The 56,958-nt window shown below is 71.0% G+C and carries 48 protein-coding genes and 1 pseudogene (1 of these 49 only partly in view); 32 read left to right on the forward strand and 17 right to left on the reverse strand.

From position 1 onward, the window contains the following. Together ACFFIC_RS20280 and ACFFIC_RS20285 are read right to left on the reverse strand one after the other, a co-directional pair. Positions 1–208 (reverse strand): annotated as a pseudogene (locus tag ACFFIC_RS20280) (hypothetical protein); the annotation flags it as partial. A gap of 209 nt (positions 209–417) precedes the next feature. After that, positions 418–711, reverse strand: coding sequence for a hypothetical protein (locus ACFFIC_RS20285; RefSeq protein WP_377053720.1), 294 nt, complete (start codon positions 709–711; stop codon positions 418–420). A 163-nt stretch (positions 712–874) separates the two neighbouring features. Here ACFFIC_RS20285 and ACFFIC_RS20290 point away from each other — a divergent pair, with 163 nt between their 5' ends. Further along, the gene (locus ACFFIC_RS20290; protein WP_377053722.1) at positions 875–1,339 is read left to right on the forward strand and encodes a GlcG/HbpS family heme-binding protein; all 465 of its coding nucleotides are present in this window, start codon (positions 875–877) and stop codon (positions 1,337–1,339) included. Continuing rightward, positions 1,339–2,727 (forward strand): M20/M25/M40 family metallo-hydrolase, encoded by a 1,389-nt coding sequence (locus ACFFIC_RS20295; RefSeq protein ID WP_377053724.1) that lies wholly within the window; start codon positions 1,339–1,341, stop codon positions 2,725–2,727. Before ACFFIC_RS20290 ends, ACFFIC_RS20295 begins: the two co-directional genes overlap by 1 nt. A 46-nt stretch (positions 2,728–2,773) precedes the next feature. On the opposite strand, the gene ACFFIC_RS20300 is transcribed toward ACFFIC_RS20295, so the two are convergent. From ACFFIC_RS20300 to ACFFIC_RS20310, 3 genes are all read right to left on the reverse strand, one after another. Then, the gene (locus ACFFIC_RS20300) at positions 2,774–2,965 is read right to left on the reverse strand and encodes a hypothetical protein (RefSeq protein ID WP_377053726.1); all 192 of its coding nucleotides are present in this window, start codon (positions 2,963–2,965) and stop codon (positions 2,774–2,776) included. A 125-nt stretch (positions 2,966–3,090) separates the two neighbouring features. Continuing rightward, entirely contained in the window at positions 3,091–6,849 is a 3,759-nt protein-coding gene (locus ACFFIC_RS20305) for a translocation/assembly module TamB domain-containing protein (protein WP_377053728.1), read from the reverse strand. Then, positions 6,849–8,741, reverse strand: coding sequence for an autotransporter assembly complex protein TamA (locus ACFFIC_RS20310; RefSeq protein ID WP_377053730.1), 1,893 nt, complete (start codon positions 8,739–8,741; stop codon positions 6,849–6,851). Before ACFFIC_RS20310 ends, ACFFIC_RS20305 begins: the two co-directional genes overlap by 1 nt. A 23-nt stretch (positions 8,742–8,764) precedes the next feature. Here ACFFIC_RS20310 and ACFFIC_RS20315 point away from each other — a divergent pair, with 23 nt between their 5' ends. Together ACFFIC_RS20315 and ACFFIC_RS20320 are read left to right on the forward strand one after the other, a co-directional pair. Then, positions 8,765–9,916, forward strand: coding sequence for an amidohydrolase (locus ACFFIC_RS20315; protein WP_377053732.1), 1,152 nt, complete (start codon positions 8,765–8,767; stop codon positions 9,914–9,916). An 11-nt stretch (positions 9,917–9,927) separates the two neighbouring features. Next, a complete protein-coding gene (locus tag ACFFIC_RS20320) occupies positions 9,928–12,615 on the forward strand; it encodes a bifunctional acetate--CoA ligase family protein/GNAT family N-acetyltransferase (RefSeq protein ID WP_377053734.1) in 2,688 nt (895 codons plus the stop codon). On the opposite strand, the gene ACFFIC_RS20325 is transcribed toward ACFFIC_RS20320, so the two are convergent. From ACFFIC_RS20325 to otnI, 3 genes are all read right to left on the reverse strand, one after another. Further along, positions 12,581–13,459, reverse strand: coding sequence for a helix-turn-helix domain-containing protein (locus ACFFIC_RS20325; RefSeq protein WP_377053736.1), 879 nt, complete (start codon positions 13,457–13,459; stop codon positions 12,581–12,583). The genes ACFFIC_RS20320 and ACFFIC_RS20325 overlap by 35 nt on opposite strands. Before the next feature lie 141 nt (positions 13,460–13,600). After that, positions 13,601–14,479 (reverse strand): 2-hydroxy-3-oxopropionate reductase, encoded by an 879-nt coding sequence (locus ACFFIC_RS20330; protein ID WP_377053738.1) that lies wholly within the window; start codon positions 14,477–14,479, stop codon positions 13,601–13,603. Further along, positions 14,476–15,279, reverse strand: coding sequence for a 2-oxo-tetronate isomerase (gene otnI, locus ACFFIC_RS20335; protein ID WP_377053740.1), 804 nt, complete (start codon positions 15,277–15,279; stop codon positions 14,476–14,478). The genes ACFFIC_RS20330 and otnI overlap by 4 nt, the downstream gene beginning before the upstream one ends. 162 nt (positions 15,280–15,441) lie before the next feature. Between otnI and ACFFIC_RS20340 the strand changes: the two genes are divergently transcribed. From ACFFIC_RS20340 to ACFFIC_RS20365, 6 genes are all read left to right on the forward strand, one after another. Continuing rightward, positions 15,442–16,512: an AI-2E family transporter gene (locus ACFFIC_RS20340; protein ID WP_377053742.1), complete on the forward strand. Its 1,071-nt coding sequence runs from the start codon at positions 15,442–15,444 to the stop codon at positions 16,510–16,512. A gap of 146 nt (positions 16,513–16,658) precedes the next feature. Beyond that, entirely contained in the window at positions 16,659–17,633 is a 975-nt protein-coding gene (locus ACFFIC_RS20345; RefSeq protein WP_377053744.1) for an ABC transporter permease, read from the forward strand. Position 17,634: 1 nt separating this feature from the next. Next, positions 17,635–18,546, forward strand: a complete 912-nt coding sequence (locus tag ACFFIC_RS20350; RefSeq protein ID WP_377053746.1) for an ABC transporter permease — start codon at positions 17,635–17,637, stop codon at positions 18,544–18,546. Beyond that, a complete protein-coding gene (locus tag ACFFIC_RS20355) occupies positions 18,546–19,538 on the forward strand; it encodes an ABC transporter ATP-binding protein (protein ID WP_377053748.1) in 993 nt (330 codons plus the stop codon). Before ACFFIC_RS20350 ends, ACFFIC_RS20355 begins: the two co-directional genes overlap by 1 nt. Then, positions 19,531–20,553: an ABC transporter ATP-binding protein gene (locus ACFFIC_RS20360; RefSeq protein WP_377053750.1), complete on the forward strand. Its 1,023-nt coding sequence runs from the start codon at positions 19,531–19,533 to the stop codon at positions 20,551–20,553. The genes ACFFIC_RS20355 and ACFFIC_RS20360 overlap by 8 nt, the downstream gene beginning before the upstream one ends. A 50-nt stretch (positions 20,554–20,603) precedes the next feature. Beyond that, positions 20,604–21,704, forward strand: coding sequence for an MFS transporter (locus ACFFIC_RS20365; RefSeq protein WP_377053752.1), 1,101 nt, complete (start codon positions 20,604–20,606; stop codon positions 21,702–21,704). 6 nt (positions 21,705–21,710) lie between these two features. Here ACFFIC_RS20365 and ACFFIC_RS20370 read toward each other — a convergent pair whose 3' ends face one another. Next, on the reverse strand, positions 21,711–22,232 hold the full coding sequence (locus tag ACFFIC_RS20370; RefSeq protein ID WP_377053754.1) for a CreA family protein: 522 nt from the start codon (positions 22,230–22,232) through the stop codon (positions 21,711–21,713). Positions 22,233–22,289: 57 nt separating this feature from the next. Then, the gene (ggt, locus tag ACFFIC_RS20375) at positions 22,290–23,984 is read right to left on the reverse strand and encodes a gamma-glutamyltransferase (protein WP_377053756.1); all 1,695 of its coding nucleotides are present in this window, start codon (positions 23,982–23,984) and stop codon (positions 22,290–22,292) included. 36 nt (positions 23,985–24,020) lie between these two features. Between ggt and ACFFIC_RS20380 the strand changes: the two genes are divergently transcribed. Next, positions 24,021–24,410, forward strand: coding sequence for a YraN family protein (locus ACFFIC_RS20380; RefSeq protein WP_377053758.1), 390 nt, complete (start codon positions 24,021–24,023; stop codon positions 24,408–24,410). A gap of 5 nt (positions 24,411–24,415) precedes the next feature. Here the strand turns inward: ACFFIC_RS20380 and mepA are convergent, their stop codons facing one another. The 6 genes from mepA to ACFFIC_RS20410 form a co-directional block, all read right to left on the reverse strand. Further along, the gene (gene mepA / locus ACFFIC_RS20385) at positions 24,416–25,249 is read right to left on the reverse strand and encodes a penicillin-insensitive murein endopeptidase (protein WP_377053760.1); all 834 of its coding nucleotides are present in this window, start codon (positions 25,247–25,249) and stop codon (positions 24,416–24,418) included. Beyond that, the gene (locus tag ACFFIC_RS20390) at positions 25,249–25,527 is read right to left on the reverse strand and encodes a hypothetical protein (RefSeq protein WP_377053762.1); all 279 of its coding nucleotides are present in this window, start codon (positions 25,525–25,527) and stop codon (positions 25,249–25,251) included. The genes mepA and ACFFIC_RS20390 overlap by 1 nt, the downstream gene beginning before the upstream one ends. Before the next feature lie 7 nt (positions 25,528–25,534). Next, entirely contained in the window at positions 25,535–26,905 is a 1,371-nt protein-coding gene (locus ACFFIC_RS20395) for an HlyD family type I secretion periplasmic adaptor subunit (RefSeq protein WP_377053764.1), read from the reverse strand. Beyond that, positions 26,902–28,626 (reverse strand): type I secretion system permease/ATPase, encoded by a 1,725-nt coding sequence (locus tag ACFFIC_RS20400; protein WP_377053766.1) that lies wholly within the window; start codon positions 28,624–28,626, stop codon positions 26,902–26,904. The genes ACFFIC_RS20395 and ACFFIC_RS20400 overlap by 4 nt, the downstream gene beginning before the upstream one ends. Before the next feature lie 105 nt (positions 28,627–28,731). Further along, entirely contained in the window at positions 28,732–29,700 is a 969-nt protein-coding gene (locus tag ACFFIC_RS20405; protein ID WP_377053768.1) for a glycosyltransferase, read from the reverse strand. Next, entirely contained in the window at positions 29,697–30,149 is a 453-nt protein-coding gene (locus ACFFIC_RS20410) for a GtrA family protein (protein ID WP_377053770.1), read from the reverse strand. The genes ACFFIC_RS20405 and ACFFIC_RS20410 overlap by 4 nt, the downstream gene beginning before the upstream one ends. A 131-nt stretch (positions 30,150–30,280) precedes the next feature. Between ACFFIC_RS20410 and ACFFIC_RS20415 the strand changes: the two genes are divergently transcribed. The 15 genes from ACFFIC_RS20415 to ACFFIC_RS20485 all read left to right on the forward strand — a co-directional run bounded on the left by ACFFIC_RS20415 (position 30,281) and on the right by ACFFIC_RS20485 (position 47,799). After that, on the forward strand, positions 30,281–31,891 hold the full coding sequence (locus ACFFIC_RS20415) for an ABC transporter substrate-binding protein (protein WP_377053772.1): 1,611 nt from the start codon (positions 30,281–30,283) through the stop codon (positions 31,889–31,891). Between the two features lie 97 nt (positions 31,892–31,988). Further along, positions 31,989–33,572, forward strand: a complete 1,584-nt coding sequence (locus tag ACFFIC_RS20420; RefSeq protein ID WP_377053832.1) for an ABC transporter substrate-binding protein — start codon at positions 31,989–31,991, stop codon at positions 33,570–33,572. Between the two features lie 11 nt (positions 33,573–33,583). Continuing rightward, a complete protein-coding gene (locus ACFFIC_RS20425) occupies positions 33,584–35,173 on the forward strand; it encodes an ABC transporter substrate-binding protein (RefSeq protein WP_377053774.1) in 1,590 nt (529 codons plus the stop codon). A 133-nt stretch (positions 35,174–35,306) separates the two neighbouring features. Beyond that, complete coding sequence (locus tag ACFFIC_RS20430; RefSeq protein ID WP_377053776.1) at positions 35,307–36,911, forward strand: ABC transporter substrate-binding protein; 1,605 nt, start codon at positions 35,307–35,309, stop codon at positions 36,909–36,911. A gap of 10 nt (positions 36,912–36,921) precedes the next feature. Beyond that, on the forward strand, positions 36,922–37,863 hold the full coding sequence (locus ACFFIC_RS20435) for an ABC transporter permease (protein ID WP_377053778.1): 942 nt from the start codon (positions 36,922–36,924) through the stop codon (positions 37,861–37,863). Beyond that, a complete protein-coding gene (locus ACFFIC_RS20440; protein ID WP_456306955.1) occupies positions 37,860–38,816 on the forward strand; it encodes an ABC transporter permease in 957 nt (318 codons plus the stop codon). The genes ACFFIC_RS20435 and ACFFIC_RS20440 overlap by 4 nt, the downstream gene beginning before the upstream one ends. A 4-nt stretch (positions 38,817–38,820) precedes the next feature. Then, positions 38,821–39,834 carry an ABC transporter ATP-binding protein gene (locus ACFFIC_RS20445; RefSeq protein WP_377053780.1) on the forward strand — a complete coding sequence of 338 codons (1,014 nt, stop codon included), beginning with the start codon at positions 38,821–38,823 and terminating at the stop codon, positions 39,832–39,834. Further along, entirely contained in the window at positions 39,831–40,868 is a 1,038-nt protein-coding gene (locus tag ACFFIC_RS20450) for an ABC transporter ATP-binding protein (protein WP_377053782.1), read from the forward strand. The genes ACFFIC_RS20445 and ACFFIC_RS20450 overlap by 4 nt, the downstream gene beginning before the upstream one ends. Before the next feature lie 95 nt (positions 40,869–40,963). Continuing rightward, positions 40,964–41,467 carry a (2Fe-2S)-binding protein gene (locus ACFFIC_RS20455; RefSeq protein WP_377053784.1) on the forward strand — a complete coding sequence of 168 codons (504 nt, stop codon included), beginning with the start codon at positions 40,964–40,966 and terminating at the stop codon, positions 41,465–41,467. A gap of 5 nt (positions 41,468–41,472) precedes the next feature. Further along, the gene (locus ACFFIC_RS20460) at positions 41,473–42,264 is read left to right on the forward strand and encodes an FAD binding domain-containing protein (protein WP_377053786.1); all 792 of its coding nucleotides are present in this window, start codon (positions 41,473–41,475) and stop codon (positions 42,262–42,264) included. 49 nt (positions 42,265–42,313) lie between these two features. Then, on the forward strand, positions 42,314–43,561 hold the full coding sequence (locus ACFFIC_RS20465) for an NAD(P)/FAD-dependent oxidoreductase (protein WP_377053788.1): 1,248 nt from the start codon (positions 42,314–42,316) through the stop codon (positions 43,559–43,561). Positions 43,562–43,643: 82 nt separating this feature from the next. Further along, positions 43,644–44,411, forward strand: a complete 768-nt coding sequence (locus ACFFIC_RS20470; protein ID WP_377053790.1) for a cold-shock protein — start codon at positions 43,644–43,646, stop codon at positions 44,409–44,411. Between the two features lie 160 nt (positions 44,412–44,571). Beyond that, the gene (locus ACFFIC_RS20475; protein ID WP_377053792.1) at positions 44,572–45,408 is read left to right on the forward strand and encodes a flagellin; all 837 of its coding nucleotides are present in this window, start codon (positions 44,572–44,574) and stop codon (positions 45,406–45,408) included. A 70-nt stretch (positions 45,409–45,478) separates the two neighbouring features. Further along, on the forward strand, positions 45,479–46,666 hold the full coding sequence (locus tag ACFFIC_RS20480; protein WP_377053794.1) for an acetyl-CoA acetyltransferase: 1,188 nt from the start codon (positions 45,479–45,481) through the stop codon (positions 46,664–46,666). A gap of 68 nt (positions 46,667–46,734) precedes the next feature. Continuing rightward, positions 46,735–47,799: an acetoin utilization protein AcuC gene (locus ACFFIC_RS20485; protein WP_456306957.1), complete on the forward strand. Its 1,065-nt coding sequence runs from the start codon at positions 46,735–46,737 to the stop codon at positions 47,797–47,799. Here ACFFIC_RS20485 and ispD read toward each other — a convergent pair. Beyond that, a complete protein-coding gene (gene ispD, locus ACFFIC_RS20490; RefSeq protein WP_377053796.1) occupies positions 47,777–48,922 on the reverse strand; it encodes a 2-C-methyl-D-erythritol 4-phosphate cytidylyltransferase in 1,146 nt (381 codons plus the stop codon). The genes ACFFIC_RS20485 and ispD overlap by 23 nt on opposite strands. 128 nt (positions 48,923–49,050) lie before the next feature. Between ispD and dusB the strand changes: the two genes are divergently transcribed. The 6 genes from dusB to ACFFIC_RS20520 all read left to right on the forward strand — a co-directional run. Next, positions 49,051–50,196: a tRNA dihydrouridine synthase DusB gene (gene dusB, locus ACFFIC_RS20495; protein WP_377053798.1), complete on the forward strand. Its 1,146-nt coding sequence runs from the start codon at positions 49,051–49,053 to the stop codon at positions 50,194–50,196. A 10-nt stretch (positions 50,197–50,206) separates the two neighbouring features. Further along, positions 50,207–51,343, forward strand: coding sequence for a two-component system sensor histidine kinase NtrB (locus ACFFIC_RS20500; protein ID WP_377053800.1), 1,137 nt, complete (start codon positions 50,207–50,209; stop codon positions 51,341–51,343). Between the two features lie 23 nt (positions 51,344–51,366). Continuing rightward, a complete protein-coding gene (ntrC, locus tag ACFFIC_RS20505) occupies positions 51,367–52,812 on the forward strand; it encodes a nitrogen regulation protein NR(I) (RefSeq protein ID WP_377053802.1) in 1,446 nt (481 codons plus the stop codon). 61 nt (positions 52,813–52,873) lie between these two features. Then, positions 52,874–55,084, forward strand: coding sequence for a sensor histidine kinase NtrY-like (locus ACFFIC_RS20510; RefSeq protein WP_377053838.1), 2,211 nt, complete (start codon positions 52,874–52,876; stop codon positions 55,082–55,084). Beyond that, on the forward strand, positions 55,074–56,474 hold the full coding sequence (gene ntrX, locus ACFFIC_RS20515; RefSeq protein ID WP_377053804.1) for a nitrogen assimilation response regulator NtrX: 1,401 nt from the start codon (positions 55,074–55,076) through the stop codon (positions 56,472–56,474). Before ACFFIC_RS20510 ends, ntrX begins: the two co-directional genes overlap by 11 nt. Before the next feature lie 40 nt (positions 56,475–56,514). Continuing rightward, on the forward strand, positions 56,515–56,958 hold the 5' portion of the coding sequence (locus ACFFIC_RS20520) for a D-amino-acid transaminase (protein ID WP_377053806.1). The gene runs 432 nt beyond the window's last position; only the first 444 of its 876 coding nucleotides appear in the window; it begins with the start codon at positions 56,515–56,517; the stop codon falls past the right edge of the window.

Genomic DNA, 56,958 nt, shown 5'->3' on the forward strand with positions numbered 1-56,958 from the left:
ATGGAACAACTCGCCGCGGCCGCGTAGGCCTTAACCCGTGTCCACCGCAGCGGGGGAAGGTCACATCGACGATGATATCCTGCCGCGTGACATGGGACGTAGCGGGCCAGGCGAGGAGCAAGCCGAGCCCGCCCAGCGCCAGCGCGGCCGTTCCGAGAAGGGCCGCGCGCGCGATGGTGTTCGCATAGGCCGGAAAGATCTGCGGCACCGAGGCGACTCAGCGCAGCGGCGCAGCGCAAGCCATGCTGGCGCGATGCCGGCCGGTGCCCGCCGGGAAGGGCCGGTCACGTAGTGGGACGCAGCCGCGCTGCCGGGGTAGGGTTCGCACAGGCAGAATGTTCCCCGGTGCGCGGCGGAGTCACCAGCCTGGATCGAACGACCTCCGGCGTTCGCGGGATTGTGCGGATGGTGCCGCGCTCAATGCCCGCGCAGCTCGCCCCATTCGTCCTGCCACACGCCGTAGGGATCCACGATCACCAGCGGCGCCTGAAGCGCCTGGGCCTTTCGGATGCCATCGTTGATGGCCAGCGCTGCTGGGCGCCGCACCAGGCCTGGGCCGGAGGGCAGGTCCCCCGCCTCCGGCTGCGCCACCTGGCCGCCCGGCGGCACCACCACCCCCACCAGGGCGCCCGCGTCGTCCTCGGTGATGTGCACGGCGACCTCGATCGGTAGCGCGCGCTCGCGCCGACCGAAAACTCCCTGGCCCAGCATTCTTGTTCCTCCCCGCGGCTCTCGGCCACAGAGCCAGACTATCAGGCGGGAGCGGTGGGTCCACCATCCCGTGCGGGGCTGGCCCCCAGCCACTTCGCGCCTTGCCACAAGCCACAGGGCGCATAGAACCGCCGGCAGAACCTCGAACGGAACGGCGGTCCCCATGCCCAATCCCCCCACCGGCTTCCAGCACGGCATCACGCTCGACCAGGCGCAGCGTATCGCGACGGTCGCGATCGAGGAGGGGCGCCGCCTCAGCCTCGCCCCCCTTACGGTGGTGGTGCTGGATGCCGCCGGCCAGATGAAGGCGTTGCTGAAGGAGGACGGGTGCAGCCTGCTTCGCCCGGCCATCGCGCACGGCAAGGCTTTCGGCGCCATGGGCCTCGGCTTCGGCGGACGGGAACTGGCGAAGCGCTCCCAGGCGATGCCCGGCTTCATGAACGCCTTCTCCGACCTCGCGGGCGGCGCGGCCGTGCCCGTGCCCGGCGGCGTGCTGGTGCGTGACGGCGCCGGCGCCATCCTTGGCGCCGTCGGCGTGTCGGGCGACCTGTCGGACAAGGACGAGCTGGCCGCCGTGGCCGGCATCAAGGCGGCGGGCCTGACCCCCGACACGGGCGACGACGCCTGATGAGCCAGATCGAGACCGTCCTCGCCCGGCTGGACGCGGCCGAGGCCGAGACCCGCGCGCGCTACTTCGACTTCCTGCGCATCCCCAGCGTCAGCGCGCAGCCCGCTCATGCGGCGGATTGCCGCCGCGCCGCCGAATGGCTGGTGCGCGAGCTCACGGAGATCGGCTTCACCGCAGCCGTGCGGGAGACCGCGGGCCATCCCGCCGTGGTCGCGCACCATCCCGGGCCGGGGGGCGGCGCCGCGCCGGTGCTCTATTACGGCCACTACGACGTGCAGCCCGCCGAACCCTTCGAGCTCTGGACCTCGCCACCCTTCGAGCCGACCCTCGCGGAGGGCCGCAACGGACCGGTCACCGTCGCGCGGGGCGCGGTGGACGACAAGGGCCAGGTGATGACCTGGCTGGCGGCCATGCGCGCCTGGCACGAGGTGGCCGGCGGCCCGCCCGCGCCCATCCGCGTCCTGGTGGAAGGCGAGGAGGAGGTCGGCAGCCCGAGCCTGGACGCCTTCCTCGAGGAACACGCGGCCGAGCTCCGCGATGCCCGCGCCGTGGTGGTGAGCGACACCAACATGTGGGATCCGCGCTCCCCCGCCATCTCCGCGCGCCTCCGCGGCATGGCCTACGCGCAGATCGACCTCTTCGCGGCCTCCCGCGACCTGCATTCCGGCCTCTACGGCGGCATGGCGCTGAACCCGCTGAACCTGCTCTGCCGCATCATCGCGGACCTGCACGACGAAAAGGGCCGGATCACCCTGCCAGGCTTCTACGACGAGGTGCCGGAGGTCGGCGGGAACCTGCTGGCCGCCTGGGACGCGCTCGGCTTCGACGAGAAGCGGTTCCTTGGCGACATCGGCCTCTCGGTGCCGGCAGGCGAGGCCGGAATCAAGCCGCTGGTGCGCCAGTGGGCGCGCCCCACCTGCGACGTGAACGGCATCTGGGGCGGCTACACCGGCGAGGGCTCCAAGACCGTCATTGCGGCAGAGGCCCACGCCAAGGTGTCCTTCCGCCTGGTGGGCGACCAGGACCCGAACGCGGTGCTGGACGCGCTGGAGGCCTTCGTGAAGGAGCGGCTGCCCGCGGATGCGCGCGCGGAGGTCCAGCGCTTCGCCTCGGCGCCGCCTGTGGTGGTGCCGGAGGACAGCGCGGAGGTCGCCGCCGCCCGCCGGGCGCTCGCCGCCGAGTACGGGCGGGAGGCGGTGCTGATCGGCTCGGGTGGCTCCATCCCGGTGGTGGAAAGCTTCCGCCGCATCCTCGGGCTGGACAGCGTGCTGATGGGCTTCGGCCTGGACGACGACCAGGTGCACAGCCCCAACGAGAAGTTCGACTGGGCCTGCCTGATGCACGGCGCCCGCAGCCACGCCCGGCTGCTGGCCGAACTGGCGGGCTGAGACGCCGCGGCCCCGCGCCCAGATCAGGCGCGGGGCCGCGGTCCCGTCAGCGCTTGGGGGTGCCGATGTCGGCGCGCAGCTCCATGATGCGCCCCTTGATGCTGTCGCGCAGGCCCGGCGAGGTGTGGGGCTTCATGCCGGCAAGGGTCTGCTCCAGCTCCGCGAGCAGGCGGCGCTTCTCCTCCATGCTGCGGCGGATGGGCTTGTTGTCGCTGAACTGTCCGTCGAAGGCGCGCATCGTCGCTCCTCCCTTTCCATGCTGATCAGGGCCCGGCGGCCGGGCCGCGCGGCGGCCGCAGGCTGATGGCCGGGTTCCCGGAGTCTAGCGGCTGCGCCTGCCTCGCGGAATAGGTGACCCCGCCCTCAATACTCGTACTCGTAGGACAGGCCGGCACCCTGGCTGTCCGATCCCGCCCCGCTTTCGAGCTTCAGCCGCGGCGTCAGCTCGATCTGCACCCCCACGCGGGGGGAGCCCGTGGTCGCCCCGGGATCAACGTTGAGGTAGATCCCCCGCCCGAGATAGCCGCCGGCCTCCACGCCAGGCGCGCCGCTCGCGCCGCTGCCGATGCCCAACCGGTCCAGTCCCAGCGTTCGGCTCACCCGCCCCAGCACGCCCGAGACCGGGTCCTCCTGCCCGCCCGAGAGCGCCCCCGACAGCACGCGCGCGAGCTGGGCGATCTGGAAGGGCGAGAGCTTGTCGGCCGAGCGGTTGAAGATCAGCCGCGCCAGCACCTCGTCCTGCGGCAGTTCGGGGGACGACGTGAACTCGATCTTGGGTGCGCGCGGCGTGCCCGTGACGTTGACGTTGATGGTGGTGGTGCCCGCACGGGATGTGGCCAGCAGGTCGATGTCGGGCGATGCGACATCGCCCTGGAAGCGCAGCACGCCGCGCTCGAAGTTCAGGCGCCGGTCGAGCACGGTCAGGTTGCCCCGGCGCAGCCGCAGCTCGCCGTCCGCAACCGGAGCGGAAACGGTGCCGCCGATGCGGACATTGCCGCCCAGTTCCACGTCCAGCCCCCGGCCGCGCAGGTACACCTGCCGCGGCGCATCGAAGGTGATGTCCAGCGCGAGCGGCGCGGCGCCCTCCGTGGCGGCGGCCGCCTGCGGGCCGCGGCCGCCGCTCCGGCCTGGTCCACGGGCTGGCGCCGGCGCGCCGCGACCGATCTCGCGGACCTCCCCGATCTCGGCGACACCCCCCGGCAGTCCCTCGGGGATGCCAATGGTCAGGCCGCGCGTGGTGATGCTCCCGGCCAGCCGCATGCCCGTGCCGATCGAACCCGAAAGCCGCATCTGCGTGTCGAAGGCGCCGCGCAGCAGGTCGCTGGTCACGGGCTGGAGGTCGGTGCCCGAAACGGTCAGCTCGATCGGCTGCCCCTCCTCGAAGGGGCGGATGTCGCCCCGTGCGGTCAGGGTGCCGGGACCGGCACGGGCGGTGATGCCCTCCACCACGATCCGGTCCATGTCGCCACGCACCGTGCCCTGGATGTTGCGGAGCGCGACGCCGTATTCGAGGTTCCGCACCAAGCCGCCCGAGAGCCGTGCCGTGCCCGAGATACGTGGCGCGGCCACCGTGCCGGCGGCCTGGGCATCGATCGCCACCGTCCCTGCCACGCGGTTCGCGCCACCGATCAGGAATGGCCCCGCCAGTACGCCGAGGTCGGTGGTGCCACGCAGCCTGGCGCTGATCGGCCCGGCGAAGTCGCTCGGAAGCTGCGCCTCGAGGTTCAGGCGCAGCGCGGGGCCGAGGCGCAGCTCCGCCCGCGTCTCCAGCGTCTCCCCGCGCATCCGGGCGGTGGCCTGCAGGGTTCCCTCCGGAATGCCGCGCGCCCAGGGAGCGCCGGCCTTGAGGCCCGTGCCGCGCAGTTCGCCGTCGATCCCCGGCCGCGACACCGGCCCGGACAGCCGCACCTCGCCCGAGAGCGTGCCGGCGAGCGGCGGGTCCGGCGCGAAGATGTTGGCGAGGGAAAGGGGCAGGCTGGCGATGGTGGCGCGAAGGTCAGCGGTGTCCGGACCCCACCGGCCGGCAAGACGCAGCGTGCCGCCCGGCCTGCCCTGCAGGGACAGCCCCGCCGTCGAGATCGCCCCGCCCGGCGCAAGGACAATCGTGGCGGGAGAGGCGAGGCGGAGGCCCAGTTGCTGGCGCTGCACGTCGAGCGCCGTCAGCTCCACCCGCTTTTCCGGCTGATCGAGGGAAAGGCGGGCGCGGAGGGTGGCCCGGGCCTCGAAGGCACGAAGCTCGGCCTGAAGGTCCAGGGCGGCATCCGTTCCCCGCGCCTGCACCGTGCCGTTCACCTCCGCGCCGCCGGCCTGGAGCCGGTCCGCCCTGAGATCGGCCTCGATCCCCTGGCGGCGCGCACCCTCCGGGCCCTGCGGCGCCAGCTTCGCCGAAAGACGGAGCCCGCCCCCGAGCGGCGTTCCGGCCACTGGGGAGAGCGGCGCCAGGTCGGCGGCCTCGAGCAGAAGCTCGGCCGTCCCCAGGGCCTGGCGGGTGTCGAAGGAACCGCTTCCTTCCAGGCGCGCGGGCCCGAGGGCGGCGCGCAGGGCGTCCACCCGCAGCACGTCCCCGTCCTGCGCGGCGCGGGCTTCGGCGGAAAGCGCCAAGCCTTGCAGGCGCGCGGACAGGTTCAGCCGTCCGGCCGGCACGGTGGCGCGGGGCAGGGCCGCCTCCAACGTCAGGGCCTCGATGGTGCGCCCATAGGCCGAGAGGGTGGGTGAGTTCGCCGACAGCGCCACGGCGGGGTCCGCCGCCGGACCGGTGACCCGTGCCTGCGCCGTGAGGCGGCCGCGCACGGAAAGGTCGGGCACGTCCTCCGCCGCCAGGGCGGCATCGAGCGTCAGGTCCAGCGTTTCGCCGTAGGACCCTTCCGCGCGCAGGGTCACCGCCCGGCCGTTGATGGCCAGCTCGTGCACGCGTTCCCGGTTCGCGCGGAGCCGCAGCGTCGGGGCAGGGCCGAGCAGGCCCGGTGCCGGCGCGGGCAGGCGGGGGCCGTTCAGCGTGGCGTCGAGGCTCAACTCCGGCGCGGCGCTGGTGCCGGTCACCGCGCCGCGCGCCGTGATGCCTTCCCACCCGACGGAGGCGGGCACGAGTGCGCCCAGGGTCGCCGCGTCCTTCACCTCGGCGCTGAAGGCGACATCGAGCGATGTCCCGACCGTGCCCTGGGCCTCGGCGGCGGCAGCGGCGCTTGCCACGCGGGCGTGGTCGATGCGCGTCGCGCCGCCCTCACCCGGAGAGGTCCGGACCACGAAGCGGAGATCGGACACCGGTGCCGGAACGAAGCCGGCCAGGGCCGCCGTTCCCGTGGCATCCAGCCCGACCCCGCCGCCCGACGGCAGGCTCACCGTGCCGCTTCCCTCCACGCGCGCCGTGGCGCCCAGGTCGGCCAGGAGCGTGAAGCCGGCACCGGTGGCCGGTCCGTCCAGCGCCACCCGCAGGCGGGTTGCCTGATCCGGCCTGCCCAGCAGGCTCGCCACCAGCCCGCCCGCCGCCTCGTCATAGGACAGGTTTGCCTTCAGCCGTTCGCCAGGGGCGAGCGCCAGGTCGATGTCCAGCGCGCCGGGCGCGTCCAGCCGGCGCCCCTTGGCACCCAGGAAGGCGCCGTCAGCCCCGAGCCGCCCGCCGGCTTCCAGGGAGAAGGCCGCGGCAATCCCCGCCACTGCCTCGCCAAGCTCGATCCGGGGCAGCGAGATCCGCTCCACCGCGACCTCCACGGGAAGCTGCGGCAACTGCGGCAGGATCGGGCCGGGCTCCGAGGCGGGGCGGGGGGGCGCCTCCGGGTCCGGCAGAGGGAGGCGGCTGAAGGCGATGTGGCCGGCACTGAGGTTGCGCACCCGGAACTCGCGGGACACGAGGCGCAGCAGGTCGAGGTCCAGCGCGATGTCCTCGACCACGAGGTAAGGGCCCTGCCTGTCGGAGAGCACCACCCGCCCGATGCGCGGCGCCGCCGGCAGCCCGCCATGGAGGTTCTCGATCGCGAGGCCCGGTACGAACCCCATGGCCAGGCTGGCCAGTGCCTCCTGTCCGGGCCGGAGGTTCATCGCGGCCCAGGCCCCAGCCAGCAGCAGGACCGGGAGCACAAGGACGACCCCAAGGATCGAGAGCGCCACGCGACGGAACCGGCGCATCAGAATGCCTGTCCGATGCCCACGTAGAGCCCGTAGCCCGAGCTTCCGGGAACCTTCGAGAAGGGCAGGGCGACGTCCGCACGGATCGGGCCTAGGGCGGTGGCGTAGCGCACCCCCACGCCCGCGCCGATCCGCAACTCCCCGAGGTTCAACCCCGCGCCCTCGCCGACGCTGCCCGCATCCACGAAGACCGCGACGCCATAGGGGCCGGTGATCCGCTGCCGCAGCTCGATGCTGCCCTCGGCCAGGGAAAGGCCGCCGCGCGGGCTGCGATCCGGCCGGCGGGGGCCGACCGTCTGGAAGTCATAGCCGCGCACGGACCCTCCGCCGCCGGCATAGAAGCGGAGATGGGGAGGGACCTGCCCCGCCTCGGCCCCCGCCAGGCTGCCCAGACCCGCCCGCAGCGCGATGACGCTCCCCTTGTCCCCCCAGAGGTCGAAATAGGTGCTGCCCGTGCCGCGCAGGCGCACAAAGGTGGAGGAGGCATCCCCCAGGGACAGGGTGGGCGCCGCCACCAGGTTGGCGCGATAGCCCCGCGTGGGGTCCAGCAGGCTGTCGGTGGTGTCGTAGCGCGCGCCGAGGGGGAGGGAGACGAGGCTGTAGTCGATCTTGCGGTCGATCTCGGTGGTGCGCCCGATATCCCCCGCGACGCCCGCGGAGACGGTGAGCCGCGGGTTCAGCTTGCGCTCCAACGAGAACCCCGCCGTCACCGCGTCTCGGTCATAGGCCAGCAGCCGCTCGCGCAGGATCGCGACCTCCGTCACGGCGGTCGCGTTCAGCCCGGCGAACCAGGGCTGGCGCAGGTTGGCCGAGAGGCGTGCCCCCGTGCCGCTGACCCCGGGCTGGGCGGTGCGGGAGATCTCGCCCTCGATGCGCAGCCTCTCGGCACCGCCGAAGATGTTCCGGTGCTCCCAATAGGCGCGGATGGTCGGTCCGTAGCGGGTTTCGTAGGCGGCCGTGGCGCCGATGGCGCGGAAGGGGCGCTCGGCCACCAGGAAGGTCACGGGCAGCCGGCCCTCCGGGTCCAGCCGCTCCCCGGTGCGGGCGCGCACGGTTCCGAAGACGCCGAGTGCCAGCACGTCGCGGCGGACGCGGTCCAGCTCGCGCGGGTCGTAGGGCTCGCCGGCCAGCACGCCGGAGGCGCGGCGCAGGAGCTCGGGATCGACGTTATCCGAACCTTCCACCGCCGGCTGGGCGAAGCGGGCGCGGGGCCCCGGCTCCACCCGGTAGACCACCTCCATGGTGCGGCTGTCATGGTCCACGGTGATGTCGCGGCGGGGAATGCTGGCGAAGGGGTGGCCCGCTTCCCGGAGCCGGGTAAGCAGGGTTTCCTGGGTGGCGTTCACCGCGGCCGCGCGTGCCGCGTCGCCGGGGCCGAGCCCGGCGACCTCCCCGGCCTCGGCGATGTCCGTCTCGGGAACGGTGGGGCGGATGGTCGCGGTGGAGATACGGTAGAGCGGACCCGCCTCCGCCCCCACCACCACCGGCACCGGCTCTTCCCCCCGCGCGGCGAGGCGAAGCGCCAGGTTCGGCGCATCCGGGGGCTCCCCCGCCAGGGTCACGACGGGGCGCCCGTCATAATACCCTTCCGAGCGGAGGGCGGTGCGAAGCTGCTCCAGATCCTGCAGCGCGCGGGCCACCAGCCCTTCGGCACTGGTCGGCACCCGGTCCCGCAGGCGGCGAAGGGCGGAGACGTTCTCGATCGCGGTGTCGAGGTCCCCGTTGCCGGTCGGGCGCAGGGTGACCTCGTAGGTGCGGACGGGGCCATCGGCGGAATCGGCGGCCTCCGGGCCGGCCGGGTCCGCCCGAGGCTGCCCCGCTGGCGCCTCGGCAAGGGCCACGCCCACGAGAAGGAGTGGCAGAAGCGCTAGTCCGGGGTGGAGCGACGGCAAGGGAAGGGCTAACTCCTTGTCCCATGGATGAGCACCTGATCGAGACCCTTACACGCTGGCGGCGCCACCTCCATGCGAACCCCGATGTCACGATGGAAGAAGGCCCGACCGCGGCTTTCGTCGCCCAACGTTTGCGTGAGCTTGGTGTGAACGATATCGAAACGGGGATTGGCGGCCACGGTGTGGTGGCGACCATCCGGCGCGGCGGCGGCAACCGCAGCGTTGGCCTGCGCGCCGACATGGACGCGCTGCCGATCCAGGAGGCGAGCGCCGAGCTTCCCTACCGCAGCACGCGGGCGGGCGTGATGCATGCCTGCGGGCATGACGGCCACACGACCGCCCTGCTGGGCGCGGCCGCCCTGCTGGTGGGGGACGACAGCTGGTCGGGCACGGTGCGCCTGGTGTTCCAGCCCGCCGAGGAGGGCGGTGGCGGGGCGCGGGCGATGATCGAGGACGGTCTGTTCCAACGCTTTCCCATGGACCGCATCTTCGGCTGGCACAACTGGCCGGGCCTGCCGGTCGGAACCGTCGCGGTGCATGACGGCCCGGTGATGGCCGCAGGGCGACGCTTCCAGATCCTGATCGAGGGGCACGCCGGCCATGCCGCGTTGCCGCACCTGACGCATGACCCGATCGTCGCGGCCGGTCACGCGATCGTCGCCTGCCAGTCCATCGTTTCCCGCAGCCTGGACCCGCTCGACTCGGCCGTGGTCAGCCTGACCAAGATCGAGGGCGGCGAGGCCTGGAACCAGATTGCCGCCGGCGTCGCCATCCGCGGGTCCCTCCGCTACCTCCGGGACGAGACGGGCACGATGATCGGGGAGGCGCTGGGGCGCATCGCCCGGGGCATCTCCGAGACCTTCCAGGTGCGCGCGACGGCCGAGGTGCTCGGCGGCGTCGCCGTGACCGCCAACCATCCCGCCGAGCGCGACCTGGCGGCCGCCGCGGCAGGCGCCGTCGCCCCCGTGCGACGCGACCTTCCCGCGGCCATGACGGGAGAGGACTTCTCCGAGTTCCTGCGCGTGGTGCCCGGCGCCTTCGTGTGGATCGGCAACGGCCCTGCGGAGGGCGGGCGCGAGCTGCACAACCCGAACTACGACTTCGACGACCGCGTGCTGCCCACCGCGAGCGGCTTCCTGGCCGAGGCGGCGCGGCGGGCGCTCTCGGCCGGCTAGGGGCCGAAGCCATGGCGCTGCCGGTCTCGATCTCGGGTCATGGGTTGGGCAAGGGCTTCCGCGACACCAGCCTCTTCAACCCGAAGAGGGTGGCGCTGCTGGCGGATCCGGCCCTCCAGGCCTCCGGGATCGTGGCGCGGAACCTGGCGGGCGGCGGGTTCAAGGGTGCCCTCCACGCCGTTGGCCATGCCTGGCCCGGCATGGAGCACATGGCCACGCTCGGCGAGCTTCCGGCCCCGCCCGAGCTGGCGGTGCTGTCCCTGCCGCCCGAGGTGGTCGAGCCGGCCATGGCCGCCCTGGCAGGGCGGGGATGCTTCGCGGCGGTGGTGTTCGGCCCGGCTCCGGGCCTCGCCGCGATCTGCGCGCGCACCGGGGTGCGGGCGCTCGGCGAGCGCTCCTTCGGCCTCTGCGTGCCCTTGGCCGGATTGAACGCCTCCCTCTCCCACATCGCGCCGCGCCCAGGACGGTTGGCGCTGCTCTGCCAATCCGCGGCCCTGGCCCGCGCGGTGATCGACTGGGCGGAGGGCGAGTCCGTGGGCTTCACCCTGATCGCGGGGATCGGCACCAACGCCGATTACGGCTTCGCCGGTGCCCTGGACTGGCTGGCACGGGATGCCGGCACCGGCGCCATCCTGCTGGACCTTCGCCGGATCAAGGATCGCCGGCGCTTCATCTCCGCCGCCCGCGCGGCGGCGCGCACCCGCCCGGTGGTGGCCCAGCGCCCCGGCCAGGCCGGGCGCGGCGATGCGGACGCGGTGATGCAGGCGGCCCTGCGCCGCGCCGGCGTGCTGCGGGTCGAGGGGCTGGAAGGCCTTCTCTCGGCCGCCGAAACCCTGGCGCGGGTGAAGCCCTCGCCCCGGCCCGGCCCGGACGGCGCCCGGGGCAACCGGGTCGCCATTGTTTCGAACGGCCTTGGTCCCGGGCAGATGGCGGCCGATGCGGCGATCCGGGGCGGTGCGCGTTTGGCCGAGATTCCCGAACAGGCGCGGCACATGCTGGACCTCGCCCTTCCCGGCGGCTGGACCGGTCACAACCCGCTCGCGCTGCCCATGGGCCAGGGCCACCGGCTGGGGGAGGCGGCCACACTGCTCGGCGCCCTGCTCGAGGTCGACTCGGTGATCGCCCTGCACGCCCCGGCCGCCGAGGAGGACGCCGCGTTGGCGGCCGAGGGCATCGTGGCCGCCAGCGCCACCTCAGGGCGCGGCCAGCGGGCGGCGCCGGTGCTCACGGCCTGGCTCGGGCAGGCGACCGCGGGAATTCAGCGCCGCAACCTGGCCGAACGCGGCGTCGCGGTCTTCGCCACCCCCGAGGCCGCCGTGCAGGGCGCGCTGCACCTCGCCCAGGACCGCCGCAACCGCGCCGCCGCCGCCGAGCTTCCGCCGGCCGACGTGATGGAGGTCGCGCCCGACCGCGTCCGCGCCGCTGCGATCTTCGCGGCCGCCAGAGACGCCGGACGGCTGAGGCTGGACGAGGCGGAAGCGCTTTCGGTGCTGGAGGCCTATGGCATTCCCACCGTGCCGCACCGCGTGGCCGCCACGGTGGAGGAGGCGGTGGCGGCGGCCGGGGCGCTGGGCTGGCCGGCGGTGCTGAAGGTCCTGAGCGCGGACCTGCCCGCCAAGACGGAGCTCGGCGGCGTGGCGCTCGGCCTGCGAGACGCCGATGGGCTGCGCGAAGCGGCCGCCGCGATCGCCGCCCGCGTTGCCGCCGCGCGGCCCGGCGCGGTGCTTCGGGGATGGATGGTGCAGGCCATGGCCGCCACCGGCCGAGAGCTTCGCCTGCGCCTGGAGGACGACCCCATGTTCGGGCCATGGATCGGCTTTGGGCGGGGCGGCACGGCGGCCGAGCTCGAGTCGGACGAGAGCCACGACCTGCCGCCGCTGAACCGGGCGCTGGCGCTCTCGGTGATCGGGCGCACGCGGGTCGCCCGGCTGCTGGATGGCTGGCGGGATCACCCGGCGGTTTCGAGAGAGGCACTGGCGGAGGCGCTGGTCGGCCTGTCGCAGCTCGCGGTGGATTTCCCGGAGGTCGCCTCCGCCCGGATCAACCCGCTGCGTGCCCTGCCCGAGCGGGTGCTGGCTCTGGACGCAGACCTCGTGCTCCGTCCCGCGGGCGAGGCCGCGATGCTCGCGATCCCGCCCTATCCGGCCGAGCTGGCACGCCCCTTCACGACGCGGGACGGCCGCCAGGTTCTGGTTCGCCCGATTCGCCCGGAGGATGCGGAGGAACTGGCCGCCTTCGTGCGGCGCGTGCCGGCGGAGGACCTGCGCTACCGCTTCTTCAATCGCCTGCGGGAGCTGCCGCCGGCCCAGGTCGCCCGGCTGACGCAGATCGACTACGACCGCGAAATGGCCTTCGCGGCCATGGACGGGCCGCGCATTGCCGGCACCTCGCGCCTGGTGCTGGACGGCGAAGGCGGCGGGGAGTTCGCCATCCTCGTCGATCACGCCTGGAAGCGCGGCGGCCTGGCGCGGCACCTGATGGCGCGGCTGGTGGAGTGGGGGCGCGGCCGCAGCCTGCGGCGCATCTGCGGCCAAGTGCTGTCGGAGAACACACCGATGCTGCGCTTCGTCCGTGCCATCGGCTTCACCACGCGCGGAACGGAAGATCCGGAGATCCTCGAGGCCGAGCTGGACCTCGAGGATGCTCTGCCTGGCTTGCGGGCGCCTAGTGGACCCGCGTCTCCGCCAGCAGGAGCCTGACCCGGGCGGCGGCTTCCGCCCCCTTGCGGGCCTCGCGCCAGGCGGCCTCGGCGACGCGCTGGTGGATTCCCACGGCCTCGTCGGCCGCGGTGACGGTGCCGACGCCGATGGCGTTCAGGGGTGGGCTGTCCGGCAGGAATGGGTTGGCGCAGAGATGGGCGCGGTCCCGCGCGCGCAGCACCATGAAGTGGCTGGTGGGTGCGGAGTCGGTCAGAAGCCCGATCTGCAGCCCCATCGGCACGGTTTCCATCAACCCCGCCAGACTCTCGGCCTCGACCCGTGCCGCAGCGCGGCAGCGCTGGCGGAGCGGCTCGGACAGGCGGAGACCCGGCGCGATGCCATCCGTCAGCATCGCCCGCAGCGCGTCCTCGCTCACCATCGCGATGATCGAGGGGCGCCGCTGCTGGTAGGCGCGCTTGCGGGCGGCCAGAAGGCCCAGGGCCTGCTCGGCCGCGGCGTGGAAGGCCACACGCTCCTGCGCGGTGTCGGCGGCCTCGGCCATCCCTTCGGCGAGAGCGGAGTCGTAGGCCTCTCCCGTGACGAGGGTGCAGAGCGCGCCGCCGAGCTGGAGGATCTGCTCCGCATCCTCCTCCACCTGCCGAAGGCGCTCCTGAAGGGCGAGGGGGCGGGAGAAATACTCGACGCCGATCCCGAGCAGGGAAAGGGGCGATATCTTCAGCAGTTCCGCGAGGCGCCGGATCGTGTCCAGCTTGATCACCTCGCCTTTCTCGTAGCGGTAGAGCGCCGCGCGCGACACGCCGAGCCGGGCGGCGATCTCTTCCGCCCTCAGGCCGGACTCAAGGCGATAGGCCCGGAGCTGCTGCCCGATGTCGGCGAAGCGCATCGCCCTTTCCTCGCTCGGCGTGGCCGCACCCACGCGCCCGGGTCGAATCGGCGTCATCTCATGGCCCTGGACTGGTGCGGCAAATTGCGCGTTTTGCCCGACCCGCGCAACGTGATTGAGGACACACCCGGCGCGAAACCGTCAGCCAATTTCGTGCGAGGCGAGAGTTTCCAGCGCGCGCACCAACGCGGAGTGATCCTGGTGGCCACCTCCGGCCGCCGTGACCGCGGAGAAAAGCTGCTGGGCCGAGGCCGTCTGCGGCAATGCGACAGCCAGCTCGCGCCCGGCCTGCAACGCAAGGTTGAGGTCTTTCTGATGCAGCTCGATGCGGAAGCCCGGCTCGAAGGTGCGCTTGATCATGCGCTCCGCGTGCACTTCCAGGATTCGCGAGGACGCGAAGCCGCCCATCAGGGCCTCGCGCACGCGCGCCGGGTCGGCGCCGGCCTTGCTGGCGAAAACCAGGGCCTCGGACACGGCCGCGATGTTGAGCGCGACGATGATCTGGTTGGCGACCTTGGTGGTCTGTCCCGCGCCGTTCGCTTCCCCGACCAGCGTGATGTTCTTGCCCATTGCCTGGAACAGCGGCAGCGCCCGGTCGAAGGCCGCCTGCGGGCCGCCGACCATGATGGTCAGCGCCGCGTTGCGCGCGCCCACCTCGCCGCCGGAAACCGGGGCATCGAGGTAGTCGCAGCCGCGGGCGTTCACGCGGGCCGCGAAGTCCTTGGTGGCCGTGGGGCTGATCGAGGACATGTCGATCAGCAGCGTGCCCGGGTTCAGTGCCGCGGCCACGGCGCCTTCGCCGAACAGCACCGCTTCCACGTCGGGGGTGTCCGGCACCATAAGGATGACCACCTCCGCGGCCTTCGCCACCTCGGCCGGCGTGGGCAGCACGGTGGCCGCGCCGCGGATCTCCTCGGTCAGGCTCGCGCGCTCGGGCACGAACAGCGCGTGGCCGGCCCTGGCGAGGTTCAGCGCCATGGGGCGCCCCATGATGCCGAGGCCGATGAAACCGATCTTCATGCGCGTCTCTCCTGGTGCTGTTGGTGTCGGTATGGGGCGAACCAGCCGAGCCCCTCCTCGGTGCCGCCGAGCGGGCGGTACTCGCAGCCGAGCCAGCCGCCATAGCCGGCGGCATCGACGCTGCGGAACACGTGCGGCCAGTTCACCTCGCCCGTTCCCGGCTCGTGCCGGCCGGGCGTGTCGGCGAACTGGGCGTGGGCGACGATCGGCATCAGGGCCTCGAAGCGGCGCGTGATGTCCCCCTCGGTGACCTGGGCGTGGTAGAAGTCGAACTGCAGGCCGACCTGCCCCGCGCCGACGGCGGCGATGATGGCCGCAGCCTCCGTCGTGGTGTTCAGAACGTAGCCCGGCATGTCGCGGCGGTTGATGGGTTCGATCAGAGGCAGCACGCCATGCGCGCGGGCCCGCCCGGCTGCCCAGGCCAGGTTGGCGGCGAAGGTTCCGAGAAGCGTGTCGCGCGCGACTCCGGCAGGCGCGAGGCCCGCCATGACGTGCAGGTGCGGGCAACCCAGGGCGGAGGCGTAATCCAGCGCGAGCGCAACGGCGTCGCGGAACTCGGCCTCGCGGCCAGGCAGCGCCGCCAGGCCCTTCTCCCCACGCGCGGCGTCGCCGGGCGGCGCGTTGAACAGGACCGGAACGATCCCGGCGTCCTCCATCCGGGCACGCAGTTCGGCCGCGGCATGGTCATAGGGAAACAGGAACTCCACCGCCTGGAAACCGGCCGCGCGGGCGCGCGCGAAGCGCTCCGCGAAGGGGACCTCGGTGAACATCAGCGACACATTGGCGGCGAAGCGCGGCATCCGGGCGGTTTCCTGCGGTTCCACCGCACACCGCGGCCGCCGGGCAGGGCTAGCGCAAATCGGCGCCGGCCCCAAGGCGGCAAGGCAGGGTTTGGCGTGCGCATGTTTGGTGCTGGCCGCGCGCCGCGCCATAAGGGCAGGGTGCCACGCGCGGGAGCGGACATGCCGGACGACAAGCAGTTCCTGATTCGCATCATCGCCGTCACGGCGCTGGTGGCGCTGCTGGCCGGGTGCTTCCTCGTGCTGAAGCCCTTCCTCTCGGCGCTGCTCTGGGCCGCCATCCTGTCCTTCACCACCTGGCCGGCCTACCGCTTCCTGCTCGACCAGGCGAAGTTCCGGCCGGGCTGGGCGGCCGGGCTGATGGTGACGGTGATGATGCTGGTGATCGGCCTTCCACTCGCCATCGCGGCGCCGACCAGCCGGCAGGAGATCGAGGGGCTGCGCGGCTCGATCCAGGACTTCCTGACCGACGGGTTGCCGGGGATGCTGGCCTCCACCGGGCGCCTGCCCCTCGTGGGGCCCTTTCTCCAGGAACGCTTCGGGGAGCTGGACCTGGGGGTGAGCAACCTTTTCGGCATGCTCCGCCCCTATGCCGGGGATGCCGCTCAGATGGCGCTCGGCCTGTTCCTCACGATTGTCTCGGGGGTGGCGGAACTGATCATCGCCATTCTGCTCTCCTTCTTCTTCTACCGCGACGGCCCACGGCTCGCGCAGGCGCTGGACCGGGCGGCTGAGCGCATCGCCGACGGGAGGGGGCGCCGGCTGGTGGCCCTCACAGGGGCAGTGACCCGGGGCGTGGTGTATGGGCTGCTCGGCACGGCCGTGGTGCAGGGAGCCATGACCACCTTCGGCCTCTGGCTCTCGGGCGTGCCGCATCCGGCGCTGCTGGGGCTGCTCGCGGGCGTGGTCTCCATCCTCCCCATCGGGGCGCCGGTGGTCTGGGTCCCCGCGACGATCTGGCTGCTGGCGAACGGCAGCACGGGCTGGGGCATCTTCATGGGGCTGTACGGGGCGTTCGGCATTTCATCGGTGGACAATTTCATCCGACCCTGGCTGATCTCCCGCGGCGCGGACCTGCCGCTGCTGCTGACCCTGCTGGGCGCCCTGGGCGGAGCCTTCGCCTTCGGCTTCCTCGGGCTGTTCCTGGGCCCGGTGCTGCTGGCGGTGGCCTTCACCATCATCCGCGACTGGACGAACGAGGGCCATTCGCGGACCGGCCCGCTGGCGATGTGACATGCTCCGGCGGCGCGCCGCTTGCACGGCCGGTGGCGCCCCAAACCGGGACCGAGGGATAAAAATATGGAAGTCTTCGCGTGAGCGCCGCCTCGATCTCACCGCGCCGGGTGGACGGCCCGGCGCCTGTCCGCTAGGCGCAGCCCGTGCCCGCCTTTGTCCTTTCCCGCATCCTTCAGGCGCTGCCGGTGATGCTCGCCGTCGCCTTCATCGCCTTCACGCTCTTCACCTTCGTGGGCGACCCGATCGCGACCATGCTGGGGCAGGAGTTCTCGGTGGCCCAGCGCGACGCGCTGGTGGCCGCGCTCGGCCTCGACCAGTCGGTGCCCGTTCAGTTCCTGCGCTTCATCGGCAACGCGCTGCGCGGCGAGTTCGGCCTGTCCTACCGCCTGTCCCGCCCGGTCTCGGCCCTGATCGCCGAGCGCGCGCCGGCCACGCTGGAACTGGCCTTCTGCGCCTCGGTCGTGGCCCTGGCGGTCGGGCTGCCCGCCGGGGTCTATACCGGCCTCTACCCGCGCTCCCTTCTCAGCCGCGCCTTCCTCACCTTCAGCCTGGTCGGCGTCTCGCTGCCGACCTTCCTCATCGGCAGCCTGCTGATCCTGGTCTTCTCCGTCTGGCTGGGCTGGCTGCCCTCCTTCGGGCGCGGGGACACGGTGCAGCTGGGCTGGTGGAGCACCGGCTTCCTCACCGCCTCCGGCCTGAAGGCGCTGATCCTGCCCTCCATCACCCTCGGGCTGTTCCAGCTCACCCTGATCCTCCGCCTCGTGCGCTCGGAGATGCTGGAGGTCATGCGGTCCGACTACGTGAAGTTCGCCCGCGCGCGGGGGCTGCGCGACCGCTCCATCCACTTCGGCCACGCGCTGCGGAACACCTTGGTGCCGGTGATCACCATCGTCGGGCTGCAGCTCGGCTCCATCATCGCCTTCTCCATCGTCACGGAAACGGTGTTCCAGTGGCCGGGCATGGGGCTGCTCTTCATCCAGTCCGTTTCCTCGGCCGACATCCCGGTGATGGCGGCCTACCTGCTGCTGATTTCGGCGGTGTTCGTGACCATCAACCTCGTGGTGGACCTGTTGTATTACGCGGTGGACCCGCGGCTGCGCGCCGGGGGAGGGCACTGAGATGAACGCCATGGCCCGCGCCTGGGACAGCGACATCGCCTATGCCTTCCGGCGCTCCCCCACGGCCGTGATCTCGGCCATCGTGGCCTTGATCTGCATCGTCGGCGCGGTCGCGGCGCCGGTGCTCGCCCCCTACAACCCTTTCGATCTCGCCAGCCTCGACCTGATGGATGCCTTCAACCCACCCGCCTTCCTGGAGGAGGGAAGCTGGGCCCATCCGATCGGGACGGACGACCAGGGAAGGGACGTGCTCTCGGCCATCATGTACGGGGCGCGCATGTCGCTCTTCGTCGGCGTTTCGGCGACCGCCTTCGCGCTCTCGCTTGGCGTGCTGCTGGGTCTGCTGGCCGGCTATGCCGGCGGCACGGTCGATGCCGTGCTGATGCGCATCGCCGACGTCCAGCTCACCTTCCCCAACATCCTGATCGCCCTTCTCGTGGACGGCGTGGCGCGCGCCGCCCTGCCGCGGGACCTGCACGACCAGATCGCCGTCTACGTCGTGATCTTCGCCATCGGCATCTCCGACTGGCCACGCTTCGCACGCACCGTGCGCGGCTCGGCCATGGTGGAGCGCAACAAGGAATACGTGCTGGCGGCGCGGGTGATCGGTATCGGCCCGGCGCGGATTATGCTGACCCATGTGCTGCCCAACGTGCTCGGGCCGCTGCTGGTGCTGGCCACGCTGAACCTGGGCCTCGCCATCATCTCGGAGGCGACGCTTTCCTTTCTCGGCGTCGGCCTGCCGCAGACCCAGCCGAGCCTCGGGACCCTCATCCGCGTGGGCAACGACTTCCTGTTCAGCGGCGAGTGGTGGATCACCGTTTTTCCGGGCGTGGCCCTGATCGCCATGGTGCTGTCCGTGAACCTGCTGGGCGATTGGCTGCGCGACGCGCTGAACCCGAGGCTGCGCTGATGGCCGCCCCCTTGCTCGAGGTCCGGGACCTCGTCGTGGAATTCCCGGGACGGCGCGGCACGCTGCGCGCGCTCGACAAGGTGTCCTTCGAGATCGCCCCGGGCGAGGTGCTGGGCGTGGTCGGCGAGTCGGGGGCGGGCAAGTCGATGACGGGTGCTGCGATCATCGGCCTTCTGGAACCGCCGGGCCGGATCGCCGGGGGCTCGATCGCCCTCAACGGCCAGCGCATCGACAACCTTCCCGCACGCGAGATGCGGCGTGTGCGCGGCAAGCGGATCGGCGCCATCTTCCAGGATCCGCTGACCACGCTGAACCCGCTTTACACAGTCGGCGACCAGCTCACGGAAACCATGCGGACGCATCTGGACATCGACGCCGCAGAGGCGAGGCGCCGTGCGGTCGGCTGGCTGGAGGCGGTGGGTATTCCCGCGGCGGCCGAGCGGATCGCGGCCTACCCCCACCAGTTCTCGGGCGGCATGCGCCAGCGCGTGGTGATCGCCCTGGCCCTTTGCGCCGAGCCGGAGCTGGTGGTCGCGGACGAACCGACCACGGCACTCGATGTATCCGTGCAGGCCCAGGTGATCGCGCTGCTCCGCCGCCTGACGCGCGAGAAGGGCACCTCCGTCATGCTCATCACCCACGACATGGGTGTGATCGCGGAAACGGCGGACCGGGTGGCCGTCATGTATGCCGGACGCGTGGCCGAGATCGGACCCGTGAAATCCGTGGTGAAGGCCGCGGCCCATCCCTATTCCGCGGGGCTCATGGCCTCCATCCCGCCGCTGTCGCACCGGGTGGACCAGCTGCCGCAGATCGACGGCGCCATGCCGCGCCTGACCTCCATCCCCCAGGGCTGCGCCTACAACCCGCGCTGCCCGCATGTGTTCGACCGCTGCAAGGTGGAGCGGCCCGAGCTTCTGCCGGCCGTGGAGACGCGCGCGGCCTGCTGGCTCTTCGACAGCGCCGCGCCGCGGGAGCGGACCCATGTCTGAGACGCCGATCTTCGAGGCGCGCGACCTCAGCCGCCACTTCGACGTTTCCAGGCCCGTCCTCCAGCGCCTGATCTCGCGCGAGCCCCGGCGCACCTTGCGGGCGGTGGATGGCGTCTCCTTCGCCATTCCGCCCGGCACCACCTTCTCCCTGGTCGGGGAGAGCGGCTGCGGAAAGTCCACCGTGGCCCGTCTCGCGGTCGGCCTTTACACGCCGAGCGGCGGGCAGGCGCTGTTCGAGGGACAGGACCTGGCGGAGGCGCGGCGGTCGGTGGCGCAGCGCCGGCGGATGCAGATGATCTTCCAGGATCCCTATGCCAGCCTGAACCCGCGCTGGCGCGTGTCCGACATCGTGGGGGAGCCCATCCGCGCCTTCGGCATCGCCCAGGGCGGCGCGGCGCTGCGGGAGAAGGTCGGCGGCCTTCTGCGGCAGGTCGGGCTCTCGCCCGCGGATGGCAACCGCTTCCCGCATGAGTTCTCCGGCGGGCAGCGACAGCGCATCTCGATCGCCCGCGCGCTGTCCTCCAACCCCGAGTTCCTGGTTTGCGACGAGCCGACCTCGGCCCTCGACGTCTCGGTGCAGGCGCAGATCCTGAACCTGATGAAGGGCCTGCAGCGCGAGCTCGGCCTGACCTACCTGTTCATCAGCCACAACCTGGCGGTGGTGCGGCAGGTGAGCGACCGCGTGGGCGTGATGTATCTCGGCCGCATCGTGGAATCCGCGCCGGCGGAGACCCTCTTCACGGCGCCGCGCCACCCCTACACGCGCGCGTTGATGGAGGCGATCCCGGACCTGGAGATGGCCGGGCGGGAGCGCCAGCCCGTCGGTGGTGAGGTGCCGAGCCCCATCAGCCCGCCCTCCGGCTGCACCTTCAACCCGCGCTGCCCGCTGGCGAACGACCGCTGCCGCGCCGAACGCCCGGCCTTGATCGCGGCACGCGGCACGCCGGAAACCCTGGTCGCCTGCCACGCGGTGGAGGAGGGGCGCGACGGGTTCGAGGCGCGGGAGGCGGCCTGAGCGCCGCCACGGGCGCATCCTCAGCGCGGCAGGCCGCCTTTATCGGGATCATGATGGCCTGCGGGCTGCTCGTGGTGGGGCAGCTCTACGCCACCATTCCGCTCACGCCCTGGATCCAGCAGCGCTACGGGCTGGACGCGCCCTCCGCGGCGCTGGCGGGCAGCGCCTTCGGCTTCGCCTATGCCATCAGCTTTCTCGTCTGCGGTCCGCTTTCGGACCGCTTCGGCCGGGGGAGGGTGATCCTGGCCGGGATGGTGGCGCTCTCGCTGGCGACGCTGCTCGCGGGGGCGGCTCCCAGCTTCCCCGCCCTGCTCGCCGCACGGGCCCTGCAGGGCACCGTCGCCGCCACGCTTCCGCCCGCCGCGGTTTCGCTCGTGGTGGAAACACTGCCCGAGAAGCGGCGGCCGCTGGGCATCGCCGCCATGGCCTTCTCCTTTCTCGCCTCGGCGCCGGTTGCGCAGCTTTCCGTGGCCAGCGTGGCGGGCATGGGTGTGCCGTTGGTGATGTTCGCGGCAGCGCCGCTGATCCTCGCGGCGGCGGCATTGCTGGCGATTGTGCTCGGCCGTGCGGCGCTGCGGCGCCCGCTGGCCGTGGCGATCCAACACGCGCCCTCGCCCGCGCGCGAGCCCTTGATCGTCGCCTGCTGGATCGCGGCCCCCATGCTGATGTTCGCCTTCGTGGCCTTCCAGGCCGGAGTGCAGGCACTGGGCGACACCCTGCCGCTGGGCACCGCGGCATTGCGCCTGCTCTCTGTTCCCGCGCTGGCAGCGGGCTTCCTCGCGGTTCCGCTGGCCCGGCGGATCGGCGCCCTGGCCACGGCGACCTCCGGCTTCGCCCTGACTGCCTCGGGTCTGCTGCTGGCGGCGTTCGGCGGCGCGCCGGCCCTGGGGCTCGGCGCGGTGCTCGCCACCGCCGGCGTGGGGATCGGCGTCACCGGGCTGATCGCCACCATCTCTGCCCGCTCGGCAACGGCGCGGCGCGGGCTCGCGGTGGCGGTCTACACCTTCACCCTGTTCATGGGCGCGAGCCTCGCCCCGCCACTCGCGCCCGCCCTTGCCTCGGGCGGCCTATCGGTACTCTGCGCCGTGCCGGCACTCGTGGCCGCATCGGGTGCGGCCGTGCTGGTCGCCGCCCGCGCCCGCTTCGCGTGAAAAGGATCAACGGGAGGGCGCAGCGGCCGGAACCGGGGTGGGCGCCACCGGAGTCACGGCCACGGGCACCACGGCCACGGCGCTGAAGGGCGAACCCTCCACCAGCTTGGTGGACCAGGCCATGTAGACCACCGCGTTGCGCTGGGTGTCGATGAAGCGGTGGACGCGGGTTTCCTTGAAGAAGAGGCTGGTGGAGTTCTCGTGCACCACCTCGCCGCGCTCGCCCCGCGCGGCGCCCTGGGCGATCTCCACCGGTCCGGTCGCGGTGCAGGACAGCGCGAAGCGCGCGGGGTCCTCGGCCACCCCGACCATCCCGGAGATGCCCCCCGTGCGCGCCTGGCTGAGGTAGCAGGACACGTTGCGCACCTCCGGGTCGTCGAAGCGCTCGATGACGATGCGGTGGCTGCGCGTGAGGCCGAGATTGGTCAGCGCGGTGTTCACGTAGCCGATCTGCGCGGTGTCCTCGGCCGCCCGGGCGGGTGCGGCGAGCGCGACGGCGGCGAGCAGGGCGAGGGCAGGGCGGTGCATGGCATGAACTCCGGGATCAGCCGGATAGCGCGCGAGGGGGGCGCGGGTTGGGTCGGCTCAGTCGCCCAGCGCAACGCCCTCGCGCCGCGGATCCGCGCCACCCATAAGGCCTTGCGGCGTGACGCGGATCGCATGCAGCCCCGAGGGCATGGGGCGGATTTCCACGCGCTGCCCGCGCGCCAGCAGGGCAGGAGCCAGGGCGGCGGCCGGCGTGCCCTCCTCCAGTTCCACGGCACCGCCGAGTGTGCCGACATGGGGCAGCGACACCGCCTCCTGCGGTGACATGTTCCAGTCGAGCAAGCCCACGAGTGCCTGGGCGACATAGCCGATGATCCGGCCCCCGCCCGGCGAGCCGACAACCGCCGCGAGTCGCCCTTCGCCATCCAGCACGAGGCTCGGCGACATCGAGGAGCGTGGCCGCTTGCCACCCTGGACGCGGTTCGCCACCGCGCGCCCGCCGATGTCAGGGCGGAAGGAGAAATCCGTCAGCTCGTTGTTCAGCACGAAGCCGCCCACCATCAGCCGCGCGCCAAAGGCATCCTCCACCGTGGTGGTCATGGAGACGGCGTTCCCGGCGGCATCCACGATCGAGACATGGCTCGTGCCGTTCTCCACCGCTTCCGGCATCGGGGCGTGCAGCGCGGTTTCCCGCCACCGCGGATTTCCCGCGGGCGGCTCGGCGATGGTGCGCGCGGGCGAGACGAGCTGGGCGCGCAGCGTGAGATAGGCGGGGTCCAGCAAGCCGCGGACCGGCACGGGAACAAAGCCGGGATCGGCCAGGTATTGCGCGCGGTCGGCGAAGGCGAGCCGCCCGGCCTCGGCGATCAGCTGGGCCGCCTCAGGGCCATGCGGATCCAGGTGCGGCATGTCGAAATGCTCGAGCACGCCGAGGATCTGGGCGACCGCGATCCCGCCGGAGGAAGGCGGCGGGAAGCCGCATACGCGGAAGGCGCGATAGGGCAGGCATACCGGTTCGCGTTGCATCGGCTCATAGGCGCCGAGGTCGTCCACCGTCATCCGGCCGCCTTCCCCATGCGCCCGCACCGCGCCGGCGATCGCGTCCGCCACCGGCCCGCGCAGCATCGCCGCCGCGCCGTCCCGGGCCACCAGCCGGAAGGTCTCGGCAAGGGCGGGGTTGCGCAGCCGCTCTCCGGCAAGCAGGGGCCTGTCGCCACCGCGAAGGAAATAGTCGCGGGTGGAGGGGTCGCGCCCGAGCCGCGCCATGTCGCCCGCGATGGCCACGGCGAGGCGTTCCGAAACGGGGAAGCCTTCCTCGGCCAGCGAGATGGCGCGCGACCAGAGGCTGCTCCAGGGGAGCTTGCCATGGCGACGATGAGCCATCTCCAGCATGGCAACGGCGCCGGGCACGCCGACGCTGCGCCCGGACAGAACCGCCTCGTAGAAGGGCAGGGGCGTTCCATCCGGGCGAAGGAACATGTCCGGCGTGGCACCGGCAGGCGCGGTCTCGCGTCCATCGAAGGCGGTGACCGCGTGGCCGCCGGCGTCCCAGTGCAGCAGCAGGGCACCGCCACCGATGCCGCTCGACTGCGGTTCCACCAGGGTGAGCACCGCCTGCACGGCCACGGCCGCGTCCACCGCCGTGCCGCCGTTGCGCAGCGTATCCAGCCCAGCCAAGGCCGCCAGGGGATGGGCAGCCGCGACCATCTGCCGCCGCGCCGTGCCCTCTGCGCCACCCTGGGCATACCCTGATCCAGGAGCCAGCAGCAGCAAGGCGGCAAGGACGAGGCGCATGGCGTACTCCGGGGCGTTCAGGGCTATCCTGGCAGCATGGACCCGCAAGCCAAGCATGGGCTGCGCCGCGCCGCCGAGCGCCGCGGCCAGGATGCCGAGGACCAGGCCGAGGCAGCCCTCGTCGCCCGCGGATGGACCGTGCTGGAACGACGGCTGCGCGCGAGCCGCGGCAGCGGCGCGGGCGAGCTGGACATGGTGGCGGCGCGCGACGGGCTGCTCGCCTTTATCGAGGTGAAGGCACGGCCCAGCCTTTCGGCGGCCGCACATGCCGTTTCGCGCAACCAGCAGGCGCGGCTGATGGCGGCGGCGGAGGCCTGGCTCGCGGCGCATCCCGGACACGGCGCGGCCGGGGTGCGCTTCGATGTGATCCTGGTCGCGCCCGAGGGGATGCGCCGGATCAAGGATGCCTTCCGCGCCTGGGACTGAGCGGATCAGCGCGCGGAGAGAATACCGGCGCAGGCGGCGGGCATCGCCGGCGGCGCACCGCCGCCGCCCCGGGGCGGCTGCCGCGCCTCGGGCGTGAGCCACCAGGCGAGACTCGCGTCGCAGCCGTCGCCGGCGGGTGGCGGGGGCAGGTCGCGGCACTCGACCGATCCGGCGGGGCAGCGCAGGCGCACGTGCATGTGGCTGTCATGGCCGCGCCAGGGCCGGACGAAGCGCAGCCACGGCTCGCCCGCATGCGCCGCACAGAGGCTGCGCTTGATGCCGTGGTTCACCAGCACGCGGTCGATGCCCGGCAACTCGGCGGCCATGCGGATCAATCGCGCATGGGCTTCCGTGAAGAAGCGGGCGTCCGCGCCGGTCTGGTCGGGCAGGACAAGCGACCGCTCCGGGATGTTTTCGCGCGCCGTCGCCGGAACCCGGGGCTTGGGGGAGAGATCCAGCCAAACGTCGAAGTCCAGCCCCGCCTGATGGCTGGCATGGCCGTAGGTGAGGGGACCGCCGCGCGCTTGGCCGATATCCCCGATCCAGAGGTCGGGCAGGCCGGACCGCCGCGCCTGGGCGGCCAGCGCCTGAACGGCGTGGATGGCCGCGGGATGGCCCCAGTTGCGGTTCCGCGAGAGCCGCACGGCTTGCCAGCCCGGCCCTTCCGGCGGGAGCGCCTCCGCCCCCTGGATGCAGCCGAGCGAGGTGCCGCCGACGATGCGCGCGGGTCCCGGAGCGGGGCCCTGCGCCGCCGCCCAGGCAGCGGCGGGTTGGGCCGATGCACGGTGCGGCAGAAGAGCGGCGAGAAGCAGCAGGGCCCCGCCGGCAGCGCGGCGCATCAGCCCTCGAAGCGGAAGGCGGCGGGCGCCTCGGGAAGGGCCTCGGCCTGCTCGGGCTTCTGCTGGGCCTGTGCCTCCCGGGCCTTGGTCTCCACCTCCCGCAGAAGGCGGGTGATGGAGCCGGCAAGCGTCGGAAGCTGCGCGAGCGGCACCACCAGCAGCCCGGTCGGCGCCGGCTTGCCGCTGCCGTCCTGCACGGCCAGCGTCAGCCGCGCGACACCGTGGCGCACGGTCGCTTCCATCACGCCGTCGGCGAAAAAGGTCGGTGGTTCGGCCATTGGTGTCCTACTGCTCGCGGAAGGCGCGGTGGAAGCTGTCGAGAAGGGGCTGGATCATGTAGCGCAGGAAGGAGCGCTGGCCGACCTGGATCTGGGCTTCCACGGGCATGCCGGCGCGCAGCGAGACGCCTTCGAGCCGGGCGAGCTGATCGTCGTCGATGGCCACCCGCACGCGGTAGTATTCCTGCATGGTCCGCTCCTCCACGGTGACGTCGCCGGCCACCACCGTGACCTCGCCGTTGAGGAAGGGCACGAGACGCTGCTTGAAGGCGGGCAGCCGGACCTCGGCCTGCAGCCCGGTATGGACCATGTCGATGTCGGTGGGCGCCACCCGGACCTCGGCGATCAGGCGGTCGCGGGCCGGGACCAGCTCCATCACCGGCTCGCCCGCGCGCACCACGGCGCCGGGGTTGAAGAACTTCGAGTTCAGCACCGTGCCGTCCTCGGGCGCCAGGATCTCGCGGCGGGAGGAGACGTCGTCGGCGGCGCGCAGCTTCTCCTCGACCTCGTTCAGGCGGGTGCGGACGTCCCGGCCCTCCGTGGAGGTTTCCTGCAGGCGCTGGTCCATGATCTGACGCATCTGGGCCTGGGCCTCGGTGACCTGGGCGCGGAAGCGGTTCAACTGGGACACGAGATCGGCGACGGAGCCCTCGCCGGAGGCGATCTGGCGCTGCAGGCCGAGCAGGCGGGGAATGCGCTCCAGCCCCTGGCGAACCAGGTTCTGCACGTCCGCCTCCTCCCGCTGGAGGAGGGTGAGCTGGCGGCGCTGGCTGGCGATCTGCGCCTCGGCCGAGACCCCGGCGGACTGGAACTGGAGGATGCGCTGCTCCAGCACCTGGAACTGGCTGCGCAGGCTGGCCTGCCGGGAGGCGAAGAGGATGCGCTGGCCGTCCATGGCCTCTCTCGCGCGAAGCTCCGAGGTCTGCATCAGTTCGGCCGGGAAGGCGACTTCGTTGGCTCCGGCGATCTCCGACGCAACCCGGCTGTCCTGGGCCAGGAGCGCCCAGCGCTGGGCGCGCAGCGCCTCGCGGCCGCTGGCGGCCTGGACGTCGTCGAGGCGAAGGAGGACCTGGCCCGCGCGCACCTGATCGCCGTCGCGCACCAGGATCTCGCGCACGATGCCGCCTTCCAGGTGCGCGATGGTGCGGCGGCTGCCCTCGGCCTTGATGGTGCCGGGGGCGATCGCGGCCTCGCTCAGCGGAACAAAGACGGAGAAGGCGGTCAGCCCGCCTCCGAAGGCCAGCAGCGCCACCATGCCCAGCACGATCGGCCCGCGGGTGCGCGGCCGCGGCATGTCGATGATCACCGGCGGGCGCGGGGTGTAGCCGGGGCTGAGCGCCACCGGCAGCGAGGATGGCTGGAGGGTCGCGATGCTCATGCGGCTTCTCCCGGAAGGCTGGCGGGGGCACGGGTCTTGGGAACGGCGCGGACGCCGAGGCGGCTCATCACTTCGGCCCGCGGCCCGAACAACTCGGCCGCGCCGTCGCGCATCACCAGCATCTTGTCCACGCCCTGCACCAGGGAGGGGCGGTGGCTGACCAGCACCACGGTCGCGCCGATCGCCTTGAGGCCGGAAAGGCCCTCCAGCAGGCGCGCCTCGGCGTCGCCGTCCAGGCTGCTGTCGGGTTCGTCGAGGATCACGAGGCGCGGGTCGCCGTAGAGGGCGCGGGCAAGCCCGACCATCTGGCGCTGGCCACCGGACAGGGCGGTTTCCCCGATCTCCGTCTCATAGCCCTGCGGCAGCCGGAGAATGGCCTCGTGGCAGCCGGCGAGCTTGGCCGCGCGGTGCACGCCCTCGGGCGTCGCGTCCGGCTGCAGGCGGGCGATGTTGCGGAACACGCTGCCCTCGAACAGCTCCACGTCCTGGGGCAGGTAGCCGATGTAGCGGCCGAGATCCTCGCGCGGCCAGGTGGCCAGGTCGGCGCCGTCCAGGCGGGAGTGACCGGCCAGCGGGGTGAGCGTTCCGGCGAGGAGCCGGAGGAGGGTGGTCTTGCCCGAGCCGGACGGCCCGATGATGCCCAGGCTCTCGCCGGGCTCCAGGGAGAAGGTCACGCCCTTCACGAAGGGGGTGGCCTGCCCGGGCGGCGCCCAGCTCAGGCGTTCGGCGGTGAGGCGGCCGGTCGGGGCGGGCAGGGGCTCGGCGTCCGGGCGCAGGCGCGGCAGGGCCAGGAAGGCGCGCAGCCGCCGGAACGACTGGCGGGTCTGCACCAGCCCCTTCCAGCCGCCGATGAGCTGCTCCACCGGGGCGAGCGCCCGGCCCATGATGATGGAGCCTGCGATGGCGGCACCGGAGGTCATCTGCTGGCGGAGCGTCAGCCAGGCGCCAACGCCCAGAACCGCGATCTGCACCGCGAGCCGGACGAACTTGGTGATCGAGGACAGGATCGCGGCCCGGTCGGCGGCGATCTGCTGGAGCGGCGTGGACCGTGCGACGCCCTCGCGCCACAGGCGCAGCAGCGCGGGTACCATGCCCATGGCGTCCGCGGCCTCGGCGTTGCGCGCTATGGCATCGGCGCGCCGCTGCGACAGCATGGCGGCGGTGTTGGCCTGCCGCAGGGGACCCGCGGTGGCCAGCTCGGTCGCGACGGCCAGGGCGAAGAGGATGGCGGCGCCCCCGGTCGCGATCCAGCCGAGCAGGGGGTTCAGCATGAAGATCACGCCGAGATAGATCGGCACCCAGGGCACGTCATAGAGGGTGAGCGCCCCCGGGCCGGAGAGCCAGGCGCGGCAGGTGCCGAGATCACGCAGCGCCTCCATGCGGTAGGGGCGGCCGCGGAGCGTCGCCTCCAGCGCGCGGGCGAAACCCTCGGGGGCCACCCGGTTCTCCGTCCAGAGGGCGACCCGCTGCATGATCTGGGAGCGCACGCCCTCCAGGAGCGCGAGGAGCCCGATGGCGGCGATCGCCACCAGGGTGAGCCAGAGCAGGGTGTCGATGCTGCGCGTGGCCAGCACCCGGTCGAAGACCTGCATCATATAAAGAGAGACGGTGAGCTGCAGCAGGTTCACCACCAGGCTGAACACGCCGACCGTGGCGAACTGCGACCGGCAGGCCGCCATCGCTCGGGCCAGGGCGTCCGCCCCCGGGGCAGGAAGGGCCATGTCTCTTCTCTCCGTAATCGTCTGCCGTCTCCACCGCACCAAACCACCCAGTGCCGTTCACCGGCCGGATAACATGGCTTTACACAAAAGTGTGAGCGAAAACGATTAAGACACTGTCGCGGAATGGTTCGGTAGCGGATTAGAGATGCCGAAGCCGGGCCCGGGAAATGACAGATACGCGATCCGCTTCGCCTCGATCCGGCCGCGGGTGACGGTGTCCAGGATCAGCCCGCAAGCCAGCGACAGGAGGGCCAGCACCATGAGCATGGCCGAGGCAACGAAGGTAGGCAGCCGCGGCACAAGGCCGGTTTCAAGATAAGTTTCCAGCACCGGCAGAAAGAAACCCACGCCGACCAGCGCGAGGAACAGGGAAGCGACTCCGAAGAACAGCCGTGGCCTTTCGCGCTGCACCAGGGCCATGATCATCCGCAGGATGCGGTAGCCATCGTAATAGGTGCGGAGCTTGGACGCCGAACCCGGCGGGCGCTCGCTGTAGGCCGTCTGCAGCTCGCCCACGGGCAGGCGCAGCTCCAGGGCATGGACGGTGAATTCCGTTTCCGTCTCGAAGCCGTGGGCCAGAGCCGGGAACGATTTCACGAAGCGGCGCGAAAAGCAGCGGTAGCCCGAAAGCATGTCGGTGACACGGTCACCAAACACGTAACGAACCACCCCGGTCAGCACCTTGTTGCCCAGCCGGTGACCCGGCCGGTAGGCGGCCTGGGCATCCGTGACGCGGACGCCGGTGACCATGTCCAGCCCATCCGTGAACAGGGTGCGGACCATTTCCGGCGCGGCGAGGGAATCGTAGGTGCCGTCCCCATCCACCAGCAGGTAGGCGTCCGCCTCCACGTCGGCGAACATCCTCCGGACGACGTTGCCCTTACCCTGCTGGGACTCGGACCTGACCACGGCGCCAGCGGCCGCGGCTGCCTCGCGCGTGCGGTCCGTGGAATTGTTGTCGTACACATAGATGGCGGCTTCCGGCAGGGCCTGGCGGAAGCCCGCCACGACCTGGCCGATCGCGACTTCCTCGTTGTGGCAGGGAATGAGGACGGCGACGCGGGACCCGCTCATCGGGCACCGAAGACGAAGCGGCGGGACAGGATGAAGTTCCCGACCATGCCGGCGAGCGACCCTGCCGCCACCCCAAGCACGGGTTGCTCCGCGACCATGGGAAGATTGCGCACCATCAGCGCATAGGTGGTGTAGTTCATTGCAAAACCAACCAAATTGACGGCGAGGAACAATGCCCATTGCCGTGCGGCGGAAATCCGGCGGTCCTGTCCCTGTCCGGCCGAACGGAAGGTCCAGACCCGGTTAAGCGCCCAGGTGGCCGTCGCGGCGGCGACATAGGACAACACCCGGCCACCATAGAGCCCTGCCCCCGCGGCGATGGCCGTATAGAGCACGGCGGTGTCCACCACGAATCCCGCCGTGCCCACGACCCCGAAGCGGAGGAACTCGGCGAACACGGCGCGCCGCGGCGGGGAGAGGAACTCGGCCCGGGTTTTCGCAAGCACCATTCCCCGCCTCTAGCGGCTCGGACCGGTGCCGTGAAGGGTGGAGGGGGCGCCCCAGGCGGGACGGGGGCTTGCGCCGGATGCGCGGCTGCGCTCCCCTTCGCCGCCCATACCCGGAAGGAACGATACAAAAGATGGCAACCGAACGTCGTCGCTTCCTCGCCGGCAGCGCCGGCTTCGCCATGGCCGGCGGCCTGCCGCTGGGCCTGTCGCGCCCGGCACTGGCCCAGGCCCCGGGATCGCGCGTGCTGCGCTTCATCCCGCAGTCGGACGTGACGGTGCTCGACCCCATCATCACCACCGCCTACGTCTCGCGCCACCACGGCTATCTTGTGTGGGACACGCTGTACGGCTTCGACGAGGACTTCAAGCCGCAGCCCCAGATGGCCGAGGGTCATTCCGTGGAGGAGGACGGGAAGCGGGTGACCATCCGCCTGCGGCCCGGCCTGAAGTTCCATGACGGGGAACCCGTTCGGGCCCGCGACGCCATCGCCTCCATCCGCCGCTGGGCGGCGCGCGACGCCCTCGGGCAGGTTCTGCTGGCGCGGACCGACGCGATGGAGGCGCCGGACGACCGCTCGATCGTCATCCGCCTCAAGCAGCCCTTTCCGCTGCTCTTTTCCGCCCTGGGCAAGCCCAGCACGCCCGTGTGCTTCATCATGCCGGAACGGATCGCCCAGACCGACCCCGCCACCGCCATTCGCGAGATGATCGGCAGCGGCCCCTTCCGCTATGTCGCCAACGAGCGCGTGCCGGGAGCGAAGGTCGTTTACGAAAAGTTCGCCGACTACGTGCCGCGCAGCGAGGGGACGCCGAGCTGGACCGCCGGGCCCAAGCGCGTGAACATCGACCGCGTGGAATGGAACGTCCTTCCCGACGCCTCCACCGCCGCCAACGCGCTCGCCAACGGCGAGATGGACTGGTGGGAGCAGCCGACGGCCGATTTGCAGCCGACGCTCCGCCGCAACCGCAACGTGGTGATGGAGATCCCGGATCCGACGGGGTTGTGTGCCCTGGCCCGGTTCAACCACCTGCACCCGCCCTTCAACAACCCGGCGATTCGCCGAGCGCTGCTCGGTGCCGTCGTGCAGGGCGACTACATGACAGCGGTGATCGGTACGGACCGGTCGCTTTGGAAGGACAGCATTGGCTTCTTCCCGCCGGGCACGCCGATGGCGAGCGATGCCGGCCTCGAAGCGCTGAACACGCCGCGCGACTACGAGAAGGTCAAGCGCGACCTCGCCGCCGCCGGCTACAAGGGCGAGAAGGTGGTGCTGATCGCGGCCTCCGACTTCCCTTCGCTGAACGCGCTCGCCCAGGTCGGCAACGACATGCTCACCAAGTGCGGGATGAACGTGGAGTTCGTTTCCACGGACTGGGGCAGCGTCGTCCAGCGCCGCGCATCGCGCGAGGCGCCGGAGCGCGGCGGCTGGAGCATGTTCTTCACCTTCTTCGCCGGACTCGACATCTTCAACCCGGGCGTGAGCCAAGCGCTGCGCGGCACCGGCCAGAACGCCTGGTTCGGATGGCCCACCATGCCGAAGATGGAGGACCTGCGGAACGCCTGGCTCGACGCGCCGGACGAGGACGCGCAGAAGCGGGTCGCGCGCGAGGTGCAGGCAGAGGCCTTCCAGGAGGTGCCCTATCTCCCGCTTGGCCAGTACTTCCAGGCCACCGCCTACCGGCGCGGGTTGTCCGGCGTGCCCAAGGGCTTTCCGATGTTCTGGAGCGTGCAGAAGACCTGACGCACTCTCCGTCGGCAGGGGGCGGAATGCAGGGGCGCTTGCCTTGCCGCCCCCCACCCTGCTGTCATGCGCCCGACAGCAGGGAACCGGATGCATGATCGACCGTCGCGGATTGCTCAGGGCCACCGGTGCGGCGGCAGCGCTTCCCGCCATGCCCACGCTGGCTCAGCCTGCCCGGGCGCGCGTGCTGAAGATGGTTCCGCAGGCCAACCTGACCAGCCTGGACCCGATCTGGACCACCGCGAACATCACCCGCAACCACGGGTACATGGTCTATGACAATCTCTACGGGATGGACGCGCAGTTCCGCCCGCAGCCGCAGCTGGCCGAGGGGCACGCCGTGGAGGAGGACGGACGGCGCGTCACGATCACCCTGCGCAGCGGCCCTAAGTTCCATGATGGTGAGCCCGTGCGGGCGGCCGATGCGGTGGCCAGCCTGCGGCGCTGGATGCGCCGCTCGCCCTCCGGGCAGAAGCTGGCCGAGTTCGTGGACGAGCTTTCCGCGCCGGACGACCGCCGCATCGTGTTCCGGTTGAAGCGACCCTTTCCCTTCCTGCTTCCGGCACTGGCGCAGGTCAGCAACAGCCCGGCCTTCATCATGCCGGCGCGGATCGCCGCAACGGATGCCTTCCAGCAGATCCGCGAAACGGTCGGCAGCGGCCCCTTTCGCTTCAAGGCGGACGAGTTCAACTCGGGCAGCCTGGTTGTCTACGAGCGCAACCCCGATTACAGCCCGACGCCTGCCGGGATGCCGAGCCTGACCGCTGGCCCGAAGACCGTGCATTTCGACCGGGTCGAGTGGCAGATCATCACCGACGCCTCCACCGCGGCGGCGGCGCTGCAGAGCGGGGAGATCGACTGGTTCGAGCAACCGCCGCCCGAGTTGCAGACGCTGCTCCGGCGCAATCGGGCGCTGGCGATCGAGGCGATCGACCCCCTGCCGCTCACGGGCATCCTGCGCTTCAACCATCTTCATCCGCCCTTCAACGACAAGCGCATGCGCCAGGCCCTTTTGCCTGCGATCGACCAAGCCGACTTCATGCAGGCGATCGTGGGCACCGAGCCCGGCCTCTGGGAGAAGGCCGGGGTCTTCACGCCCGGCACGCCGCTGGCCAACGATGTCGGCATGGAGGCATTGAACGGCCCGCGCAGCCTGGACCGCGCCAAGGCCCTGATGCGGGAGGCCGGCTATTCCAACCAGCCGATGCGGCTGGTTGGGCCCACCGACATCCTGGCGCCCGCCGCCATGACCCAGGTCTGCGCCGACCTCGTCCGGCGCCTGGGCTTCAACGCCGACATCGTGTTGACGGACTGGGGTACCACGGTGCAACGCCGCACCAGCCGCGAGCCACTCGACAAGGGTGGATGGAGCATCATCCTCACCTCCTTTTCCTCCTTCGATTTCGTCGATCCCTCCGCGCATTTCCCGCTGCGCGGAAACGGCACCAGCGCCTGGCCGGGCTGGCCAGACATTCCTCAGCTCGAGACGCTGCGCGATGCCTGGTTCGTGGCGCCAGACCTGCCCGAACAGCAGCGCCTGGCGCGGGAGATGCAGCGCGTGGCCATGGACGAGCTGCCCTACATTCCCGTGGGTTCCTACAAGTCGCTGACCGCCATCCGGCGTGACCTGCGCGACCGCGTGCCAGGCTTCGCCCTGTTCTGGAACCTGAAGCGCGCCTGAGGAGGTTGCCGATGATCCGCCGCCGTGACGCCTTCAAGGGAGCGGCGGCCGCGGCCGCCGCGAGCCACCTTGCCGGCCCCGCCCTTTCCCAGGGTGCGGGCGCGCGCACGCTGCGGGTGGTGCCGCAAGCCAACCTGACCAGCCTGGACCCCGTCTGGACCACCGCCGTGGTCACCCGCAACCACGCCTACCTGGTGTATGACCAGATCTGCGCCGTGGATGCCGCGAACACCCCGCGGCCGCAGATGGCCGAGGGTTGGGAGATCGGCCAGGACGGGCGGGAATGGACCTTCACCCTGCGCCCGGGCCTGCGCTTCCACGACAACGAGGCGGTGCGCGCGCGGGACTGCGTGGCCAGCATCCGGCGCTGGATGGTGCGCGACACCTTCGGGCAGGTGCTGTCGGCCCCGGTGGACGAGCTGTCGGCGCTGGACGACCGGCGCTTCCGCTTCCGCCTGAAGAAGCCCTTTCCTTTCCTGGCGCTTGCCATGGGCAAGAGCCAGAACCCATGCTTCGTCATGCCCGAGCGGATCGCGGCCACCGATCCGTTCCAGCAGATCCGTGACGCCACGGGCTCCGGTCCCTTCCGGTTCCTGGCGGACGAGTGGAACCCGGGCCAGCGCGCCGTCTGGGGCCGTTTCGATGCCTACCAGCCGCGACAGGAAGCCCCGGACGGGCTCGCGGGCGGGCGGGTGCCGCGTCTGGAGCGGGTGGAATGGACCGTCATCAGCGACCCCGCCACCGCGGCCTCGGCGATGGTGAACGGGGAGCAGGACTACTGGGAATACCCGCTGCACGACCTGCTGCCGCTGCTGCGGCGCTCGCGCGACCTCGTGGTGGAGCAGCGGCTGCTGGAGGGCACCTATGGGGTGCTGCGCTTCAACCACCTGCACCCGCCCTTCAACAGCATGGCCGTGCGGCAGGCCGTGGCCATGGCGGTGAACCAGGAGGATTACCTCCGGGCCGTGGCCGGGGACGACCCGAAGGGATGGGGCGTGTGCGAGGGGGTTTTCACCTGCAACACGGCACTCGCGAGCGAGGAGGGCAGCGCCGTCCTCCGGACCCGCAGCGTGGAGCGCGGCCGGGCTGCGCTGCGCGCCTCCGGCTATGCCGGGGAGAAGGTCGTGCTGATCGCGCCCAGCGACTATCCGCAGATCAACGCGCTCTCCCTCGTCACCGCCGACCTGATGCAGCGGATCGGGCTGAACGTGGAGGTGGTCTCGGCCGACTGGGGCACGGTGGTGCAGCGCCGGGCGAGCCGGGAGCCGGTGGAGAGGGGGGGCTGGAGCGTGGTTCACACCACCTCCTCCGGCAGCGACCTGGGCGTGCCGACCATCCACCTCTTCCTGCGGGCCAACGGGCCCAACGCCTGGTTCGGCTGGCCGCAGGACGACCGGATCGAGGAACTGCGCACGGGCTGGCTGGACGCGGCGGACGAGGCGGAAAGCAAGCGCATCGGCGCCGCCCTGAACGCGCGGGCGATGGAGGTGATGCCCTATGTGCCTCTGGGCTACTATTGGCAGCCGAGCGCCTGGCGGCGCAACGTGACGGGGGTTTTCCGTTCCCCCACCACGGTGTTCTGGAACATCGCCAAGGCCTGAGAGCGGCTTGTTCTGGCACGGCCCGTGCTTGGCGCGGGTCGATAAGGTGGCGCTGCAAGCCGTTCTGCGGCAGGCTGGCGCCCATGGGGTTAGGAGGCACGGCGAAGGCCGGCCGCGGATCGGGAGTTTGAGGATGGATCGTCGGTCGTTTCTGAAGGTAGGGCCCGGGCTCGCCGCGGGTGGCCTCGGCATGGCCGGCGTCGCGGCGCCCGCCCTGTCGCAGGGCGCGGCGGCGCGGACGCTGCGCTTCGTGCCACAGGCCAACCTCGCGAACTTCGACCCGATCTGGGGCACGCAATACGTTGTCCGAAACGCCGCGGCCCTGGTCTGGGACACGCTTTACGGCGTGGACGAGCGGATCGAGCCGAAGCGGCAGATGGTGGAGAGCGAGGAGGTCACGCCCGACGGCCTCACCTGGACCTTCCGCCTCCGCAGCGGCCTGCGCTTTCATGACGACACGCCCGTGCTCTCGAAGGACGTGGTCGCCAGCCTGAAGCGCTGGGCCGTGCGCGACCCGATGGGCCAGATGATCCTCACCATCCAGAACGAGCTGGTGGCGGTGGACGACCGGACCTTCCGCTGGTCGCTGAAGGCGCCCTATCCCAAGATGCTGCTGGCGCTGGCGAAGAACAACGCGCCCTGCACCTTCATCATGCCGGAACGCATCGCGAAGACGGATCCCTTTCAGCAGATCGGCGAGTATGTGGGCTCCGGGCCCTACCGCTTCGTGCGCAACGAGTGGGTGCCGGGCGCCAAGGCGGTGTTCGAGAAGTTCGCGGGCTACGTGCCGCGCGACGAGCCCGCCTCCTGGCTCGCGGGCGGCAAGCGGGCCATGGTGGACCGCATCGAGTGGATCGTGATGCCCGATCCCGCCACTGCGGCCGCCGCGCTACAGAACGGAGAGGTGGACTGGTGGGAGAACCCCATCACCGACCTGGTGCCCACGCTCAAGCGCAACCGCAACATCATGGTCGACATCGCGGACCCGCTGGGCAACATCGGCTCCTTCCGCATGAATCACCTGCACCCGCCCTTCAACGACGTGCGGGCGCGCCGCGCCGTGCTGCAAGCGATGAGCCAGGAGGACTACATGCAGGCCCTGGTCGGGGAGGACAGGAATCTCTGGAAGACCCTGCCGAGCTTCTTCACCCCGGGCACATCCATCTATTCCGAGGCCGGCGGCGAGATCCTGAAGGGCCGGCGCGACTACGACGCCGCGAAGCGGATGCTGGCCGAGGCCGGCTACAAGGGCGAGCCGATCACCATCGTGGTCGCCCAGGACCAGCCAATCACCAAGGCCTTCGGCGACGTCTCGGCCGACCTGCTGAAGCGGATGGGCATGACCGTGGATTTCGTGGCCACCGACTGGGGCACGGTGGGCTCCCGCCGCGCGCTCAAGACCCCGCCCGCCCAGGGGGGTTGGCACATCTTCCACACCTGGCACGCCGGCGCGGACTGCATCAACCCGGCCGCCTACACCGCGATCCGCGCGAACGGTGACGGAGCGTGGTTCGGCTGGCCCAAGAGCGACGCCGTGGAAACCGCGCGCGACGCCTGGTTCGCCGCCCCCGACCTGCCCGGCGAAAAGGCGGCCATGGACCGCCTGAACAAGGAAGCCATGGATTTCGGCCTTTACGCGCCCACCGGCTTCTTTCTGTCCTACCAGGCCTGGAGGCGGAACGTGTCGGGCATCGTGAAGGGGCCATTGCCCTTCTTCTGGGGCGTGTCGAAGAGCTAAGGGGAGACGCATGTTCGCCTACACGCTCCGCCGGATCGTTGCCACCATCCCCGTCATGGCGGTGGTGGCCCTTTTCGTGTTCAGCCTTCTCTACATCTCGCCGGGCGACCCGGCGGCGGTGATCGCCGGCGACCAAGCGACGCCGGCCGACGTGGAGCGCATCCGGGCCAGCCTCGGCCTGGATCGCCCATACCTCGTCCGCTTCGCCGAATGGGCGTGGAACATCATGCGGGGCGATCTCGGCACCTCGATCTTCACCAACCTGCCGGTCAGCACCATGATCGCGCAGCGCATCCAGCCTACCCTTTCGCTCATGGTGATCACCCTGATCCTCGCGATCGGGATCGCGGTGCCCATGGGCGTGATCGCGGCCTGGAAGCAGGGCACCTGGATCGACCGGCTGGTGATGGGCTTCGCCGTGCTGGGCTTCTCCGTGCCGGTCTTCGTGGTGGGCTACGTGCTGGCCTATGTCTTCGCGTTGGAACTGGATTGGCTGCCGGTGCAGGGCTACACCCCGATCGAGCGGGGGGTCTGGCCCTGGCTGCAGAACCTGATCCTGCCGTCTGTCGCGCTGGGCGGGGTGTATATCGCGCTCATCGCCCGCATCACCCGCGCGACCATGCTGGAGGTCCTGCAGCAGGACTACATCCGGACTGCACGCGCCAAAGGCGTGGGGCAGCCGGGCATCCTGTTCCTGCACGCGCTCAAGAATGCGGCGGTGCCGATCGTCACCGTCATCGGCATCGGCGTCGCCCTGCTGATCGGCGGCGCGGTGGTGACGGAAAGCGTCTTCGCCATTCCCGGCCTTGGCCGGCTCACGGTGGATGCCATCCTCCGGCGCGACTACCCGGTGATCCAGGGGGTGATCCTGCTTTTCTCCTTCACCTATGTCCTGGTGAACCTGGTGATCGACCTTCTTTACACCCTGTTCGATCCGAGGATCCGGTATTGAGCACCTCAACCTTCGGCCCTGGCACCTTCCAGCCCGGCACCCTGCCGCGGGCCGCCCTCCGGGCGGAGGACGTCGCGGCCGCGCCGCCCCTTCCGGACGTTCTGCCGCCCGTGAAGCCCCGCCACGGCTTCCTCGGCTTCCTGCGCCGCAACCCCACCATCGCGATCGGCGGCGGGCTGATGATCCTGATCCTGGCCATGGCGGTGCTCGCGCCCCTGCTCTGGACCGTGGACCCGACCGCGCTCGCGCCCGCCCGGCGCACGCGCGAACCCTCGGCCATGTACTGGTTCGGCACGGACATGCTGGGGCGGGACGTGTACTCGCGCGTGCTCTACGGGGCGCGCGTCTCGCTCATCGTCGGCTTCGCGGTCGCCTTCTTCTCCTCCGTGATCGGGCTCACCATCGGCCTGACCTCGGGCTTCGTCCGCTGGGCGGACGCCATCATCATGCGGATCATGGACGGGTTGATGTCCATCCCCTCCATCCTGTTGGCCATCGCTCTCATGGCGCTGACGCGGGGCAGCGTCGGGAACGTGATCCTCGCCATCACCATCGCCGAGGTGCCGCGCGTCTCGCGCCTCGTGCGCGGCGTCGTGCTGTCCCTGCGCGAGCAGCCTTACGTGGACGCGGCCGTGGCCTCGGGCACGTCCACCCCCCGGATCATCGTGCGCCACATCCTGCCGAACACGCTGGCGCCGCTCACGGTGCAGGCGACCTATATCTGCGCCAGCGCCATGATCGCGGAAAGCATCCTGTCCTTTATCGGCGCCGGTACGCCGCCCATCATCCCCTCCTGGGGGAACATCATGGCGGAGGGCAGGGCGCTCTGGCAGGTGAAGCCCTACATCGTGTTCTTCCCGGCCATCTTCCTTTCGCTGACGGTGCTCGCGGTGAACCTGCTCGGCGACGGCCTGCGCGACTGGCTCGACCCCCGCATGGCGAAGAAGGTCTGACCCCATGTCGCAGCATACCGGGGCAGAGGCGCCCCTCCTCGACGTCCGCAACCTCCAGACCCACTTCCGCACGCCCGATGGCGTGAACCGCGCGGTGGACGGGCTTTCGTTTCACGTCAACGCCGGCGAGACGGTTGCCATCGTGGGCGAGAGCGGCTGCGGCAAGTCCGTCACCGCCATGTCCATCCTGCGGCTGATCCCCGAGCCTCCCGGCAAGATCGCCGGCGAGATCCGCTTCCAGGGAAAGGACCTAGTCAAGCTCTCCGAGCCCGAGATGCGCGCCATCCGCGGCAACGAGGTCTCCATGATCTTCCAGGAGCCCATGACCTCGCTGAACCCGGTGCTGACCGTGGCCCGCCAAATCGGCGAGACGCTGCGGCTGCACCAGGGGCTGAGCAAGCAGGCCGCCGAGGCGAAGTCGGTGGAGATGCTCAAGCTGGTCGGAATCCCCGCGCCCGAACGGCGCGTGAAGGAGTACCCGCACCAGCTCTCGGGCGGCATGCGCCAGCGCGTGATGATCGCCATGGCGCTTGCCTGCAACCCGCAGCTCCTGATCGCGGACGAACCGACCACGGCGCTCGACGTGACGATCCAGGCGCAGATCCTCGACCTCATGCGCGACCTCAAGCACCGCGTGGGGGCCGCCATCGTGCTGATCACCCACGACCTCGGCGTGGTGGCCGAGGTCGCCGAGCGGGTGATCGTGATGTATGCCGGCCGCAAGGTGGAGGAGGCTCGGGTCGAGGAGCTCTTCGCCAACCCCAAGCATCCCTATACGCAGGGCTTGCTCGGCGCCGTGCCCAAGCTCGGCTCCTCCCTCACCGGGGAGCAGTCGCGGCTTGCCGAGATCCCGGGCCTCGTGCCCAGCCTCAAGCAGCGGATCGATGGCTGCGTCTTCGCCGGCCGGTGCCCGAAGGTGACCGATCTCTGCCGCGCCGTGGCGCCCGCCCTGGAACCCAAGGCCCCGAACCACGTCGCCGCCTGCCATTACGCCGAGAAGGAACGCCTCGCGGCATGAGCGCCAGCCTGACCACGACCGCGCCGCTGCTGCGCGTCGACGACCTGAAGAAGCACTTTCCCCTTCGCGGGGGACTGCTGGGTGGCGTCACCGGTTACGTTTACGCGGTGGACGGCGTTTCCTTCGACATCGCGAAGGGCGAGACCCTGTCCCTTGTCGGCGAGTCCGGCTGCGGCAAGTCCACCGTGGGGAAGGCGGTGCTGCGGCTCTTCGACATCACCTCCGGGCAGGTGGTGCTGGATGGCCAGCGGGTGGACACACTCCGCCAGGGTCAGCTCCGGCCCATGCGCCGGCGGGTGCAGGTGGTGTTCCAGGACCCCTTCAGCTCGCTCAACCCCCGCATGCGCGTGCGCGACATCCTGGCCGAGCCGATCCGCAACTTCGGATTGGCCAAGGACCGTGCGGACCTCGACCGGCGCTTGGCCGAGCTGATGGATACCGTGCGCCTTCCGCGCGACGCGATCGGCCGCTGGCCGCACGAGTTCTCCGGCGGGCAGCGCCAGCGCATCGGCATCGCGCGCGCGCTCGCCGCCGAGCCCGACCTGATCATCTGCGATGAGGCGGTCTCGGCGCTCGACGTCTCGGTCAAGGCGCAGATCGTCAACCTCCTGCAGGACCTTCAGACGAAGCTCGGCCTCGCGCTGCTCTTCATCAGCCACGACCTGGCGGTGGTGGAGCACATGACCCACCGCGTGGCCGTGATGTATCTCGGCAAGATCGTGGAGGTGGCGCCCCGCCGGTCGCTCTTCGCGGCGCCCAAGCACCCCTATACCCAGGCGCTGCTGTCGGCCGTGCCGGTGCCTCAGCCGGGGGCGGCGCGCACGCGCATCATCCTCAAGGGTGACGTGCCGAGCCCCATCAACCCCCCGACGGGCTGCCGCTTCCACACCCGCTGCCCCTATGTCTTCGACCGCTGCCGGGTGGACGAGCCACTCCTCAAGCCCACCAGCCCCGGCCACACGGCCGCCTGCCACCTCCACGACCTCCCGGCGGATCAGAACCCCTTGGCACGCGACATCTCCCCCCTTCATTAGGGGGTGAGGAGGGGACCTCGCTTGACGCACCGGGGGTGCCGCGCGACCTTTCTGGCCATGGAGGTCCCCTCAGGGGATCCGAGCGGGAGCCGAATATGCCGAATGTCAGCCTCACGGTGAACGGCCAGCAGCAGAGCGTGCAGGTGGAGGGCCGCACCCTCCTGGTGGAGCTGCTGCGGGAAAAGCTGCGCCTCACCGGAACCCATGTGGGCTGCGACACCAGCCAGTGCGGCGCCTGTGTCGTGCATGTGGACGGGGAAAGCGTGAAGGCCTGCACCATGCTGGCCGTGCAGGCGGATGGAAGCACCGTCACCACCATCGAGGGGCTGGCCGCTCCCGACGGCACGCTGCACCCCATGCAGGAAGCCTTCCGCGAGTATCACGCGCTGCAATGCGGCTTCTGCACGCCGGGCATGGTGATGTCCGCCGTGGACCTCGTGCACAAGCACCCGCAGGGCATGAGTGAGCAGGAGATCCGCGAGGGGCTTGAGGGCAACCTCTGCCGCTGCACGGGCTACCACAACATCGTCAAGGCGATCGCGGCCGCGCAGGAGGTCATGCAAGGCCGCCGCGACGCCCTCGCCCCGGCCGAGGTCTGATCCCCATGTACGACTTCGCTTATCACAAGCCCTCCACGGTTGCGGAGGCGGTGGGGCTGCTGGCCGATCCCGACGCCCGCCCGATCTCCGGCGGGCAGACGATCCTGCCGGCGCTGAAGCACCGGCTGGATCATCCTTCCGCCCTGGTGGACCTGTCCGGCATTGCGGAGCTTCGCGGCATCCGGCGGGAAGGCGACCGGATCGTCATCGGCGCCATGGCCCGGCACAACGAGATCCAGAACGACCCGGCGGTGAAGGCGGCCATTCCGGCGCTGGCCTGGATGGCCGGGCACCTCGGCGACACCCAGGTCCGCAACCGCGGCACCATGGGCGGTTCGCTGGCGAACAACGACCCGGCCGCGGACTATCCCTCCGCCGCGCTCGCGCTCGGGGCCACCTTTGTGACGGACCGGCGGCGGATCGCGGCGGACGACTATTTCCAGGGCATGTTCACCACCGCCCTCGAGCCCGGCGAACTCCTGACCGCCATCGAGTTCCCGATCCCGGAGAAGGCCGGCTATGCGAAGATGCGCAACCCGGCCTCCCGCTACGTCATGACCGGGGTTTTCGTCGCCCGCGGCCCGGCGGGCATCCGGGTGGTGGTGAACGGCGCCGGCCCGGGTGTCTTCCGGCAGTCGGAGATGGAGGCGGCGCTTGCCGCCAACTGGTCGCCCGATGCCGTCGCCAGCATCCGCCAGTCCGCGGATGGGCTGAACGGCGACATCCATGGCAGCGCCGAGTACCGCGCCCATCTCGTCACTGTCATGGCCAAGCGCGCCATTCTTGATGCCGGCTGATCTGGTGGGGGCCGCTCCGTCGGCCCCCGCTCCAGCCGGAGCCCATCTCGTGGTCGTCGGCGCCGGCATCGTGGGCGCCTGCACCGCACTCGCGGCGCTGGACCGGGGCTTTCGCGTCACCATCCTTGATCCCGGCCCCCCCGGCGGCGAGCAGGCGGCTTCCTTCGGAAACGGCTGCTGGCTTTCCCCCATGTCCGTCATTCCGCCGGCCGTGCCGGGTTTGTGGCGCAAGGTGCCGGGTTTCCTGCGCGACCCGCTCGGGCCACTGGCGATCCGCTGGTCCTACCTGCCGCGCGTCCTGCCCTGGCTGCTGGCCTATTTGCGTTCTGGCGCGACGGAGGACCGGGTTCTCCGCACGGCCCAGGCCCTGCGGCCGCTGCTGCGCGACACCGCCGCCCTGCACAAGGCGCTGGCCGAACGCGCGGGCGTGGCGGGGCTGATCCGTCGCGACGGCCTTATGTATGTCTATCCCACGCGCGAGGACTACGAGGCCGAGGGCCTGGGCTGGCGCATCCGCCGCGCCGTGGGGCTTTCCTGGAAGGAGATCGGGCCGGAGGAGATGCGACAGCTCCAGCCTGAACTGGACCGCCGCTACGGCTTCGGCGCCCTGTTCGAGGAAGGTGGCCATTGCACCGACCCGGGTGCCTATGTCGCGGCGCTGGTTGCCCAAGCCACCGCCGAGGGGGCGGTGCTGCGCGCCGCGGCCGCGACCGGCTTCCGGGTAGAGGGCGGGCGGTTGCGGGCGGTGTTGACGGGGCAGGGGGAAATCCTCGCGGACCGCGCCGTGATCTGCGCCGGCGCGCGGTCGAAGGCCCTCGCCGCCGCGGCCGGTTCGCGCGTTCCGCTCGAAACCGAGCGCGGCTATCACGCCGTTGTCCGTGGCGCAGAAACCGGGCCGCGGATTCCTGTGATGCCGTCTGATGGAAAGATGGCCATCACCGCCACCCGCGCAGGCTTGCGTGTCTCCGGCCAGGTGGAGATCGCCGGACTGGAAGCGGTGCCCGACTGGCGCCGCGCCGGCATCCTTCGGGATCACCTCCTGCGCGCGTTCCCGGCCTTGCCGCGAAATCTTCCGGAAGACGGCGTGTCCTTCTGGATGGGCCACCGCCCCTCCATGCCGGACGGGCTGCCCTGCCTCGGGCACGCGCGTGCGACGCCGGATGTGGTGCTGGCGTTCGGGCACGGGCATGTGGGGCTGGCCAGTGGACCGCTCAGCGGGGAGGTGGCAGCAGCCCTTGCGGCAGGCGTGGCACCGCCGGTCGATCTCGCGCCTTACAATCCTCGACGATTCACCTAGCATTCCTTGTCTGGCCGTGCCAGCATGAGGATACCGGTCCTGCATCCCGTCGGGCCGACAGGTTTGCGGAAATAGAGATACAGTGTTCCCCGAGAATGAATCGCAGGGTGGCACCGGGCCCGTAGAGGCTGAGGTGAAGTGGTACAACGGCCGCAAGGGCTTTGGCTTTGTGCTCGGTCCCGATGGGCAGGACGTTTTTTTCCACGCATCCGCAATGGCTGAGGCCGGCATCCAGTCGGCTGACACGGGCGACAAGCTCGTCTGCGAAATCGGTACGGACCGTCAGGGGCGGCGTCTGGTTACCCGCATTGTTGAGCTGAAGCCCGGTCCGGGCGGCGGTTCCGGTGGCGGCGGCGGTGGCTTCGGGGATCGTCCGCCGCGCCGTGACTTCGGTGGTGGTGGCTTTGGGGATCGTCCGCCGCGCCGTGACTTCGGCGGCGGTGGTGGCTTTGGTGATCGTGCTCCCCCGCGCCGTGACTTCGGCGGCGGCGGTGGCTTCGGCGATCGTGCTCCCCCGCGCCGTGACTTCGGCGGTGGTGGTGGTTTCGGTGCCCCGGCGGGTGGTGGCTTTGGCGCGCCGCGCCGCGACTTTGGTGACCGTCCGCCGCGCCGCGACTTCGGCCGTGACGAAGGTGGTCCGACCTATGCCGTGAACGGCACCGTGAAGTGGTTCGACCAGGTGCGCGGCTTCGGCTTCGTGACCCCGGACGACGGTGGCCAGGACGTGTTCCTGCATTCCTCCGTGCTGCAGCGTGCCGGCGTGACCGATGTTCAGCAGGGCCAGAAGGTGGCGCTGGACGTTCGCGATGGTCAGCGCGGCCGCCAGGCCGTGCAGTACAAGGGCGACTGATCGCGCCTTTCGGCCGATGATGGAAAGCCCCGGCCCCGTGCCGGGGCTTTCTGATTCCGGCTCCTTCACCTCCGCCTGCGGGCGTTAGTCATTCCTTCACGTCGGCTGCCCATTCTCTGCCGCAGGGCGGGAAACCCGCCAACGCGAAGGGAAGACCCCGATGGCGACGAATTCAGTCAACACGAACATCGGCGCGCAGGTCGCGCTGCAATCGCTGAACCGCACCAACGAGGCGATGGCGACGACGCAGAAGCGTGTCTCGACCGGCTATCGCGTGGCGGACGCCAAGGATGACGGCGCAGCCTTTGCGGTTGCCCAGACTGTCCGTGCGGACATCGCGGGCCTCACCTCCGCCAACGAGCAGATGGGCAGCGTGAAAGGCATCCTGGACACCACCCTCGCGGGCCTGAACAAGGTTTCCGAGACCATGTCCCAGATCCGCGGCGTGCTGGTGAAGCTGGCTGACGGCACGCTTTCGAACGACCAGCGAACCCAATACCAGGCGCAGTACACTTCACTTCGCACCCAGGTGACCAACTTCGTCCAGGATGCGACCTATAACGGCCGCACCCTGCTCACCACCACCGTCGCTTCGGGAGGCGGCAACATCGCCACAACCCGCAACGAACAGGCCACGCTCTTCACCCTCGTCGCGGTGGAGGGCGCCTCCACGCTCGTGGTCGCCGCCGCGCCGACCGATGCCGCGGCCGCCGCGACGGCGCTCGCCGCCAACGGCGATTTCGTGACCAAGATGACGGCAGTGAACACCGCGCTGAACACCTTCGGCTCGAACTCGAACTATCTCGACGCGCAGATGGGCTACAACAAGGAGAAGCTCGATGCGCTCGACACAGGCCTCGGCTCCCTGATCGATGCCGACCTGGCCAAGGAGAGCGCGAGGCTGGAGGCCCTGAAGATCCGGCAGCAGCTCGGAACCCAGGCGCTCGGCATCGCCAACCAGACGCCGCAGGGCCTGCTCAGCCTCTTCCGCGGCTAGGCCTTCGAGCCCATTCCGGATCGGCGCAGGCCACCCTATCTTTCTTCCGAAACATGGGAGGATAGGGGCTATGAACGGCTTCGCCGCGCAGGACGCCTGCATCGTGGGCTGGTCCCACACGCCCTTCGGCAAGCTGGAGGACGCGCCGGATGCGGAAGCGCTGATCGGCCGCGTCGCCCGCGCGGCGATCGAGGATGCCGGCATCGACCCCCTCGACGTGGACTCGATCTACGTTGGCCATTTCAATGGCGGCTTCCAGAAGCAGGATTTTCCTTCCTCCCTGGTGATGCAGTCCGTTCCGGAGCTCCGCTTCCGCCCGGCAACGCGGCTGGAGAACGCCTGCGCCACCGGCTCCGCCGCGATCCATGGCGCCATGGACTTCCTCGCGGCCGGGCGCGGTCGCTTCGCGCTGGTCGTCGGCGTGGAGAAGATGACCGCCATTCCTGGCGCCCAGGTGGGCGATGTGCTGCTCGGCTGCGCCTACCGGCGGGAGGAAGGTGACATTCCCGCGGGGTTCGCCGGTGTCTTCGCCCGCATCGCCGATGCTTATTTCCAGCGACACGGCGACCAGTCCGACGCCTTGGCTGCCATCGCGGCCAAGAACCACCGCAACGGCGTGGACAATCCTTACGCCCAGATGCGCAAGGACCTCGGCTACGAGTTCTGCCGCACCGAGAGCGAGCGGAACCCCATCGTGGCCGGCCCATTGAAGCGCACGGATTGCAGCCTCGTCTCGGACGGGGCGGCGGCGCTCGTGCTGACCGATGCCGGAACGGCTGCCGCCATGGGGAAGGCCATCCGCTTCCGCGCGGCGGTGCAGGTGAACGACCTGATGCCGATCTCCGCCCGCGACATCACCCGCTTCGAGGGCGCGCGCGAAGCTTGGCGGCGCGCCTACGAGTCGGCCGGCATCGGGGTCGCCGACCTCTCCTTCGCGGAGGTGCATGACTGCTTCACGATCGCCGAGCTGATCGACTACGAGGCCATGGGGCTGGTGCCGGAAGGGCAGGGGGCTCGCGCCGTGCTGGATGGCACCGTCGCCAAGGGCGGGCGGTTGCCGGTGAACCCCTCCGGCGGCCTGAAGTCCAAGGGACATCCGATCGGAGCCACGGGTGTTTCCATGCATGTGCTGGCCGCCATGCAGCTCGCGGAAGAGGCGGGAGGCATGCAGGTGCCGGGCGCCACGCTCGGTGGAGTCTTCAACATGGGCGGCGCGGCGGTGGCCAACTACGTCTCGATTCTGGAGCGGCTGCGCTGAGGAAACCGCTCCTCATCGGCTCAGAGATCTATCGCGGCTCCACCTACGGCCCCAGGCACCCCCTCGCCATTCCCCGGGTGCCGGCCATGCTGGACCTGGTGCGTGCGCTCGGTTGGCTTGACCCGGCGCGCTACCTCGACAGCCCGTTGGCGACGGAGGGGCAGCTCACGCGCTATCACACGCCCGATTACGTGGCGGCGCTCCGCCGCGCGGAGGCCGATCAGGCCGTCTCGCCGGAGGTGAGGGAGCGGCACCACCTCGGTGCCCACGGCAATCCCGTGTACCGCGAGGTCTTCCGCCGGCCAGCCACCAGCGCGGGGGGAGCCATCCTCGCCGCTAGACTCACCCGCGGCGGCGGGATCGCGCACGTGCCCGGCGCCGGCACGCACCACGCCCTGCCCGACCGCGCCAGTGGCTTCTGCTACATCAACGACCCTGTCCTGGGCCTGCTGGAATGGCTGGATCTCGGCCTGACCAACATCCTTTACGTGGACATCGATGCCCATCACGGGGACGGCGTTGAACTGGCTTTCCGGAAGGACCCGCGCGTCTTCACCTTGTCCGTGCACGAGGCCGGGCGCTGGCCTTTCACCGGGCGGCTGGAGGACCGTGCCGGCGGGTACGCCCGGAACATCCCCGTGCCGCAGGGCTTCAACGACACGGAGATGGACCACGTGCTGCACGCGGCCATCCTGCCGATCCTGCGCCATCTCCGCCCGGCGGCCGTCATGCTCCAGTGCGGCGCCGACGCATTGGAGGAGGATCCGCTGGCCCGGCTTTCCCTCTCCAACAACGCTCACGCCGCGGTGGCGGCCGCGCTGCGGGACCAAGCGCCCCGCCTGATCGTCACGGGGGGAGGAGGCTACAATCCCTGGACCGTGGCGCGGTGCTGGGCCGCCGTCTGGGGGACGCTGGATCGCCGCGCCATGCCCGAACATCTCCCCCCTGAGGCCGAGGCCGTGCTGCGGGCCCTTACCTGGGACCGTGCGGCCGGGCGCCGTCCGCCCGAGCACTGGTTCACCACGCTGATCGACAGCCCCCGGCCCGGGTCGCTGCGGGCCGAGGTCGTGGCCGCCTGCGAGGCGGTACTGGAAGGCCTTCCGGAACCCGCTACGCCGGAACCAGCAGGCTGACGGCGGCCTGGGCTGCGATCCCCTCCTCCCTTCCGGGAAAGCCGAGACGCTCGGTCGTGGTGGCCTTCACGGACACCCGTCCCTCATCCACCCCGAGCAGCGAGGCCACCCGCGCGATCATGGCCGGGGCATGCGGGGTGATCTTCGGCCGCTCGCAGATCAGCGTCACGTCGGCATTGGCCAGCACCCCACCTCGGGCGGCAATCCGCCCGGCGGCGTGACGCAGGAAGGCGGCGCTGTCGGCGTCCTTCCACTGCACCTGGCTGGGTGGGAAGTGGCGGCCGATATCGCCCTCGGCCAGTGCGCCGTAGATCGCGTCGCACAGGGCGTGCAGCCCCACATCGGCGTCCGAATGACCGTCCAGGCCCAGGGCGTGCGGCACCTCCACCCCGCAGAGGAACAGCGGGCGCCCCTCCAACAGGCGATGCACGTCAAAGCCGGTGCCGACTCGCGGCAGCATCTGGGGGAGCATCGAGGCCTCCATTCGTTCGAGATCACCGGGCAGGGTGATCTTCACGTTCGCTTCTGAGCCAGGCACCAGCCGGACGGCGTGCCCTGCCGCCTCGAGAAGGGCCGCGTCGTCCGTCGCCCCCGGCGCGGCCTGGCGGTGCAGCGCGAGCAGCAGGGGAAAGCGGAAGCCTTGCGGCGTCTGGGCGCGAAACAGCCCGTCGCGCTGGACGGTGCGCAGGATGGTGCCCTCCTCGGCCTGCTTCAGCGTGTCGGCCACGGGCTGGGCCGGGATCGCGCCCTCCGCTTCCGACAGCGTCGCCACGACGGCATCCACCATGCCGGGCGGCAGGAAGGGCCGCGCCGCGTCATGCACCAGCACCAGCTCCGGCGCGTCGCCGGCCAGCGCCTCCAGCCCGGCATGCACGCTGGCCTGGCGGGTCGCCCCGCCCGTGACCGCCGGGCGGGCGGGCAGTCCCTGAAGCATGGCATCCACCCGCCCGCGCTCCGCTTCGGCGCAGACCGGCTGGAGCAGGTCGACGCACCCGTCTCGCAGCAACGCCTCGGCGGCGTGGCGCAGCACGGGGCGCCCGAGCAAGGGCAGGAACTGCTTGGGTTCCGCGCCGCCAAGGCGTTCTCCCCGTCCGGCTGCCATCAGCAACGCCGCCACCCGCATTCAGCCATCCCTTCCAAAGCGGCCCCGATGGGGCGTGCGGAACCTAGCCGCAGCGGGCGCCGCCGCCCAGCAGGGGGAAACGCGATGCCGCTTGACCGCGCGGCTGCCCGTTTGATAGGCACTTGCCCATGCAGACACCCGCGAGCCACCGAGAGGCTGCCCATCCCGAGGGCAGGCCGCCGCTGCGCCCCATCGTGCTTGGCGATATCCGCATCGAACGGCCGGTGATCCTGGCCCCCATGTCGGGCGTGACGGACCTTCCCTTCCGGCAGGTGGCGCGGGGCCTCGGCACGCCGATGGTTGTCAGCGAGATGATCGCGAGCCAGGCAATGGTGCGCGAGAACCGCCAGACCCTGAAGATGGCGGAAGTGGACGGCTTCGGCGGCCCCGCCAGCGTGCAGCTCGCCGGCTGCGACCCGGAGGTGATGGCCGAGGCCGCGCGCCTGGCCGTGGACCATGGTGCCGCGCTGGTGGACATCAACTTCGGCTGCCCGGTGAAGAAGGTGGCGGTGGGCCAGCAGGCCGGCAGTGCCCTGATGCGCGACGAGATCAAGGCCGCCCGCATCCTGGAAGCGATGGTGCGCGCCGTTTCCGTGCCCGTGACGCTGAAGATGCGGATGGGCTGGGACCATTCGAGCCTGAACGCCCCCAACCTCGCCCGCATCGCGGAAGCCTGCGGCATCCGGATGGTGACGGTGCACGGGCGCACCCGGCAGATGCTCTACACGGGAACGGCGGACTGGGCTTTCGTGGCCCGGGTGAAGGCGGCGGTCTCCATCCCCGTTATCGTGAACGGGGACATCCTGGGCCCGCTCGACGCCGCCGAGGCGCTGCGCCAGTCGGGCGCGGACGGCGTCATGATCGGCCGCGGCGCCTATGGTCGTCCCTGGCTGCCCGGGATGGTTGCCGATTACCTGGCGACGGGCGTCATGCCCGAGGTTCCGCCGCTAGCCGAGCAGCACGCCACGCTGATGCACCATTATGCGGCCATGCTTTCCCACCACGGCAGCAACCCCGGCCTGCGCCTCGCCCGCAAGCACGTCGCCTGGTACTCGCGCGGGCTGCCCGGCAGCGCCGAGTTCCGCGTCCGCATCAACGCAGCCGACACCGTCGAGGAAGCGCTGGCGGCGATCGAGGGCTTCTACCAGCCGCTCCTCGACGCGGGGGTGGAGGGCGTGAGGGACATGTTCCGCGACGCCGGCCGCGCGGCGCCCGAGGGCACCGCCGGCGATGTCGCCGCCAGGATGGCTGATCCAGCCGACCTTGCCGCCTGACGGAGGCACCATGCCCGATAGCCAAGATTCCCTTCGCCTCGCAGGTCTGCCCAGCAGCATGCACCTGCTGTCCGCGCTTCCCGTGCCCGTGGTCCTGCTGGATACCGAGGAGCGCTTTCGCTTCGCCAACCCGGCGGCTGAGCTATTCTTCGGGATCTCCTCGGCCAGCCTCAAGCAGATGCAGCTGACGGACCTGCTGCCGGAGGACTCGCGCCTGCCGGCCCTGGTTCGACAGGTCCGGGCCGCCGACGCGCCGGTGTCCGACCACGACCTGAACCTGCACTCCCCCCGCATCCACCGGGACGGCGTGGCCGTCCGCGGCGCGCCCCTGCCGGAGATGCCGGGCGCCGTGCTGCTCACCCTGCAGGACGGCTCCACCGCGCAGAAGCTCGACCGCCAGCTGAACTTCCGGGGCGCGGCGCGGGGCGCCAGCGCGATGGCGGCCATGCTGGCGCACGAGGTGAAGAACCCGCTTTCGGGCATCCGGGGAGCGGCCCAGCTTCTGGAACAGGCCGCCTCCGAGGCCGATCGCGAGCTCTGCGTGCTGATCCAGGACGAAGTGGACCGCATCCGTGACCTCGTCGAGCGCATGGACATGTTCTCCGAGCGCCCCCTGGAGCGGGAGGAGGTGAACATCCACGAGGTGCTGGACCATGTGCGCCGCATCGCCGGCACTGGCTTCGCCGCGCATCTGCGCATCCTCGAGGAATACGACCCCTCCCTCCCGCCGGTCTGGGGCAACCGCGACCAGCTCGTGCAGATCCTGCTCAACCTCGTGAAGAACGCGGCCGAGGCGGTGGACCCGCGGGAAGGGGAGATTGTTCTCTCCACCGCCTATCGCCACGGCGTGCGCCTCGCGATTCCTGGCTCGCTGGAGCGGGTGCACCTGCCGCTGGAGGTGAGCGTCCGCGACAACGGCCCGGGCATCGCCGAGGACATCCGCGCGAGCCTGTTCGAGCCCTTCATCACCACCAAGCGGGGCGGGCAGGGGCTCGGCCTCGCGCTGGTGGCCAAGCTGGTGGCGGATCATGGCGCGCTGATTGCGTGTGACAGCCGGCCGGGCCGCACGGCCTTCCGGCTTTCCCTCGCGACCCCGCCGACCGGTGGCGCGGCGGCCCTTCCGGCCCGCCTGCGCCAGCCGGCCTGAACGCGGCCTCACCAAGAAAAAAGATGACCGAACGCACCATTCTGATCGCGGATGACGACCGCGCCATCCGCACCGTCCTGGCGCAGGCCCTGGGACGCGCGGGCTACAACGTGCGCGCCACCTCCTCCGCCGCCACCCTGTGGCGCTGGGTGGAGGACGGGGAGGGGGATCTGGTCATCACCGACGTGGTGATGCCGGACGAGAACGGGCTAGACCTGGTGCCCCGGATCCGCCGGGTTCGGCCGGACCTGCGGGTGGTGGTGATGAGCGCCCAGTCCACCTTCGCCACCGCCCTGAAGGCCGCCCAGCGCGGCGCCTTCGACTACCTGCCCAAGCCTTTCGACCTGAAGGACCTGCTCTCGCTCGTCGGCCGGGCGCTGGCGGCGCCGGTGGTCCAGCCGGAAGAGGAGGGGCAGGAGCCGGAGGAGGAGCGCCTGCCGCTGGTCGGCCGCTCCGCCGCCATGCAGGAGATCTACCGCACCGTCGCGCGGCTCACGACCACCGACCTGACCGTGATGATCACGGGCGAGTCCGGCACCGGCAAGGAGCTGGTCGCCCGCGCCCTGCACGACTATTCCCGCCGCCGTTCCGGCAGCTTTGTGGCCGTGAACATGGCGGCCATCCCGCGCGACCTGATCGAGGCAGAGCTGTTCGGCCACGAGCGAGGCGCCTTCACAGGCGCCATGTCCCGCGGTGTCGGGCGCTTCGAGCAGGCGGCGGGCGGGACGCTGTTCCTGGACGAGATCGGGGACATGCCCTCCGAGGCCCAGACCCGCCTGCTGCGCGTGCTGCAGGAGGGCGAGTTCACCACGGTGGGCGGCCGCACCCCGATCAAGGCGAATGTGCGGATCGTGGCGGCAACCCACCGCGACCTCCGCCAGTCCATCCGCCAAGGCCTGTTCCGCGAGGACCTTTTCTACCGCCTCAACGTGGTGCCCATCCGCCTGCCCCCCCTGCGGGAACGCGCCGAGGACATTCCCCTGCTCGCCCGGCACTTCCTGGACCGGGCTAAGGCCTCCGGCCTGCCCTCCAAGTCGCTGGACAACGGGGCGGTGGAGCGGCTGAAGTCGCACCCATGGCCCGGGAACGCGCGCGAGCTGGAAAACCTGATGCGGCGCCTCGCCGCGCTGTACCCCCAGGAGGTGATCGGCGAGGACGCGGTGGCGGCCGAGCTGGCCGAGGCCGAGCCGGGTCCGGGCGCTCAGGCCGCTCCCGCCAGCGCCGAAACGCTGGAGCAGGCGGTGGAGCGGCACCTCGCCACCTTCATGAGCGCCCAGCGGGACGGGCTGCCGGTGCGCGACCTCTACGAGCGCGTGCTGGCCGAGGTGGAGCGGCCCCTGCTGCGGCTGGCCCTGGCCAACACCCGCGGCAACCAGATCAAGGCCGCCGCCATGCTCGGCCTGAACCGCAACACGCTGAGAAAGAAGATCCGGGAGCTGGAGCTGCCGGTGGTCCGCGGCCTGTCGTGACGGCCCGCCCGTGAGTCGCGCGCGGCGCGAGCCGGTGCGCCTGGCCCGGCGACTCGCGGACATGCTCCTGGGCCGGGTGATGACCCTGGCCCTGGCCGTGGGCGCCCTGCTGGTGGGCATTGCCTCCTTCGCGGTGCTCTCGGGCGGCAATCCCTTCGGGCCCGCCAGCGCCTCGCAGACGGCCGTCCTGATCTTCGTCAACGCGGCGATCGTTCTGCTGCTGCTGGCCAGCCTCGCCGGGCGGCTGGTGCGGGTCTGGGCGGAGCGGCGGCGGGGCAGCGCGGGCTCGCGCCTGCACGTGCGGCTCGTGATGCTGTTCGGCGTGGTGGCGGTGGTGCCGGCGCTGCTGGTGGCGGTCTTCGCCGCCGTGTTCTTCCAGCTGGGCATCCAGGCCTGGTTCGGGGACAAGGTGCGCGACACGCTGGAGGCCAGCCTGGTCGCCTCCCGCGCCTATCTCGACGAGAACCGGAACACCATCCGCGCCGATGCGCTGGCCATGGCCGCGGACCTGAACCGCGCCGGCACCATGTTGCCCGACAACACCATCGGCTTCAGCCGCGTGCTCACCACTCACACCGCGCTGCGTGGCCTGACGGAAGCCACGGTGTTCGAGCCCGTGCTGGGCCGGGTCATCGCCAGCGCCGGCCTCGGCAGCGCGCTGGTGATCGACCCGCCGCCGGCCTGGGCCATGGAGATCGCCCGCCAGGGCGACGTGGCCGTGCTTGCCTCCGAGGGAGAGGAAGGCCGGGTGCAGGGTCTCGTCGCGCTCGACATCGATCCCGGGCTGATGCTGCTGATCAACCGTCCGATGGACCCCTCCATCATCGAGCACATGCAGCGGACGGAGCTCGCCTTCCAGGAATACGACCAGCTCGACCAGAACCGATCGGGTCTGCAGATCACCTTCGTGCTGATCTTCGCCATCGCGACGCTGCTGGTCCTGCTGGCGGCGGTGCTGATCGGCCTGGTCATGGCAAACCAGATCGCACGCCCCATCTCCCGCCTGATCAATGCGGCCGAGCGGGTGAGGGGAGGCGACCTTTCCTTCCGCGTGGAGGAGGGGCGCGCGGATGACGAGGTCGGCAGCCTGTCGCGCGCCTTCAACCGCATGACCAACCAGCTGGCCGCGCAGCGGAGCGAACTCCTGGAGGCCTACCGCCAGCTCGACGACCGCCGGCGCTTCACCGAAGGGGTGCTGGCCGGCGTTTCGGCCGGGGTGATCGGCCTTGATGCCGACGGCCGCATCAACCTGCCCAACCGCCCCGCCAGCGAGCTTCTCGGCCAGGACCTGGAGGCCGCGGTGGGCCGGCCGCTTGACGAGGTGGTGCCCGAGTTCCGCGCCTTCCTGGCCGCGGCCGCCGCGACTCCCGAACGCGCGAGAACGGAGGAGATCCCGGTTCCCGGCCCTTCCGGCCGCCGCACGCTTCTGGCGCGCATCGGCGCGGAGTTCGACGCGGGCGGGCTTTCCGGCTACGTGCTGACCTTCGACGACATCACCGCCCTGCTTTCGGCGCAGCGCACCGCCGCCTGGGCGGACGTGGCGCGGCGCATCGCCCATGAGATCAAGAATCCCCTGACCCCCATCCAGCTCTCCGCCGAGCGCCTGAAGCGACGCTATCTCAAGCAGATCACCGACGATCCCGACACCTTCAAGGCCTGCACGGACACCATCGTCCGGCAGGTGGGCGACATCGGGCGGATGGTGGACGAGTTCTCGGCCTTTGCCCGGATGCCGCAGCCGGTGATGCGGCCGGAAAGCCCGGCCCAGCTCGTGCGGGAGGCCCTGGTGCTCCAGCGCGATGCCCATCCGGCGATCCAGTACGAGCTGCGCATGCCCGACACCCCGTCTCCCGTGCGCTGTGACCGGCGGCTGATCAACCAGGCGCTCACGAACCTCCTGCAGAACGCGGCCGATGCCATTGCCATGCGGCCGGAAGGCGAGGCGGGCGGGCGGGTGACGCTCGAGGTGTCCACCAACCAGGGGTGGCTCCACCTTTCGGTGGAGGACAACGGCGTGGGCTTGCCCGGGGACGGCGAGAGGGACAGGCTCACGGAACCTTATGTGACCCACAAGACGAAGGGGACGGGGCTCGGGCTTGCCATCGTGAAGAAGATCATGGAGGACCATGGGGGTGGGTTGGCGCTCGCGGACGGTTCGGATGGCGGCGCCCGCGCCACGCTGACGCTGCCTCAGAACGGATTGGTCCAGGGATTGTCGGAGCCGCAGGGATTGCAGGAACGAGGAACGGAGATGCTGCGCCATGGCGCATGACATCCTGATCGTGGACGACGAGCCCGACATCCGGGCCCTGATCGACGGCATTCTGGCCGACGAGGGCTACGAGGTGCGGCAGGCCGCGAACAGCGACCAGGCCCTGGCCGCCTTCCGGCAGAAGCGGCCCAGCATGGTCATCCTCGACATCTGGCTGCAGAACTCCCGGCTGGACGGACTCGGCATCCTGGATGCCATCCACCGCGAGGAGCCGCGGGTGCCGGTGGTGATGATCTCCGGACATGGCACGATCGAGACGGCCGTGCAGGCCATCCAGCAGGGCGCCTACGACTTCATCGAGAAGCCCTTCAAGTCCGACCGGCTGCTGCTGATCGCGGCGCGCGCCCTGGAAGCGGCGCGCCTGAAGCGTGAGAACAGCGAGCTCAAGCTGCGCGGCGGCTCCGAGACGGAGCTGGTCGGCACCTCATCCCTGATCGCCCAGATCCGGAGCGCCATCGAGAGGGTCGCCCCCACCGGCTCCCGCGTGCTGCTGACCGGGCCCGCCGGCTCGGGCAAGGAGGTGGCCGCGCGGGCCATCCATGCCCGCTCCCGCCGGGCGGACGAGCCTTTCGTCGCCCTGAACTGCGCCACCCTCAACCCCTCCCGCTTCGAGGAGGAGCTGTTCGGCGTCGAGGGCGGCCCGGACCCGGTTGCCCAACCCCGCCGACAGGGCGTGCTGGAGCGCGCCCATGGGGGAACCCTGCTGCTGGACGAGGTGGCGGACATGCCACTGGAGACCCAGGGCAAGATCGTCCGCGCCCTGCAGGAGCAAGGGTTCGAGCGCATCGGCGGCGCGACGCGGGTGAAGGTGGACGTGCGCGTCACCGCCACCACCAACCGCGACCTTTCGGCCGAGATCGCCGCCGGGCGCTTCCGCGAGGACTTGTTCTACCGTCTCGCGGTGGTGCCGCTCCGCATGCCCTCGCTGCGCGAGCGGCGCGAGGACGTGCCGGCGCTGGCCCGTCACTTCATGGCGAAATCCGCCGAGAACTCGGGCGTTCCCGCGCGCGAGATCAGCGAGGACGCCATGGCCGCGATGCAGGCCTATGACTGGCCCGGCAACGTCCGCCAACTTCGGAACCTCGTGGACTGGCTGCTCATCATGGCTCCCGGCGGCCCTGCCGACCCGATCAGGCCGGAGATGCTGCCGCCCGAGGTCGGCTCCTCCGCCCCGGCCATGCTCAAGCTGGACCGTTCCAGCGAGATCATGACCCTGCCGCTGCGCGACGCGAGGGAGCTGTTCGAGCGTCAGTACCTGGAAGCCCAGCTGTTGCGCTTCGGCGGCAACATCAGCCGGACCGCGAACTTCGTCGGCATGGAACGCTCAGCCCTGCACCGGAAGCTGAAGTTCCTGGGCGTGCAGGCCGAGGACCGGGCGCCGGTGTCGTGAAGGGGTCGCGTGAACGGAGCCGCCCGAGCGGACTGATCTGATGTCGAGAATTGCCTACGTGAACGGGCGCTACGTCGCCCAGCGTGACGCCTGCGTGAACATCGAGGACCGCGGGTATCAGTTCGGCGACGGCATCTACGAGGTCGTTCACCTCTACGGCGGCCGCTTCGTGGATGCCGACCTGCACCTGGCACGGCTGGAGCGCTCGGTCGGCGAGATCCAGTTGGATCTTCCGATGCCGCTGGCTTCCCTCAAGCTGGTGCTGGCGGAGGTCGCCCGCCGCAACCGGGTGGCGGAAGGCCTCCTCTACATGCAGGTCAGCCGTGGCGTTGCGCGGCGGGACCACGCGTTCCCCAAGGTGAAGGTGCCCGTCAGCCTCGTGGTCACGGCGCGCCGTATCGCGCCGTATCCCGCCACGCTGGATGGCTGGAACATGAATGTCATCACCTTGCCCGATCTCCGCTGGGCCCGGCGCGACATCAAG

The organism is Muricoccus vinaceus (genome assembly GCF_042433125.1).
Taxonomy (GTDB): domain Bacteria; phylum Pseudomonadota; class Alphaproteobacteria; order Acetobacterales; family Acetobacteraceae; genus Roseomonas; species Roseomonas vinacea.

Excerpts from the sequence above, each read along its gene's own strand:
- ACFFIC_RS20285 (WP_377053720.1), bottom strand. The coding sequence starts at position 711 with ATGCTGGGCCAGGGAGTTTTCGGTCGGCGCGAGCGCGCGCTACCGATC.
- ACFFIC_RS20290 (WP_377053722.1), top strand. The coding sequence starts at position 875 with ATGCCCAATCCCCCCACCGGCTTCCAGCACGGCATCACGCTCGACCAG.
- ACFFIC_RS20295 (WP_377053724.1), top strand. The coding sequence starts at position 1,339 with ATGAGCCAGATCGAGACCGTCCTCGCCCGGCTGGACGCGGCCGAGGCC.
- ACFFIC_RS20300 (WP_377053726.1), bottom strand. The coding sequence starts at position 2,965 with ATGCGCGCCTTCGACGGACAGTTCAGCGACAACAAGCCCATCCGCCGC.
- ACFFIC_RS20305 (WP_377053728.1), bottom strand. The coding sequence starts at position 6,849 with ATGCGCCGGTTCCGTCGCGTGGCGCTCTCGATCCTTGGGGTCGTCCTT.
- ACFFIC_RS20315 (WP_377053732.1), top strand. The coding sequence starts at position 8,765 with ATGGATGAGCACCTGATCGAGACCCTTACACGCTGGCGGCGCCACCTC.
- ACFFIC_RS20320 (WP_377053734.1), top strand. The coding sequence starts at position 9,928 with ATGGCGCTGCCGGTCTCGATCTCGGGTCATGGGTTGGGCAAGGGCTTC.
- ACFFIC_RS20325 (WP_377053736.1), bottom strand. The coding sequence starts at position 13,459 with ATGCGCTTCGCCGACATCGGGCAGCAGCTCCGGGCCTATCGCCTTGAG.
- ACFFIC_RS20330 (WP_377053738.1), bottom strand. The coding sequence starts at position 14,479 with ATGAAGATCGGTTTCATCGGCCTCGGCATCATGGGGCGCCCCATGGCG.
- otnI (WP_377053740.1), bottom strand. The coding sequence starts at position 15,279 with ATGCCGCGCTTCGCCGCCAATGTGTCGCTGATGTTCACCGAGGTCCCC.
- ACFFIC_RS20340 (WP_377053742.1), top strand. The coding sequence starts at position 15,442 with ATGCCGGACGACAAGCAGTTCCTGATTCGCATCATCGCCGTCACGGCG.
- ACFFIC_RS20350 (WP_377053746.1), top strand. The coding sequence starts at position 17,635 with ATGAACGCCATGGCCCGCGCCTGGGACAGCGACATCGCCTATGCCTTC.
- ACFFIC_RS20355 (WP_377053748.1), top strand. The coding sequence starts at position 18,546 with ATGGCCGCCCCCTTGCTCGAGGTCCGGGACCTCGTCGTGGAATTCCCG.
- ACFFIC_RS20360 (WP_377053750.1), top strand. The coding sequence starts at position 19,531 with ATGTCTGAGACGCCGATCTTCGAGGCGCGCGACCTCAGCCGCCACTTC.
- ACFFIC_RS20365 (WP_377053752.1), top strand. The coding sequence starts at position 20,604 with ATGATGGCCTGCGGGCTGCTCGTGGTGGGGCAGCTCTACGCCACCATT.
- ACFFIC_RS20370 (WP_377053754.1), bottom strand. The coding sequence starts at position 22,232 with ATGCACCGCCCTGCCCTCGCCCTGCTCGCCGCCGTCGCGCTCGCCGCA.
- ggt (WP_377053756.1), bottom strand. The coding sequence starts at position 23,984 with ATGCGCCTCGTCCTTGCCGCCTTGCTGCTGCTGGCTCCTGGATCAGGG.
- ACFFIC_RS20380 (WP_377053758.1), top strand. The coding sequence starts at position 24,021 with ATGGACCCGCAAGCCAAGCATGGGCTGCGCCGCGCCGCCGAGCGCCGC.
- mepA (WP_377053760.1), bottom strand. The coding sequence starts at position 25,249 with ATGCGCCGCGCTGCCGGCGGGGCCCTGCTGCTTCTCGCCGCTCTTCTG.
- ACFFIC_RS20390 (WP_377053762.1), bottom strand. The coding sequence starts at position 25,527 with ATGGCCGAACCACCGACCTTTTTCGCCGACGGCGTGATGGAAGCGACC.
- ACFFIC_RS20395 (WP_377053764.1), bottom strand. The coding sequence starts at position 26,905 with ATGAGCATCGCGACCCTCCAGCCATCCTCGCTGCCGGTGGCGCTCAGC.
- ACFFIC_RS20400 (WP_377053766.1), bottom strand. The coding sequence starts at position 28,626 with ATGGCCCTTCCTGCCCCGGGGGCGGACGCCCTGGCCCGAGCGATGGCG.
- ACFFIC_RS20405 (WP_377053768.1), bottom strand. The coding sequence starts at position 29,700 with ATGAGCGGGTCCCGCGTCGCCGTCCTCATTCCCTGCCACAACGAGGAA.
- ACFFIC_RS20410 (WP_377053770.1), bottom strand. The coding sequence starts at position 30,149 with ATGGTGCTTGCGAAAACCCGGGCCGAGTTCCTCTCCCCGCCGCGGCGC.
- ACFFIC_RS20415 (WP_377053772.1), top strand. The coding sequence starts at position 30,281 with ATGGCAACCGAACGTCGTCGCTTCCTCGCCGGCAGCGCCGGCTTCGCC.
- ACFFIC_RS20425 (WP_377053774.1), top strand. The coding sequence starts at position 33,584 with ATGATCCGCCGCCGTGACGCCTTCAAGGGAGCGGCGGCCGCGGCCGCC.
- ACFFIC_RS20430 (WP_377053776.1), top strand. The coding sequence starts at position 35,307 with ATGGATCGTCGGTCGTTTCTGAAGGTAGGGCCCGGGCTCGCCGCGGGT.
- ACFFIC_RS20435 (WP_377053778.1), top strand. The coding sequence starts at position 36,922 with ATGTTCGCCTACACGCTCCGCCGGATCGTTGCCACCATCCCCGTCATG.
- ACFFIC_RS20445 (WP_377053780.1), top strand. The coding sequence starts at position 38,821 with ATGTCGCAGCATACCGGGGCAGAGGCGCCCCTCCTCGACGTCCGCAAC.
- ACFFIC_RS20450 (WP_377053782.1), top strand. The coding sequence starts at position 39,831 with ATGAGCGCCAGCCTGACCACGACCGCGCCGCTGCTGCGCGTCGACGAC.
- ACFFIC_RS20455 (WP_377053784.1), top strand. The coding sequence starts at position 40,964 with ATGCCGAATGTCAGCCTCACGGTGAACGGCCAGCAGCAGAGCGTGCAG.
- ACFFIC_RS20460 (WP_377053786.1), top strand. The coding sequence starts at position 41,473 with ATGTACGACTTCGCTTATCACAAGCCCTCCACGGTTGCGGAGGCGGTG.
- ACFFIC_RS20475 (WP_377053792.1), top strand. The coding sequence starts at position 44,572 with ATGGCGACGAATTCAGTCAACACGAACATCGGCGCGCAGGTCGCGCTG.
- ACFFIC_RS20480 (WP_377053794.1), top strand. The coding sequence starts at position 45,479 with ATGAACGGCTTCGCCGCGCAGGACGCCTGCATCGTGGGCTGGTCCCAC.
- ispD (WP_377053796.1), bottom strand. The coding sequence starts at position 48,922 with ATGCGGGTGGCGGCGTTGCTGATGGCAGCCGGACGGGGAGAACGCCTT.
- dusB (WP_377053798.1), top strand. The coding sequence starts at position 49,051 with ATGCAGACACCCGCGAGCCACCGAGAGGCTGCCCATCCCGAGGGCAGG.
- ACFFIC_RS20500 (WP_377053800.1), top strand. The coding sequence starts at position 50,207 with ATGCCCGATAGCCAAGATTCCCTTCGCCTCGCAGGTCTGCCCAGCAGC.
- ntrC (WP_377053802.1), top strand. The coding sequence starts at position 51,367 with ATGACCGAACGCACCATTCTGATCGCGGATGACGACCGCGCCATCCGC.
- ACFFIC_RS20510 (WP_377053838.1), top strand. The coding sequence starts at position 52,874 with ATGCTCCTGGGCCGGGTGATGACCCTGGCCCTGGCCGTGGGCGCCCTG.
- ntrX (WP_377053804.1), top strand. The coding sequence starts at position 55,074 with ATGGCGCATGACATCCTGATCGTGGACGACGAGCCCGACATCCGGGCC.